The sequence below is a fragment of the Streptomyces sp. NPDC051738 genome (assembly GCF_044453205.1).
Classification (GTDB): Bacteria; Actinomycetota; Actinomycetes; order Streptomycetales; family Streptomycetaceae; genus Streptomyces.
The window spans coordinates 115,344-170,490 of the sequence record NZ_JBITCM010000022.1 but is presented as its reverse complement, the minus strand read 5'-3'; the positions used below and the strand labels follow the sequence as shown (position 1 = coordinate 170,490).

Below are 55,147 nucleotides of genomic sequence, written 5' to 3'. Positions count from 1 at the left end.
AGGGCGCCGTCGCGCACTGCGACATGCCGGTGGGGTCCGGGCCGACGATGTACCTGCCGTACTCGCAGACGTACGAACCCGGCTACCTGGCCTGGCGACTGCCCGAGTTCCAGGCGTACTTCGACGCCCGCCACATCCAGCTCCCCCTCGCCAAGGGCGACGCGGCCTTCTTCAACCCGGCGCTGTTCCACGCGGCCGGCACCAACCGGTCGGCAGACATCCGGCGCATGGCGAACCTGCTCCAGGTGTCCTCCGCGTTCGGGCGGGCGATGGAGACGGTGGACCGCGAGGCGGTGGCCAACGCCGTCTTCCCCGTACTGCTCAAGCGGCGGAGCGAGGGTGTCGACCAGGCACGGCTGGAGCATGTGATCGCCGCGAGCGCCGAGGGGTACCCCTTCCCCACGAACCTCGACAGCGATCCGCCGGTGGACGGGCTGGCCCCGCCCTCACAGGCGGACCTCGTACGGCGCGCGCTGCGCGAGGCATGGACTCCCGAGGCTCTGCGGAACGAGCTGCGGGTCGGCGCCGAGCGGCGCCAGAGCTGAAAGGACCCGGAACACCCATGGGACTTCTCGACGACAAGGTCGTCCTCGTCAACGGCGGCAGCCAGGGCGTGGGCGCCGCCATCGCGCGGGCGGCCGTCCGCGAGGGGGCGGTCGTGGCCGTCACCGGGCGGCGCACCGAACCCGGTGAGGCACTGGTGGCCGAGCTGGCCGCCGCCGGGGGCAAGGCCATGTTCGTACGGGCCGACCTCGCCGACGCCGACCAGGCGAAGGCGTCCGTCGCCGAGGTCGTCGACGCGTACGGGCGGATCGACTGCCTGGTCAACTCGGCGGGGCTGACGTCCCGGGGCACGCTGCTCGACACCACGCCCGAGCTGTTCGACCAGCACATCGCGATCAACCTCAAGGCGCCGTTCTTCGCCATGCAGGCCGCCGTGACGGACATGGTGGCGCGCCAGGCGCCCGGCACGATCGTCAACATCATCACGTCCTCGGCACACGGCGGACAGCCGTTCCTCGCGCCGTACGTCTCCGCCAAGGCCGGCCTCATCGGCCTGACCCGCAACGCGGCGCACGCGCACCGCTGGGACCGGGTCCGGATCAACGGCCTGAACATCGGCTGGACGGCGACCGAGGGCGAGGACGCGACGCAGAAGGCCTTCCACGGTGCCGGGGACGACTGGCGGGAGTCGGCTGCGGCCGGACTGCCGATGGGCAAGCTGGGCCAGCCCGATGAGATCGCCGACTTCGTGGTGTTCCTGCTGTCGGACCGGTCCGGGGTAGTCACTGGCTCGGTGATCGACTGGGACCAGAACGTACTCGGCGGACTCGACTAGATCTTCGTAAGCCCTCGAACCTCTCTTCTCGCAAGCCTCGTACTCAAGAAAGCTGAACCATGCGTATCGGAATCCTCGGCCTCGGCCGCATCGGCGCCTTCCACGCCGAGACCCTCTCCGGACTCGACGCGGTCGACTCCCTCGTCGTCACCGACCCGTTCGCGGACGCCGCCAAGGCCGCCGCGGAGCGGTTCGGCGCCGAGGTCGTGGACTCGCCCGAGGCCCTGCTGGCCGCGGGCGTGGACGGCATCGTCGTCGCCGCCGCGACCGACGCCCACCCGGCGCTGATCCTGGCCGGCGTCGAGGCGGGCATCCCCGTCTTCTGCGAGAAGCCCGTCGCCAAGACCATGAGCGAGGGTGTCCAGGTCCTCAAGGCCGTCCAGGGCACCGACGTACCGATCCAGATCGGCTACAACCGCCGCTTCGACACCGGCTTCGTCAACGCACGCGCCGCCGTGCAGGCCGGTGAGCTCGGCAAGCTGCACACCGTGCGGTCGACCACGCTGGACCCGGCGCCCCCGCCGGCCGCGTACATCGCCGCCTCCGGTGGCATCTTCCGGGACTGTTCGGTGCACGACTTCGACATCATCCGCTGGGTGACCGGCCGCGAGGTCACCGAGGTGTACGCCGTCGGCGGCAACAGGGGCGCCGACTTCATCAAGGCGGCGGGCGACGCCGACACCACCGGCGCGATCCTCACGCTGGACGACGGCACGATCGCCGTGGTCTCCAACTCCCGCCACAACGCCCGGGGTTACGACGTCCGCATGGAGATCCACGGCTTCGAGGACTCCATCGCGGTCGGCCTGGAGGACAAGCTGCCGCTGCGCTCGGTCGAGCCCGGCGTGACCTTCCCCGCCGGCACCCCGCACGACTTCTTCATGGACCGCTTCACCGCGGCCTACCGCGCCGAACTCACCGCGTTCACCGAGGTCGTCGCGGGTACCCGGCCCTCCCCGTGCACGATCGAGGACGCCTTGGAAGCCGGCTGGATCGCCGACGCGTGCACCCTGTCCCTGCACGAGCACCGTCCGGTGACGATCGAGGAGGTTCGGCAGGGATGAACGATTCGGGCCGGGAACCGCTGCGCATAGGAGTACTGGGCGCGGCACGCATCACCGAGCTCTCCCTCGTCGGTCCGGCCCGGACGACCGGCCACCGCCTCGTCGCGGTGGCCGCGCGCGACCGGTCCCGCGCCGAGGCGTTCGCCGACGAGCACGACGTCGAGCGGGTGGTGGACTCGTACGCCGATCTGCTCGCCGACCCCGAGGTGGAGCTCGTCTACAACCCGCTCGCCAACGGCCTGCACGGGCCGTGGAACCTCGCGGCGCTCGCGGCCGGGAAGCATGTGCTGTCGGAGAAGCCGTCGGCGAGCAACGCCGAGGAGGCGGCCGAGGTGCGGGAGGCCGCGGCGAAGGCCGGGACGGTCTTCATGGAGGCCTTCCACTACCTCTTCCACCCGGTCACCCGGCGCCTGCACGAGATCGTTGGGAGCGGTGAACTGGGCGAGCTTCAGCGGGTGGAGACGCTGGTCGCCATTCCGGCGCCCGGCGACTTGGACCCGCGCTGGTCGCTGCCCCTCGCGGGCGGCGCGCTGATGGACCTCGGCTGCTACAGCCTGCACGCGGTGCGGACGCTCGCACCCTGGGCGGGCGGTGCTCCGCGGCTCGTCTCCGCGCGGGGCGGGGAGCGGGCGGGTGCGCCGGGCGTCGACGAGTGGCTGGACGCCGAGCTGGAGTTCCCCGGCGGAGCGACCGCGTCGGCGCGCTGCCACATGGCGTACGACGAGCTGGAGATGAGCTGCCGGATCGTCGGCTCGGCGGGCGAGGTGCTCGCGCCGAACTTCGTGCTGCCGCACCGCGACGACCGGGTGGTAGTGCGCACGGCGGACGGGGAGCGGACGGAGCGGCTGGGCACGCGCTCGTCGTACACCTACCAGTTGGAGGCGCTCGCCGCCCACATACGTCGGGACGCCCCGCTCCCGCTGGACGCGGACGACGCGCTGGCGACGATGCGGCTGATCGACGAGGCCTATCGCGCGGCGGGGTTCGAGCCGCGACCGCGTACGGCGCTCGCGGGCTGAGGGCGGAGCACGAAGAAGGGCCGGGGGAGGCTCCCCCGGCCCTTCAGTTCGCCTCGGTTCGTCGTCAGACGTAGAGCGCCGGCCGGTCCACCAGGTCCACCGCGACCCGGCCGCCGTCCTCCAACGACCGTACGCCCGCCTCGCAGACCGCGGCCACGGCGTACCCGTCCCACGCGCTGGGCCCGGTGACCTCGCCGCGCCGGGTGGCGTCCACCCAGGCCTGGACCTCACGGTCGTAGGCGTCGGCGAACCGCTCGATGTAGTCCTGGGCGATGGTGCCGCCCCAGCGGCCGGCCGCGTTGGTGACCATGGCGTGGCCGTCGCCGACGCGTGCGGTGCCGCGCTCGCAGACGACCTCGGCCTGGACCTGGTAGCCGAAGCCGCAGTTGACGAAGATCTCGACGTCGACGATCGCGCCGCCGTCGGTCTCGAAGAGCACGAGCTGCGGGTCCCGGATGCCGTCCGGCGCGTTCCCGGAGGGCGTCGGCGTCAGCACGGTGACGGCCGTGATCTCGTGGCCGAGCAGCCAGCGGGTCACGTCCATCTCGTGCGTCACGGAGTCGTTGATGAGCATCTCGCTGGTCCAGCCGGGCGGGCTGGCCACGTTGCGGTGCCGGTTGTGCAGCATGAGGGGGCTGCCCAACTGGCCCGTCTCCAGCACGGCCTTGAGCTTCATGTACTCGGCGTCGTAGCGCCGCATGAAGCCGACCTGGACCCTGCGGTGGCCGAGCCGCTGCTCGGCCTCCAGGACGCGCAGCGCGGACGCGGCGTCCGGGGTGAGGGGTTTCTCGCACAGCACCGGCAGATCGTGCTCGAAGGCCGCGAGGAGCGCCGCCTCGTGGGCGGGGCCGGGGGACGCGACGATCACCGCGTCGACGTCGGCCACCGCCATCGCCGCGGCCGGGTCGGTGTGGGCGGTGCAGCCGTCGACGCGGGCGGCGACCGATTTGGCGCGCTCCGCATCGACGTCCACGACTGCGGTCACCCGTGCCCCGCTGGTGACCTCCTGGATGCGGCGCACATGGTCCGCACCCATCTTTCCGGTACCGATGACAGCGACTCCGAGCGTTTCCGGACGCTGGGTCATGACGATCGGCCGTCCTTTCGGGTCGTCAGGCGCCGCAGGACCTCAGGAACTTGCGGGTACGCACCGCGATGGGCAGCGGCTTGTCCGGCTCGCAGGGGTACATGTCCTGCTCGACGATCGCGAACAGATCCACGTTCAGCTTCTGCGCGGCCTCCAGCACCGGCCCCAACTCCGGTACGCCGGACGGGGGTTCGCACATCACGCCGCGCTGGACCGCCGGCCCGAACGGCACCTCGTTCTTGACGACGTCGGCGAGGATCTCCGGGTCGACCTGCTTGAGGTGCAGATAGCCGATGCGCTCGCCGTAGGTCTCGATCAGCTTGACGCTGTCGCCGCCGCAGTAGGCGTAGTGACCCGTGTCGAGGCAGAGGTTGACCAGCTCGGAGTCGGTCGAGTCGAGGAAGCGCTCGACGTGCGCCTCGGTGTCGATGTGGGTGTCGGCGTGCGGGTGCACGACGATGTCGAGGCCGTACGCCTCCTTCACCTCGTGCCCGAGCCGCTCCATGCCCTTGGTCAGGTGGGCCCACTGCTCGCCGGTGAGCTCCGGCGGCTCCAGGATCTCGGCGGTCTTGTCGTCCCGCCAGAAGGAGGGGATCACCACCAGGTGCTTCGCGCCCATCGCCTGGGTGAGCGCGGCGACCTGGCCGACGTGCTCCCAGGTGGACTCCCAGACGGAGGGGCCGCGGTGCAGGCCGGTGAAGACGGTGCCCGCGGAGACCTTCAGGTTCCGCTTGTTCACCTCGTCGGTGAGGCGGGCCGGGTCGGTCGGCAGATAGCCGTACGGGCCCAGCTCGATCCACGGGTATCCGGCCTCGGCGACCTCGTCCAGGAAGCGTTCCCAGGGCACCTGTACGGGGTCGTCGGGGAACCAGACGCCCCAGGAGTCCGGGGCGGAGCCGACCCGGATGCGGTCCAGCACAGGGGGCATGTCAGGACTTCCCTTCGGGTGCGGTCGCCACGGGGGCGGTGAGGTCTTCCTCTTCCGGGAGCTCTTCGACGTCCACGCCCCGCACCTGGCTCAACTCGTGCTTGAGGGCGGCGAGTTCGGTGCCGCCGGCCATGTGGTTGGTGAGCTCTTCGAGGCTGACCTCGTCGCGGGAGGCGTTCAGCTCCATGGTGCCGAGGCGCAGGACGCTGAAGTGGTCGCCGACCATGTAGGCGTGGTGCGGGTTGTGGGTGATGAAGATGACGCCGAGGCCGCGGTCGCGGGCGGCGGCGATGTACTTCAGCACGACACCGGACTGCTTGACGCCCAGCGCGGCGGTCGGCTCGTCCAGGATGAGGACGCGGGCGCCGAAGTAGACGGCGCGGGCGATCGCCACACACTGGCGCTGACCGCCGGAGAGCGTCCCGATGGGCTGCTCCATGTCATCGAGGACGATGCCCATGTTGCGCAGCTCCTGGTCGGCCGTCTTCTTCATCTTCTCGATGTCGAGACGGCGGACCGGCCAGGGGCCCTTGGTCATCTCGGAGCCGAGGAAGAAGTTCCGCCACACCGGCATCAGCGGGACCACGGCGAGGTCCTGGTAGACCGTGGCGATACCGGCGTCGAGGGCCTCACGCGGGGTGGAGAACCGCACGGGGGCGTTGTCGACGAGGAACTCGCCCTCGGTGTGCTGGTGCAGACCCGAGATGATTTTGATGAGCGTCGACTTGCCGGCGCCGTTGTCGCCGAGCACACAGGTGACCTGACTGGGGAACACCTTCAGGTCGACGCCGTGCAGGGCGCGGATGTTGCCGTAGGACTTGCCTGCGCCGCGGAGTTCGACGATCGGGCCGTCCTTCTCCGGAGCCTTGTCGGCGATGACGGCACCATGGGTGCCGGTCTTCTCGGTGGATGTCATGTCGGTCACCTCCTGGTCGCCGTGCGGCTGACCCACAGATTGATCAGGACGGCGCCGAGCAGCATCACGCCGAGGAACGCCTTGAACCAGTCGGGGTTCCAGCCGGCGTAGACGATGCCCTGCTGCACCATGCCGAACATGAACGCGCCGAAGACCGGGCCGATCGCCGAACCGGCACCACCGGTCAGCAGACAGCCGCCGATGACCGCCGCGGCGATGTAGATCAGCTCCTGGCCGACGCCCTCACCGGACTGCACGGTGTTGAACGAGAACAGCTGGTGCATACCGACGAACCAGGCGCCGAAGCCGACCAGCATGAACAGCGAGATCTTCGTGAAGGTCACCGGGACACCGACCGCGCGGGCGGACTGCTGGTTGCCGCCGACCGCGAAGATCCAGTTGCCGTACTTCGTGCGCAGCAGCACCCAGGTGGCGATGGCCGCGAAGACCAGCCACCACACCACCGTGATCTTCACGTTGACCCCGCCGACGTCGAAGGACGAGGCAAAGAGCGCCTTGGCCTGGTCGAAGCCGTCCATGTCGCTGATGTCGTCGGTGGCGACGTTGCTGGTGACCAGCTTGGTCACCGCGAGGTTCACGCCCTGCAGGATCAGGAAGGTGCCCAGGGTGACCAGGAAGCTCGGCAGTCCGGTCTTCACCAGGAGCCAGCCGTTGAACAGGCCGACCGCCAGGGACACGACCAGGGCGGCGATCACACCGACCCACACGTTCATCGTCAGCTGGTAGCTGAGCATGCTCGCCGTCAGCGCCGAGGTGATCACCGCGACACCGGCCGACAGGTCGAACTCGCCGCCGATCATCAGCAGCGCCACCGGCAGCGCCATGATCCCGATCGTCGACGACTGGTAGAGGATGTTGGCCATCGAGCTGCCGTCACGCACCGGCGGCGCCGTGATCAGGAAGAAGATCAGCACCGCCACCGCGCCGAGGAAGACTCCGACCTCGGGCCGGGCCAACAACCTGAGCGCCAGCGGGCGTTCGGCCGTGCGCCCGTCCTTCGCCTTGCCGGGGCCGGGGGCCGGCGGTGTGGTCACCGCCGGCTCAGCCTGTTGGGTCATGCTCATCACCGAGTGCCCTTCGCGGCGTACTTTTCGATCGTCTCGACGTTCGTCTTGTCGACGAAGGCCGGGCCGGTCAGCACCGGCTGCTCGCCGCCGCCCATGTAGTTGCCGTTGTTCTTGTAGAGCCACAGGGAGTCGATCGCCAGGTAGCCCTGCAGGTAGGGCTGCTGGTCGACGGCGAACTCGATGTCGCCCTTGCTGATCGCCCCGGTCAGCTGCTTGTTGAGGTCGAAGGTGGCGACCTTCGCCTTGCTGCCGGCGTCACCGATCGACTGCACCGCCGTCAGCGCGAACGGGGCGCCGAGGGTGACGACGTAGTCGAGGCCACTGTCCTGCTTGAGCTTGGCCGTGATCGTCGACTGCACGGACGGCATGTCGGTGCCGTTGACGTTCAGGTTCTCGACGTCGCCCTCGAAGGTCTTCTTCACACCCGCGCAGCGCTGCTCCAGGCCGATGTTGCCCTGCTCCTGGACGACACAGACGGCCTTCTTGGCGCCCGCCTCGTTCAGCCGCTTGCCGAGCGCCTCGCCCGCCACGTTCTCGTCCTGGCCGAAGAACTCCATCAGGCCGAGCTTCTGCCAGTCGCTGACACCGGAGTTGAGACCGACGACCGGTATGCCGGCGGTCTTCGCCTTCTTCACGACGTCCTTCATGGCGTCCGGCTTGGCGAGGGTGATCGCGATGCCGTCGACCTTCTGGTCGATCGCGTTCTGGACCAGGTTGGCCTGGGTGCCCGCGTTCGGGTCGTTGGAGTAGATCAGCTCGACGTTGTCCTTCGCGGCGGCGGCCTCGGCGCCCTTGCGGACGATGTCCCAGAAGGTGTCACCGGCCGCCTGGTGCGTGACCAGGGCGACCTTCATACGGGGCGTGTCGGCCTTGCCGGCGGAGGCGCCCTCCGCGCTCTCCTCAGACTTCTTGCCGCCGGAGCTGCTGGAGCATCCTGCGAGCGTCAGCGCTGCCGCTGCGGCCACGGCCACTACGGGGGCCAACCTGCGGGAGCGAGAGTAAGAGCGGTCCATCTTTCCAGCACCTCACTGTGCGACGGGGTGTTGCGACGGGGAAAGGGACGATCACTGGGATCGATGGCCCGGACCAGTGGGAGAAGCCCGGGTCGTGTGCCGTGGAGCACGGCGGTTTCGCTTGGACGGGATCCAAGTCCCTGGATGCGCGCGCTGTCAATACTTTGTTAAGACATCATTTCACAAGCAGGTCCGAATGTAAGTACAAACTATTGACAGCGTCGGCCTCCACGTCCTACACCTGGGAGGCGGCAGGCCCCCTGGGGGCCCCACCCCCAGCCCAGCTCTAGGAGCGTTGCGCATGGCCGAGTCAGCCAAGCCCTTCGACTTGATCACGATGGGAAGGATAGGAGTCGATCTCTACCCCCTGCAGTCTGGCCTACCTTTGACGCAGGTGGAGACGTTCGGCAAATTCCTCGGAGGCTCGGCCGCCAACGTCGCCGTAGCCGCCGCCCGGCTCGGCCGGACCACGGCAGTGATCACCCGCACCGGGGACGATCCCTTCGGCGCCTACCTGCACGAAGCCCTCAAGGACTTCGGCGTCGACGACCGCTGGGTGACGCCCGTCGCGGCGTACCCGACGCCGGTGACCTTCTGCGAGATCTTCCCGCCGGACGACTTCCCGCTGTACTTCTACCGGCAGCCTAAGGCGCCTGACCTGGAGATACACTCCGACGAGCTGGACTACTGGGCCATCCGATCGGCCCGCGTCTTCTGGATCACCGGCACCGGCCTGAGCGAGGAGCCGAGCCGGTCCGCCACCCTCGCCGCCCTCAAGGCGCGCGACAAGGCGGGCACCACGGTCTTCGACCTCGACTGGCGCCCGATGTTCTGGCGCGACCCCGAGGAGGCCCGCCCGTACTACGCGGAGGCGCTGCGGCACGCGACCGTCGCGGTCGGCAACCTCGACGAGTGCGAGGTCGCCACCGGGGTCCGCGAGCCGCGTGCCTGCGCCGAGGCGCTGCTCGCGGCCGGTGTGGAGCTCGCGGTCGTCAAGCAGGGTCCCAAGGGCGTGCTGGCGGTCCACCGCGACGGCACGGAGGCCGAGGTGCCGCCGGTGCCGGTCGAGGTGGCCAACGGTCTCGGCGCGGGCGATGCCTTCGGCGGCTCGCTGGTCCACGGACTGCTGGCCGGCTGGAATCTGGCCGAAACCATGCGGTACGCCAACGCCGCCGGGGCCCTCGTCGCCTCCCGCCTGGCCTGCTCCTCCGCGATGCCCACCGAGTCCGAGGTCGAGGAACTCCTCGCGCAGAAGTCGTGACGGCCGGCTGAGCCACCCCTGAAACGGAGTTTCCCTTGAGTATCACCATCCCCGACCTCACCGCGATCAGAGCCCGGCACCCCGAGGCGATCGCCGAGGCCGCGGCCCGCCGGGTGCGCCGCCCGCTGATCGGCGACAGCGGCCGCCTGATGATCGTGGCCGCCGACCATCCGGCCCGCGGCGCGATGGGCGTCGGTGACCGCCGTCTGGCGATGGCCGACCGGGCCGATCTGCTGGAACGTCTCTGCATAGCGCTGTCGCGGCCCGGCGTGGACGGAGTGCTGGCCACCGCCGACATTCTGGAGGACCTGCTGCTCCTCGGCGTCCTCGACGACAAGGTTGTCATGGGCTCCATGAACCGCGGGGGCCTGGCCGGGGCGTCCTTCGAGATGGACGACCGCTTCACCGGCCACCGCGCCGAGGACATCGCCCGGCTGCGCTTCGACGCGGGCAAGCTGCTGGTCCGGATCGACTACGACGACCCGGGCTCGCTGACCACCCTGGAGTCCACGGCCCGCGCCATCGACGCCATGGCCGCGCTCCGGCTCCCGTTGTTCGTCGAGCCGTTCATCTCCCGGCGGATCGACGGCAAGGTGCGCAACGACCTGTCCGCCGAGGCCGTCACCAAGTCGATCGCCATCGCGTCGGGCCTGGGCGGCACCTCGGCGTACACATGGCTGAAACTGCCCGTCACCCATGACCCCGACGACATGGCCGAGGTTCTTCAGACGTCCACGCTGCCCGTCGTCCTGCTGGGCGGCGAGGTCGGGGGGTCCGCTGAAGAACAAGCAGGCGCGTACGAGCGCTGGCGCAAGGCGCTCCAGCTGCCCACCGTCCAGGGCATGGTCGTCGGCCGTTCGCTGCTCTACCCGGCCGAGGGCAGCGTGGAGACGGCGGTGGACACGGCCGTCGGCCTGTTGTGACACGGAGGAACACGATGACGTATCACCTTCCCGCGGGAAAGGCGCTCGGCGGACCGTACGTCGTGGACGTCACGCCCGAGAAGGCCGGCTGGGGCTACTCCAGCCTGAAGGTCCTGGAGCTGCCGCCCGGCGGCTCGCACACCTTCGACACCGGCGACAGCGAGTGGATCGTGCTGTCGCTGAACGGCGGCTGCACGGTCGAGACGACCGACGACTTCGGCCACGACACCTTCCGCCTCACCGGCCGTGACAGCGTGTTCAGCGGGGTGAGCGACTTCGCGTATGTGCCGCGCGACGCCCGTACGACCGTCTCGTCCACCGATGGCGGACGGTTCGCCCTGACCGGCGCGCACTGCGGCAGGCGGCTGCCCGCCCGCTACGGGCCGGCGTCGTCGGTGCCGGTGGAGCTGCGCGGCACGGGCAACAGCAGCCGCCAGGTGAACAACTTCGGCGCGGCCGGGGTCTTCGAGTGCGACAAGCTCATCGCGGTCGAGGTCATCACGCCGGGCGGCAACTGGTCGTCCTTCCCGCCGCACAAGCACGACGAGCACCGCCCCGGTGAGGAGTCGGTGCTGGAGGAGATCTACTACTTCGAGTTCGCCGACCACGAGGGCACCCCCGGCCTCGGCTACCAGCGCGTCTCCCCGTCCGGACACGGCCGGAACACCGACGTCCTGGCGGAGGTCCGCGGCGGTGACGTCGTCCTGATCCCCGACGGCTGGCACGGGCCCTCCATGGCGGTGCCCGGCCACCACATGTACTACCTCAACGTCATGGCGGGTCCCGAGGCCGAGCGCTCCTGGCTGATCTGCGACCACCCCGATCACGCCTGGGTCCGCGGCACCTGGCCGGACCAGCCCGTCGACCCCCGTCTGCCCCTCTACACCGCTCCGTCCCAGTGAGGTCCCCGATGAGCCCATCCACCGTCCGCCTGACCGTCGCCCAGGCGCTGGTGCGGTTCCTGTCCGTCCAGTACACCGAGCGCGACGGCGTACGGCACCGGCTGGTCGCCGGCACCTGGGGCATCTTCGGCCACGGCAACGTGGCGGGCATCGGCCAGGCCCTGCTCCAGGCGGGCGAGGACGTCATGCCGTACCACCAGGGCCGCAACGAGCAGTCCATGGTGCACGCGGCCGTCGGCTACGCCCGCCAGCTCAACCGCCTGTCCGCGCAGGCGGTGACGACGTCGATCGGTCCGGGCGCCACGAACCTGGTGACCGGAGCGGCCCTTGCGACGATCAACCGCCTGCCCGTCCTTCTGCTCCCCGGCGACTACTTCGCCTCGCACGCGCCCGACCCGCTGCTCCAGCAGCTGGAGCACCCGACCGAGGCGGACGTGTCGGTCAACGACACCCTGCGCCCGGTCTCCCGGTACTTCGACCGCATCACCCGCCCCGAGGCCCTGATCCCGTCCGCGCTGAACGCCATGCGCGTGCTGGCCGACCCGGCCGAGACCGGCGCGGTCACGCTGGCCCTCCCCCAGGACGTCCAGGCGGAGGCGTACGACTGGCCCGAGGAGTTCTTCGCCGAGCGCGTCTGGTACGTACGGCGTCCCGCGCCCGACCCGGTCGAGCTGGCGGCGGCCGTCGAGGCGATCCGGGCCGCCGAGCGCCCGTTGATCGTCGCGGGCGGCGGCGTCCACCACAGCGAGGCAGAGGCGGCGCTGAAGGCCTTCGTGGAGGCCACCGGCATCCCGGTCTCCTCCACCCAGGCGGGCAAGGGCTCGCTGCGCTACGACCACCCCGCCGACCTCGGCGGCATCGGCCACACCGGCACGTCGGTCAGCGATGACATCGCCCGCGCCGCCGACCTGGTGATCGGCGTGGGGACGAGATACACCGACTTCACCACCGCCTCCGGCACCCTCTTCCAGAACCCGGACGTGCGCTTCCTGAACCTCAACATCACGGGCTTCGACGCGCACAAGCTGGCGGCGCGGACGCTGGTCTGTGACGCGCGGGCGGGGCTCACGGCCCTGACGGAGGCGCTGTCCGGCCACCGCGTCGATGCCGCGTACGAGACCGAGTACCGGGCCGGCAAGGAGCGCTGGGACGCGGTCGTCGAGGCCGCCTACCGTGCCGACGACGAGAGCGCCGTACCGACGCAGACCCAGGTGCTGGGCGCGCTGGACGCGGTGGTCGGCGACGACGACGTGGTGATCAACGCGGCCGGTTCGCTCCCCGGCGACCTGCACAAGCTGTGGCGCTCCCGCTCCCCGCGCCAGTACCACCTGGAGTACGGCTACTCCTGCATGGGCTACGAGATCCCGGCCGGGATCGGCATCCAGCAGGCCGCCCCGGACACGGCCGTGTGGTCGCTGGTCGGCGACGGCACCTACCTGATGATGCCGACGGAGATCGTCACCGCGGTCCAGGAGGGCCTGCCGGTCAACATCGTCCTGATCCAGAACCACGGCTACGCCTCCATCGGCGGGCTGTCGGCCGAGACCGGCGCCGAGCGCTTCGGCACCGACTACCGCTACCGGGCCGCCGACGGCACCTTCACCGGCGCCCCGCTCCCGGTCGACCTCGCCGCCAACGCGGCCAGCCTCGGCATGGACGTACTGCGCGCCAAGACGGTGGGCGAGCTGCGCGAGGCGCTGGCCACGGCCCGCGCCTCCGACCGGCCGACCTGCGTGTACGTCGAGACGGACATCATGAACCCGAGCTCCCCCGGCCCCGAGGCCTGGTGGGACGTGCCCGTCGCCGAGGTCGCCTCCCGCGAGGCCGCCGTCGAGGCCCGCGAACGCTACGACCGGCACGTCGCCGGACGCCGCCACCACCTCTGATCGCCACCACCTCTGATCGCCGTCACCTCCTCTCAACTCCCCGCATACGAAAGGCTTTTCGCACCATGAAGACCCTCACCCACTGGATCGACGGCAAGCCCGCCGAGAGCACCTCCGGCCGCTTCGGCGCCGTCTACAACCCGGCCACCGGCGCCCAGGAGAAGCAGGTCGCCTTCGCGTCCGTCGACGAGGTGGACGCCGCCGTCGCCTCCGCCAAGGCCGCGTTCGAGAGCTGGGGTCAGTCCTCCCTGGCCAAGCGCACCGCGATCCTCTTCAAGTACCGCGAGCTGCTGGACGCCCACCGCGACGAGATCGCCGAGCTGATCACCGCCGAGCACGGCAAGGTGCACTCCGACGCGCTCGGCGAGGTCGCGCGCGGTCTGGAGATCGTCGAGCTGGCCTGCGGGATCAGCGTGCAGCTGAAGGGCGAGCTGTCGACGCAGGTCTCGACCCGTGTGGACGTGGCCTCGATCCGGCAGCCGCTGGGTGTGGTCGCCGGCATCACACCGTTCAACTTCCCGGCCATGGTGCCGATGTGGATGTTCCCGCTGGCCATCGCGTGCGGCAACACCTTCGTGCTCAAGCCGTCCGAGAAGGACCCGTCGGCCTCCCTGAAGCTCGCCGAGCTGGCCACCGAGGCCGGGCTGCCCGAGGGTGTGCTGAACGTCGTGCAGGGTGACAAGGTGGCCGTGGACCGGCTCCTGGAGCACCCGGACATCGAGGCGGTGTCCTTCGTCGGCTCGACGCCGATCGCGAAGTACATCCAGCTCAAGGCAGTTGAGCACGGCAAGCGTGTGCAGGCCCTCGGCGGCGCCAAGAACCACATGCTGGTCCTGCCCGACGCCGACCTCGACTTCGCCGCCGACCAGGCGATCAACGCCGCGTACGGCTCGGCGGGCGAGCGCTGCATGGCCGTGTCGGTCGTGGTCGCGGTCGGTGACACGGGCGACGCGCTGGTCGGCAAGATCGCCGAGCGGGCGAAGAACCTGCGCATCGGCCCCGGCAACGACCCGGCCTCCGAGATGGGCCCGCTGATCACGCGCGAGCACCGCGACAAGGTGGCCTCGTACGTGGCGAGCGCCGCCGAGCAGGGCGCCGAGGTCGTCGTCGACGGCACCGGCTACTCGGTCGACGGCCACGAGGACGGCTTCTTCATCGGTGTCTCGCTGCTGGACCGGGTGCCGCTGACCGCGGACGCGTACCGGGACGAGATCTTCGGCCCCGTGCTGGCCGTGGTGCGCGCGGAGACGTACGACGAGGCCATCAAGCTGATCAACGACTCCCGTTGGGGCAACGGCACCGCGATCTTCACCCGGGACGGCGGCGCCGCCCGCCGCTTCCAGCTGGAGGTCAAGGCGGGCATGGTCGGCGTGAACGTGCCGATCCCGGTGCCGGTCGGCTACCACTCCTTCGGTGGCTGGAAGGACTCGCTCTTCGGCGACCTGCACATCTACGGCAACGACGGCATCGCCTTCTACACCCAGGGGAAGGTGATCACCACGCGCTGGCCGGACCCGTCCGACGGTGGCATCAACCTCGGGTTCCCCAGCAACTCCTGACACACCATCAGTAGGGACTGACCAGAAGGAGGGACCCATGGCGAAGACCCGCGGCTCCGCACGCGCCGTGTCCGCCTCAGCGCTGGACTCGCTGGACTTCGCCCTGGACCGGGGCAGTCCGGTGCCGCTGTACTACCAGCTCGCTCAGCAGCTGGAGGCGGCGATCGAGCACGGGGTTCTCGCTCCGGGCAACCTCCTGGGCAACGAGGTCGACCTGTCGGTGCGGCTGGGCCTGTCCCGGCCCACCGTCCGGCAGGCGATCCAGTCGCTCGTCGACAAGGGGCTGCTGGTCCGGCGGCGCGGGGTGGGCACCCAGGTGGTGCACAGCCAGGTGAAGCGCGGTCTGGAGCTCAGCAGCCTCTACGACGACCTGGAGTCGGCCGGGCAGGGCCCGACCACGCAGGTCGTCCGCAACGAGCGCGTCCCGGCGACCGCCGATGTCGCCGCCGCGCTCGGCATCGCGGAGGGCGCGGAGGTCACGCTCCTGGAGCGGCTGCGCTGCACGCACGGCCAGCCCGTGGCCATCCTGTGCAACTACCTGCCCGCCAGCCTGCTCGACCTCGGCACTGCGCGGCTGGAGTCGACCGGCCTGTACCGGATGATGCGCGCCGCCGGCATCACCCTGCACAGCGCCCGCCAGACCATCGGCGCCCGCTGCGCCACCGCCGAGGAGGCCGAGCGCCTCGACGAGAAGGAGGGCGCAGCGCTGCTGACCATGCAGCGCACGGCGTACGACGACACCGGCCGGCCGGTCGAGTACGGCACCCACATCTACCGCGCGTCCCGGTACGCGTTCGACTTCCAGCTGCTGGTCAGGACCTGAGCCGCCTGCTCGTGCTCACGGCTTGAGGCTCGCGGTGAACGGCGTGACCGGCCGCGGCAGGCGTTCGCCGTCCAGGGCGATGTCCACGGCCTCGTTGTAGAAGGCCAGGAGCCCTTTGACGGGGGCCACCGCGGGCAGCGGTTCGGCGTAGCTCCAGAGGATGTTGTGCGGGACGTCGCCCTCGCCGCTCCAGTTCCAGTACTGGGCCGTGCCCTTGTACGGGCAGCCGGTGCTGTGGTCGGTGGCCTCGAACAGGTCGAGGCGGACGTCCTCGCGGGGCACGTAGTACCGGGTCGGCAGCCCGGTCTCGAACAGCAGCACCGGGCGGTGGGTGTCCGCGACGAAGGTGCCGCCGATCTCGATCTGGACATGGCGGCTGCTGGGCATGGCGTCCACCCGTTTGTGCGGGTCGCGCGGGTGGATGAAGATCTCTTCCTCCTCCTCGTACCAGTGGTCGAGGCCACTCCCCCAGCGCAGGAACCACGCGAAGGCGATGTGGTCCGCGAGATCCGCGGCGGGGAACGTCCACGCCGCGTTCTCCACCAGCCCTCCGCCGGCTTCGAGGTCGTAGAAGATCTGCGATCCGGTGTGCCTGCCGGTCTGCGGGTTCTCGGCCGGGCGGAGGAGATCCGTGCGGACCTCCTCACGCGGGAACGCGTAGCAGGGCACGGGCAGATCGGGTTCCCAGACCAGGAGAGGGTGCCGGCTGTCGACAACGGTGATGTCGCCCTTGCGGCCACGCACCCAGCGCTCGCTGGGCTCCCAGAGGAGGCCTTCCGGGGTCGTACGGACGTTGCGCTCGTTGGGAAACAGAGGCATGGCCCACTCTCCTTCGGCTCCTCTTCGGAGCGTACTCCCGGAGCGTTCAGTGGGCCGCGTCGAGCCGGGCCCGCTGCTCCGGGGTCAGCTCCAGGTCCACGGCGGCCAGGTTCTCCTCCAGCTGGGCCACGGACGACGCCCCGGCCAGCGGGACGATCGGCAGCTCACCGCCGATCTGCCAGGCCAGGACGACTTGGTTGACCGTCGCCCCGGTCTCCCGGGCGACCTCACGCAGGGCCCTCAGGCGGGCCGGGGTGCCCGGGTGGTCGAAGTCCTGGGGCAGCCGGTCGGGGTACGTGTAGGCACCCTTGAGCAGCGGCGAGTAGGCGACCAGGGTCAGGGCGGGATCGGCGCGCAGATAGCTCAGCAGTTCCGGGCCGGCGTGGCCGAGGCTGCCGTCGGGGAACAGGCCCTCCGGGACGTCGATGCGGGGCCGCAGGTGGGTGTGGGCGTATTGGAGCACCTCGTAGCCGGGGAGGCCCGCCGCAGCGGCGAGGGCGCGCGCCCGCTCGACGCGCCAGATCGCGTGGTTGCTGGCACCGAGGAGGCCGACGGTGCCCTCGGCGACCAGCTCGGCGAACCCCTCGACGGTCTCCTCCAGCGGAACCCTCCGGTCCTCGATGTGGGCGTAGAGCAGGTCCAGCTTCGCCACGCCGAGCCGGTCGCGGCTGCGCTCGGCGGACTCGCGGATCACCTTCGCCGACAGGCCCTCCGCGTTGTCGATGTAGCCGGTGCCGGGGGCCAGCGGCCTGGCCCCGAGCTTGGTCGCGAAGACGATCTCGTTCCCCACGCCACGGCTGCGCCGCCACCGCCCCAGCAGTTCCTCGCTCTGGCCGCCCTGACCGCCGTCGATCCAGAAGGCGTAGTTGTCGGACGTGTCGATGAAGTTCCCGCCGGCCTCGACATAGCGGTCGAGTACGGCGAAGGAGGTCTCTTCGTCGGTCTGCGAGCCGAACAGCATCGCGCCGAGCGCGAGCACGCTGACCTCGCGGCGGTTCTTCGGGTCGGTGCCGATGGTGCGGTACTTCATGGCCGGGTCCCCTCCCGTTCGCGCACCCCGATCTGGGGGCACGAACGGGAGTGTTCATGCTGAAGCGCACTTCAAGTCAAGTCAGTGCGCGGCGGATTCGGGCGTCAGGACGCGAACGGCCCCTCCAGCGCGGCCCATTGCAGCAGCATGATGGTCTTGGCGTCGGCGATCTCCCCGGACCTGATCATCTCCAGGGCCCGCCGGAAGGGCAGTTCGAGGATCTCGATGTCCTCGCCCTCCTCGTCGAGGCCGCCGCCCTCGTGGGTGTGGGTCGAGGGGCCGTAGGCGGCGGCGTAGAAGCTGACGCGTTCGGTGACCGAGCCCGGGCTCATATAGACGTCGAAGACGTGCTGGACCTCGCCGATGGTGTGCCCGGTCTCCTCCACCACCTCGCGCCGCACCGCGATCTCCGGGTGCTCGTCATCGTCGTCGAGCAGTCCGCCCGGCGTCTCGACGAGCATGCCGTCGGGGTGCCCGTTGACGTACACCGGGAAGCGGAACTGGCGGGTGAGCAGGACGGTTTCGCGTTCCGCGTCGTACAGCAGCATGGTCGCGCCGTTGCCCCGGTCGTGGGTCTCGCGCTGCTGGGTGTGCCAGGTGCCGTCGGCGTGCTGAAGGTCGAAGGTGGTCGCGCGCTCGACGTACCAGTGGCTGGAGAGCAGCGTCACGTCCCGCACCTTGACGCGGGGATTGCCGGTCAGGTCCCGGCCGGCCTGGTCGAGCCCGGTGCGGCCACGGCGGTCGGGGGTGTCGAGGCCGGCGGTCATCGGGCACCGGCCCGGTGGATGAGCGAGTTGGTCATGGCCTGCTTCTACCATTTCGGGGCGCGGGGCGTCGCGGAAGAGTGGTCGTAGGGCGACGGTACGGGCCAGGTACGCCGCGGCCCGGCAAGGCCGGTGAACACCCGCATGAAGAAAGGCCTGGCCGCCCGTTAGGCAGATCCACGGCAGCGCCCGACTGGCCCAGTCCCTGCCGGCCGCCGCGCTCATCGACATGCTGCGGCTCGTGATCACCCCGGTCGTGGGGGGGGGCCAGGGCCGACGCCTGTTCCCCGACGGCGGCGCACCGGCCGGCCTGCGGCTCACCGCCTGAGGGTGAGGCACGGGGACCATTCGGACGCCCACCCGCGTGCCAGGGCCCGTGTGGTGGTCCGCTGGGTATGGCCCCGGAGAGCCCGGACGGCCCAGGCGAAGGAGACGGCGGCATGTTCGGACAGTCGAAGGCATTCAGCGGCTTCTCGGTCGACGACCTCGGCAAGGCTCGTGAGTTCTACGGCGAGACCCTCGGCCTCGCGGTGGAGGAGACCGGGCAGGGCGACATGAGGCTGCTCACGATCAAGCTGGGCAGCGGCGCAAGCGTCTTCGTCTACCCCAAGGACAACCACACCCCCGCGAGCTTCACCATCCTGAACTTCCCCGTGGACGACATCGAGGCGGCCGTCGACGGGCTGGCGCAGCGGGGCGTGCGCATGGAGCGCTATCCGGAGTTCGAGGCCGACGCCAAGGGCATCGTCCGGGGCCCCGAGGGACCGGCGGGGATCGCCTGGTTCACGGACCCGGCGGGCAACGTTCTGTCCGTGCTCCAGGAGAACTGAGCCCGATCCCGCTGGGCGGCGAGCGTGGCCCAAGGGGGCGGGACGGTCGCATACTGGCCTCATGGGCGCGCCTACCAGTCGGGAATCCGAGCCGCCCGGGGACGTCCGCGAGTTCGTCAGAGCCGCGCCGCACCTGGACGGCATGGTGGTCTCCGCGGTCGGCTACCGATCCACCGGCATGCGACCCGCCCTCCACCGGGGCCTGCCCTCCCCGTACCTGACGCTCATCTTCTCCTTCGACGGCCCTGTGGTCAGTGGCAGCACCCCCGAGCAGGCACACGGGACGGACGCCGTGCGGACGGACATCGTGGTGGGCGGGCTGCATCAGCGTCCGGCGTATGTGCTGCAGCCCGAGCACGAGGCGGGCATCCAGCTGTCCGTGCATCCCCTGGCGGCCCGGAGGCTGCTCGGCATGCCCGCCGGGGAGCTCACCGAACAGCTCGTCACCTCGGGCACGGACGTCCTGGGACGGGACGCATCCGAGATCCACGAACGGCTGTGCGGACAGGGACGATGGAGCGAGCGCTTCGCTCTCGTGACCGACTACCTCCAGCGACGCGCGGCAACGGCCGGGCGCACCGCCGAGGTACGGCCCGAAGTCGCCGAGGCCTGGGCCTGGCTCGCCCGGCATCGGGGCGCGGGCACCCTCGACGGGCTGGCCGCCCACGTGGCACTGAGCCCGCGCCGCCTGACCACCGTCTTCCGGGCCGAGACCGGCCTCAGCCCGAAACAGGCCGCCCGGCTGATGCGGTTCCAGCACGCACGCGGCGCCGTCGTCCGGGCCGTCACCGCGGGCCACCCGCCGGACCTGGCACGGGTGGCCGCCGAGTGCGGCTACTACGACCACTCACACCTGGTGCGGGACTTCCGGCAGTACACCGATCTGAGCCCCACCGGCTGGCTGACCGAAGAGTGCCGGAATATCCAAGCGGGCGGCCACCGCAACGGCGAAGAGTATGAGCCATGAACCCCACCACGAACACCACGGACGCAACAGACACCAAGAACACAACGGACACCCCACAGACCCGGTGCGCACCCAGGGTCTGGCCCGCCCTCCAGGCCCACGACGCGCCCGCGCTGATCGACTTCCTCGTCGGCACCGTCGGCTTCCTGCGCACCGCCGTCTACCAGGACGGCGACCTTGTCGCGCACGCCCAGCTCGACTGGCCCGAGGGCGGCGGGATCATGCTCGGGTCGCACAAACCGGGCAGCGAGTCGTGGTCTCTCCAACCGGGCACCTTCGGGGCGTACGTCGTCACCGAACACGTCGACGATCTCCACCGGCGCCTGAAGGACGCGGGCGTGAAGATCATCCGCGAGATCGAGGACCAGCCCTACGGCAGCCGGGAGTTCGCCATCGCCGACCCGGAGGGCAACAAGTGGTCCTTCGGCACCTATCCCGGCGAACCCCGCCGGGCCGACTGAGGCCGTTTCACGCGAGGGTCCAGTTCACGCGAGGGTCCAGGACAGGCCGTCCGCGGCGACGGCGAGCCCTTCGGGGGCGGTCGGCGCCGGGTCGTCGAGCGGGCCACCGTAAAGGGCCTGTTCCTGGAGGTCGTTGCCGGTGCGGAAGGTCTCGCCGACGACCCTGGCCGACAGCAGCCAGGTTGACGCGGTCGTCCGCGGTCGCCAACCGGCCCACCGCACCGTCCAGTTCGGCCGCCGCGGCGCGCCAGTGGTCGCCGAGTTGCTCGGGACCCACGACCGCCCGGTCACCGGACGGCGGCCCTGGGCGTCCCGCAGGTGCCGGACGTGTAGAGCAGCCACGCGGGCTCGTCCAGCCCGAGGTCGTCGCGAGGTGCCGACGGGTGCCAGGCGGCGAGATCCTCGAAGCGGCCGACGCCGTCCGGTGTCGTACCCTCGCCGGTCACCACCAGGCGGGACGCCCGCCCGGCGGTCAACCGGGCGATCCGCGGCAGTCGCCGCCGGTCGGTGACGATGACGGACGGATCGCAATCGGCCAGCAGCGCCGCGAGCTCGGCGTCGGTGCCGCGCGGACTCAGCGGCACCCCGACCGCGGCGGCCCGCACCGTGGCCAGCAGGCCTTCGACCAGTTCCACGCAGTTGTCCAGGCAGAACGCCACGCGATCGCCGCGCCCGACACCGAGTCCGACCACCAACCCGGCACTCCGGCGCTCCAGTTCGGCCCAGCTCACACCGCGCCGGTCGTCCTCGACCGCTGCCCGTGCCCCCATGGAGCCTCCCACCCGTCGAGCGCACGGGAACGGCGGACACGGCAACGGCGAACACGGGAGCGGTGGGAAAGGCCCACACACAGAAAGGGCCCTCACAGGCTGCTGCCTGCGAAGACCCTTCGCACCGTCGGGACGACAGGATTTGAACCTGCGACCCCTTGACCCCCAGTCAAGTGCGCTACCAAGCTGCGCCACGTCCCGGTGCGTCTCGCGCGGTGAACCGCGTGATCGCGCAAACAGCACTTTACCCCACGTCGGGGGCCGCTTCGCAGAGGGCCCGGGCAGGGCGGGACAATCGACGTATGGGCAGTACATCCTCAGGCAGGCAGGCCGACGCGCGGGACCGGGACAACGAGGGGCGGGCACGCAACGCCCGACCGCGGGACGGGCTCGGGCGACCCCTGCCCTACGGCGCGGAGGGTGTGGAGCGGCAGCCCGAGGGTGTCGTACGCACCCCCGAGCAGAGCGTCGCGGAGGCACAGGAGCTGCTCGACGCGGGGAAGCCCTTCCACGCACACGAGGTCTTCGAGGACGCCTGGAAGACGGGGCCCGATGAGGAGCGGGCCCTGTGGCGGGGCCTCGCGCAGCTCGCGGTGGGCCTCACCCACGCGGCCCGGGGCAATGTGACGGGCGGGGCGCGGCTGCTGCGGCGCGGGGCCGGGGCGGTCGAGGAGTGGGCGTCGGCGTCGGGGCGCGCGCAGCCGTACGGGATGGACCTGGGCGGGCTCGCCGGGTGGGCTCGGTCGGTCGCGGGGGACGTGGAGCGGGACGCCGAGGCCGTGGACGCGAGGGCACGGGCGCCGCGGCTGCGGGGGTGAGGGCGGACGCGGCCCCGACCTCGGCCTGACCCTGGCCTCGGCCCCGACCCCGACCCCGACCCGGATCCTGGCCCTGGCCTGGCACTGGCCCCGAGGGAGCGGCCTGGCACTCGCAAACGTGCCCCGGCCTCGGACGCGATGCCCGCGTTGTCAGTGGCGTGCGGCAGACTCGGGGTGTGCGAAAGATTCATGTCATCGGTATCGGAGCGGGCGACCCCGAGCAGCTGACGCTGCAGGCGGTCAGGGCGCTGCGGAGTACGGACGTCTTCTTCATCCTCGACAAGGGCGAGGTGAAGGCGGACCTCACGCAGCTGCGCCGGGACATGCTGGACGCGCACATACCGGACGGGACGTATCGGATCGTGGAGGCGCGGGACCCGGAGCGGGACCGGTCCGCGGGCGGTGCCGCCTACTCCCCCGCCGTCGGGGACTGGCGCAGTGCCCGCGCCGTGATCTACGAGCGGATGATCGCCGAGGAACTGGGCGAGGACGAGACGGGCGCGTTCCTGGTGTGGGGTGATCCCGCGCTGTACGACAGCACGCTCGGGATCCTGGAGGAGGTCCTGGACAAGGGCGCGGTCGCCTTCGATTACGACGTCGTGCCCGGCATCAGCAGTGTCTCCGCGCTCGTCGCCCGGCATCGGACGGGGCTCAACCGGATCGCCCGGCCGGTGCAGATCACGACCGGACGGCGACTGGCCGAGGGCTTCCCCGAGGGCGTGGACGACGTGGTCGTGATGCTCGACGCCCATCAGACCTTCCGGCGGTACGCCGACCAGGACATCGACATCTACTGGGGTGCGTACATCGGCACGCCGGACGAGATCCTCGCCTCGGGCCCGATCGCCGAGGCCGCGCCCCGGATCGAGCGGCTGCGTGCCGAGGCGCGTGAGCGCAAGGGCTGGATCATGGACACGTATCTGCTGCGCAGGAACCCCAAGGAGCAGTAAGGAACCCGAGGGAGCCGTAAGGAGCGGTAGGGACGCGTCCCTGGGTGGGCGCAACCGTGCGGCACCCGAGCGAACCGTTCCCGCATGCGTCGCCACCGCACCGCTGTGATCGTGGGGCCGTGACGCTCGCCGAGGAATCCGCCCCGCCCGCCGCCTCCCAGCCACCCGTGCTGGACAAGCGTCGCCGCAATGTCGTCTTCGTGACGATCATGCTGGGGATGCTGCTCGCGGCCCTCGACCAGACGATCGTGGGCACGGCTCTGCCGACGATCGTGTCGGACCTGGGCGGCGCCGAGCACATGTCGTGGGTGGTGACGTCGTACCTGCTCGCGGAGACCGTCGCGACGGTCCTGGTCGGCAAGTTCGGCGACATGTTCGGCCGCAAGGTGGTCTTCCAGGTCTCCGCGATCGTGTTCATCACGGGCTCGTTCCTGTGCGGTCTGGCCTCCAACATGACGCTGCTGATCGTCTGGCGGGCGATGCAGGGGGTCGGGGCCGGCGGTCTGATGGTGACGGCGATGGCGTTGATCGCGGACGTCATCCCGCTCCGGGAGCGCGGCAAGTACCAGGGCGCGATCGGCGCGGTGTCCGGTGTGGCGACGGTGATCGGGCCGCTCCTGGGCGGGCTGTTCACCGACCATCTCACCTGGCGCTGGGCGTTCTACGTCAATGTCCCGATCGCGATCATCGTCGTCATCGCGGCCGCCCGGACCATCCCCGTGGTCAAGTCGGCCGCCCGGCCCATCATCGACTATCTGGGCATCGGGCTGGTCGCGGTCGGCGCCAGCGCGCTGATTCTGGCGACCAGTTGGGGTGGCAACGAGTACGCCTGGGGCTCCGGCGTCATCGTCGGTCTGTTCGTCGGCGGTGCGATCGCGCTCGGCCTGTTCTGCTGGGCGGAGACACGGGCGGCCGAACCGATGCTGCCCATGCGGCTGTTCGCCAACCCGGTCTTCACCGTCTGCTCCGTGCTCAGCTTCATCGTCGGCTTCGCCATGCTCGGGGCGATGACGTATCTGCCGACCTATCTGCAGTACGTCGACGGCGACTCGGCCACGATCTCGGGCGTGCGGACGCTGCCGATGGTGGTGGGGCTGCTCATCGCGTCGGTGTTCAGCGGCAACGTGGTCAGCAAGACCGGCACGTACCGGGTCTTCCCGATCGTCGGCTCTGTGGTGATGGCGGTCGGGCTGTACCTGATGTCCCTCATGGGGCCGCCGTCCAACGCCTGGCTGGAGTCGCTGTACATGTTCGTGTTCGGCACGGGCATCGGCCTGTGCATGCAGGTCCTGACGATCGCCGTGCAGAACACCGTCGTCTACGCCGACCTGGGGACCGCGACCTCCGGGGTCACCTTCTTCCGTACGCTGGGCAGTTCGTTCGGCACGGCCGTCTTCGGCACGATCTACACCAACACGCTCGCCCCCAACCTGACCGCGGCCGTCGCGGAAGCCGCACGCACAGGCACCGGCGTCGATCCGGCTGCCGTCTCCCGGGCCGCGACCAGCCCCGAGGGCCTGCACGCGCTCCCGTCGGACGTCGCCGCCCCGATCGTCGAGGCCTACGCCCACACGCTCCAGACCGTCTTCCTGTGGACGGTGCCGGTCGCGGCGGTCGGCTTCGTGGTCTCCCTGTTCCTCAAACAGGTGCCGCTGCGCGACAGCGCGCGCATGGGGTCCACCGACATGGGCGACGGGTTCGCCTCACCGCACGACGCCCACGCCCAGCGGGTGCTGGAGACGTCCGTCGGGAAGATCATCGGCGGCCTGGGGGCCGACACCGCCCGCCGCATCATCGCCGACTCCGACACCGGCCTCGACGTGGCCGGCGCCTGGGCGGAGTTCCAGGTCGAGCTGCTGACGCGCCTGGTCGGCCACGCGAACCTCGGCATGATCGCGGCGCGCCGCCGCATGCCCCCGGAAGTACTCCTGCCGATCTTCGACCGCATGGTCGACGAGGGCTACCTCACCCGCGACGGCTCCCTCCTCTCCCACACCGCGGCGGGCGCCCAGGAGGCCGAGGTCATCGGCAGGGCGTGGGGCGCCTGGCTCGAACAACGGGTGCACGACGACATCGGCAGCCCTCCCTGCACGGACCTGCGCGCCGCGGTCCACACGATCGCCAAACGCCTGCTGATCGAGGACCTGACCGAGGGGCTGCCCGGCCGGGCGAAGGAGCCGGCGCTGAGCGAGTCGCGCTGAAACCCGGGTGCGCCGCGGGGCGGTCCGCTGTGATACTCGCGGCATGTCTGCCGAGCCGGTGCGATTCCGCGATCCCCTCAGCGAGTTGTACGAGTTCGCCGACTCGATGCTGGTGCGCTGCCCGCGCTGCGATGGCATGGCTCACTACGACATGCGGCCCGCCGACGCTCCGGACGCCCACGGCGCGTCGTACTCGCGACGGCGTCTCGTCTGCGGGTCCTGCGGCCTTGCGCGGGACTCGTCGCGCGGCGAGGGACGGTGTGTCCACCCGGTTCTGTGGCTCCGGACCGAGACCAGGCACGGAGAGGTGTGGGCCTACAACCTCGAACATCTGGACCTGCTCAGGCGGTTCGTGGCCGCATCGCTGCGGGAGCGGCGGCCCTGACGAGCACGGTCGGAAGATGACCTACGTCGCCCGTCTGCCCGCCTGGATCAAGCAGGCGAAGAACCGCGACGAGGTTCTGCGCGCCATCGACCGCATCCGCGCCTCGGTCGTCACACGCTGAGGCCGAGCTGCCCCCGAGAGAGACGTCGTGGCGAGTCCGAACGCCGTCTCCGAACGCCGTCTCCGGCGAACACTATGAACACAACGATCAGATCGTGGTTCCTCCCCCCGTCGCTCCCTAGCATCGCGGCGCACGGCTCGACGACGCGCCGACGAGGACGAGGAGCAGCGTCTTGGACTGGACGAGAACGCACGCAGTGATCCGCAGGTCTGTTTCACCGGCTCCTCAGCGGCGTACGGCGCTGGCAGCCGTGCTGGCCGGGGTCCTCGCCGTCGGCTTCCTCGTCGGTGCCTCGAACGCCCGAGGTGAGTCGAGACCGGCGGGGGGACCGGCGCCTGCCGAATGTCCCGCCGATCTGGTCGGTCAGGCCAGTTGCTACAGCGGCCTCGACGCCAACGGCGCCTACTACGCGATAGCCGTGCCCGACGACTGGAACCGTTCCCTCGTCGTGCACGCCCACGGCGGGCCCGATCTCGGTGCGGGCTCCGATCCCGCCCGCAGCCTCGACGACCTGGGCCGCTGGTCGGTGATGGTGAAGGAGGGCTACGCCTGGGCGGGCTCGTCGTACCGCCGCGGCGGCTACGGGACGCGGATGGCCGCCGCCGACACCGAGAGCGTGCGCCGGCTGTTCGTCGCGGAGTTCGGCGAGCCGCGGCGGACGTATGCGCACGGCCAGTCGTGGGGCGGGAACGTCGCCGCGAAGGTCGTCGAGACCTACGGCGGGCGGCGCGGGGCGTACGACGGGGCGCTGCTCACCAACGGCGTCCTCGCCGGTGGCTCGCGGGGCTACGACTACCGCGTCGACCTGCGCGTCGTCTACCAGTACTACTGCGGCAACCACCCTCGTCCGACCGAGCCGCAGTACCCGCTGTGGCAGGGGCTGCGGGCCGGCTCGACCATGACGGCCGCCGGACTGCGCGCCCGGTTGCAGGAGTGCACCGGTTACGCGTCGGCGCCCGAGGAGCGGACCGCGCCGCAGCAGCGCAACCTCGACGACATCCTGGCGGTCACGAGGATCCCGGAGCGACGCTGGAGTCGCATCTGCGGTTCGCGACCTTCACGTTCCGGGACATCGTGCACGACCGCCTCGGGGGCCGGAACCCGTTCGGCAACCGGGGCGTCCGGTACTCCGGGTCGCACGACGACGAGGCGCTCAACGCCGGTGTCGAGCGGTTCGCCGCGGACCCGACGGCCGTACGGGATCTGTCCTACGACAGCGATCTCACCGGCAAGGTCCCGGTGCTGACGCTGCACGCGATCGACGATCCGACGGCGTTCGTGGAGCACGAGGCGGCGTACCGGGCCACGTTGCGCGGGGCCGGTCGGGCGGGGCACCTGGTGCAGACGTTCACTCGGGAGCGCGAGCACAGTGAGCTGAGCGATGCCGAGTACGCCGCGTCCGTCGCCGCCCTGGACACGTGGGTGCGCAAGGGGAAGAAGCCCACGGCGACGTCGGTGGCCGCGTCGTGCGGCGGATTCGACGAGACGTACGGCACCGGCTGCTTCTACGACGCCGGCTTCCGCCCGGGTCCGTACGCCTCACGCGTCGAGCCGCGGCCGGGCGGGCTGCGATGGCCGGCCATGACGGCAGGTCAGGAGCGGGCATGGAGCGGGATCGAGGGTGTCGGGATCGCTCCCTGAGCGAGGTCGGCCGGACCGGTCTATCGTCCTGGCATGGGATCCGTGCGTGCCCTCCTCATCGACATCGACGGGGTCCTCACCGTCTCGTGGCGGCCGCTGCCCGGGGCGGTCGAGGCGCTGCGGGAGATCCGCGCGGCCGGTCTCGGTGTCGCGCTGGTGACGAACACGACGTCGCGGACGCGGGCGTCGATCGCCCGGGTGCTGGCGGAGGCGGGGTTCCCGGTGTCCGCCGAGGACATCCTGACCGCGCCCGCCGTCACCGCCGCGTATCTCGCCGAGCACTGTCCGGGCGCGCGGTGTGCGCTGCTGAACAGCGGGGACATCGGGGAGGATCTGGGCGGGGTGACCGTGGTCGGTGAGGACGAGGGCGACGACGCCGTCGCGGACGTCGTGGTCGTCGGGGGTGCCGGGCCCGAGTTCGACTACGCGGCGCTCAACCAGGCCTTCGGGCAGGTGCAGCGCGGGGCGCGGCTGGTGGCCATGCACCGGAATCTGTACTGGCGGACGGACGAGGGGTTGCAGCTCGACACCGGCGCGTTCCTGGTCGGTCTGGAGAAGGCCGCGCGGGTAGAGGCGGAGATCACGGGGAAGCCTTCGGCCGCGTTCTTCGAGGCGGCACTGGCTCATGTGGGGGTCGGTGCACGGGAGGCGGTGATGGTCGGTGACGACATCGAGTCGGACGTGCTGGCCGCCCAGCGGGCCGGGGTCACGGGGGTGCTCGTCAGGACCGGGAAGTACCTGCCCGAGACCCATCGGGCGGCGAGCGGCACGCCCGACCATGTGATCGACTCATTCGCCGATCTGCCGACGCTGCTGGGGGACCTGCGGGAATCAGCGCAGCAGTAGCTGCAGGCCGCCCACGACCGTCGCCGCGATGACGAGCTGCTCGAACAGCCGCTGGTTGATCCGGTCCACGGCCCATCTTCCGATCAGCGCACCGGGTACGACGAAGATCACGAGGGCGGCGTCGAGCAGGAGCGAGGGGCCGTCGATGAGGCCAAGACCGGCGCTGAAGGGCACCTTGGAGACGTTGACGATCAGGAAGAAGAAGGCGGAGGTACCCAGGAAGCCGAGCTTGCGGAAGCCGGCCGACAGCAGGTACATCGACATCACGGGGCCGCCCGCGTTGGCGACCATCGTGGTGAAGCCGCCGAGGACGCCGTAGGAGCGGGCCTTGACCCGGCCTGTGCGGGTGCCGACCGCGTCCGGTTCCGCCTCCTTCTCGGCCGTGCGGCGGCGCCACACCGTCACGGCCGCCATCATCAGCAGGATCGCGCCGATCGACGTACGGACGATCCCGTCGTCCGCCCACACCAGGAACAGCGTGCCGAAGACGACGCCGGCCGCGACCGCGGGGAACAGCCGCCACAGCGTGGGCCAGTGGGCGTGCCGTCGGTAGGTGAGGACGGCGAGCACGTCACCGGCGATCAGGATCGGCAGGAGGACGCCGGTGGAGGCGCGGGCGGGCAGTACGGCGGCGAAGATCGCCAGGCTGACCGTGTTGGCCCCGCTCACGGCCGTCTTGGAGAAGCCGACGAGCAGGGCCGCGAAGGCGAGCGCGGCGAATTCCCAGCCTGTTATGTGCCAGAGGTTCATCGTGTCCATGCGGAGACCGATGGTATGTGCAGACAACAGGTACTGGTAAGGACCGTCTCGCCAGTCGGGAGTGCTAGTGCCGCTCCACCAGCACCGCGCTCCCCTGCCCCACCCCCACACACATGGTGGCCAGTCCCCGCTCCGCCCCCGTCCGCCGCATCCGATGCAGCAACGTCGTGAGGATCCGTGCGCCCGAGCAGCCCAGTGGATGCCCCAGTGCGATCGCGCCGCCGCTCGCGTTGACCAGGTCGGGATCGATGCCGAGCTGGTCCACGCACGCGAGTGCCTGTGCGGCGAACGCCTCGTTGAACTCGGCCTCCTGGAGGTCGGCGATCGTCCAGTCGGCGCGGGCGAGGACCTTGCGGGTGGCGGGGACCGGGCCGATGCCCATGACGTCGGGGTGGACACCGGCCGAGGCCCCGGCGACGTAGCGGCCGAGGGACTCCAGGCCCAGTTCGTTCAGGGCCTCCTCGCTGACCAGGAGCAGTCCGGCCGCACCGTCGTTCATCGGTGAGGCGTTGCCCGCGGTGACGGTGCCGCCTGCGCGGAACACCGGTTTCAGCCGGGACAGCTTCTCGTACGACGTGTCCTCGCGGACGCATTCGTCGCTGTCGACCAGCACCCCGTCGGGGCGCCGCACCGGCAGGATCTCGTCGTCGAAGTGGCCGTATTTGCGGGCGTCGGCGGCCCGTTGGTGGCTGCGCAGCGCGAACTCGTCCTGCCGCTCGCGCGGGACGCCGTACCGCTCGGCGACCTCCTCGGCCGTCTCGCCCATGGCCAGCAGCCCGTGCAGTTCCTTCATCGCCGGGTTGACCAGGCGCCAGCCGAGCCGGGTGTCGACGGTCTCGATGCGGTGGGGCAGCGCCTCGTCGGGGCGGGGCAGGACGAAGGGGGCGCGGCTCATCGACTCGGAACCGCCGGCGAGCACGATGTCGGCCTCGCCGGCCGCGATGGTACGGGCCGCGGTCGTCACCGCCTCCAGTCCGGACGCGCACAGGCGGTTCACCGTGGCGCCGGGGACCGACTCGGGCAGTCCGGCCAGCAGCGCGGCCATGCGGGCGACGTTGCGGTTGTCCTCGCCGGCCTGGTTGGCGGCGCCCCAGTACACGTCGTCGATGCGCGCCGGATCCAGCGCGGGCACATCCGCGACGAGGCCCCGGATCACGGTCGCGGCGAGGTCGTCGGGCCGTACCGACGACAGCGCTCCGCGGAGTTTGCCGATGGGGGTGCGGCGGGCGGCCGCGAAGTGGACGGGACGCACGACAGGTCTCCTGACCGGGCAGTTTCGAATCGGCGCCCGTGGATCGGCGCCTCTGAATCAGCACACCACTATCTGAATCAGCACACCATTAATTAGCACCGCTAGTTTTGGACTATAGACCGACCCACAGCACCCTGGGAAGATCCCGGGAACCCCGCCCAAGCAGCCGGAGGAGACGAGGAGCCATGACCGACGCCCGCGAGCACGTCCTCGAAGGAAGCCGGGGTTCGATCGCCGTCCGCGAATGGCCGCATCCCCGGCCCCGGTACCTCGCGCTGGTGATCCATGGCTACGGAGAGCACGCCGGCCGGTACGCCGAGGTCGCGCGTGCCCTGGTCGCGCACGGTGCGGCCGTGTTCGGGCCCGATCACCTGGGGCACGGAAGGTCGGCGGGCGAGCGGGTGGTGATCGAGGACTTCGAGGACGTGGTCGCCGATGTGCACGCCGTCGCCGCACTGGCCCGGGCCGCGCATCCGGGCGTACCGGTCGTCATGATCGGGCACTCCATGGGCGGTCTGATCGCGGCCCGGTATACACAGCTCCACGGCGACACGCTCACCGCCCTGGTGCTGTCCGGGCCCGTGATCGGCGACTGGGAACTGCCCCGGCGGCTGCTCGCCCTCGACGCGATCCCCGACACCCCCATCAGCCCGGCCGCCCTCTCCCGCGACCCCGAGGCGGGCGCGGCGTACGCGGCGGATCCGCTGGTCTGGCACGGCCCGATGAAGCGGCCGACGGTGGAGGCGTTCGCGCGGATGCTGGACACCGTGTCCAAGGACGGCGGCATCGGGCGGGTGCCGCTGCTGTGGCTGCACGGCGACGGTGATCGCCTGGTCCCACTGCTCGGCAGTCGCACCGGCATCGAGGAGTTGCGCGGGGAGGAGCTGACCGAGCGCGTGTATGCGGGTGCCCGGCACGAGGTGTTCCACGAGACGAACAAGGCGGACGTGTTCGCGGACGTCATCCGCTTCCTGGACGGCGTGCTCGCACAGTGAGACGCGTCGCGTTTGCCCCGGTTCGCCCTGGGCACCCGCGCCGGCGTGGAGCAAGCAGCCAGAAGGAGGAGCTCGGTATGACTGTCATCAAGAGCACGCTCCCCGAGTCGGCCCGCCGGGTGGCCGGAGACGCCTTGCAGAGCACTCTCGTCGATCTTCTCGGGCTCTCACTGATCGGGAAGCAGGCGCACTGGAACATCGTGGGCCCGCGCTTCCGCTCGATCCACCTCCAACTCGACGACGTGGTGTCGGTGGCCCGCACGTTCGCAGACACGGTCGCGGAGCGCTCCGCCGCGCTCGGCGTCCCGCCCGACGGCCGGCCGGAGACCATCGCCGCCGCCTACACGCTGCCCGGCCCCAAGGAGGGCTGGGTGCGCGACACCGAGGTCGTCCAGCTGATCGTGGACACGCTGGAGACGGCCATCGGACGGCTGCGCGAACGCATCGAGGCGACCGCCGAGCCCGACCCGGTGACGCAGGACCTGCTGATCGGGATCACCAGCGAGCTGGAGAAGCAGCGCTGGATGTTCGACGCGGAGAACTGGCCGCGCGGCGAGTGAACAGGAGGCGTGTCGGCGCGGGGCTCGCTCGGCGAGGCGGTCGGGGAGAAGATCTCGCCGTACGCGAGGGCAGGGCCTCAAGCGCTGACCCTCGCCTCCCTGCCCACACCCCACTCACACCTGCCTGCCTCGCGCCCCCGCTCACACCTCCCTGACCCACTCCCCCCGCTCAGCCGAGCAACCACCCACCGTCCACGGCGAGTTCGACCGCGTTGACGGACCGGTTGCGCAGCAGGAAGTCCACCGCGTCCACGACGTCCGCCATCGTGGCGAGCCGTCCGATGGGCGTCCTGGCGCGCAATCCCGCCAGCACCTCCTCGGGCCTGCCCGCCCAGTGCGGACTGTCGCCCACGACCCCGGGATGCACGGCGTTGACCCGCACGGGCGCCAACTCGACGGCGAGGGTGTTCACCAGACCGCGCACCCCCGCGTTGACGGTCGCGACTGTCGTCGCCCCGGGGTAGGGGCGCTCCTTGGCCTGACCGCCGAACAGCACGATCGCGCTGTCGTCGTGCAGCCGGGGCCGCAGAGCATGCACGACCTCGGTGTAGCCGACGAGCTTGACGGTGACGAGTCGCAAGGCGGCGTCGATGTCGTACTCGGCGACCCGGTTCTCGTCCCGTGAGATGCCCGCGATCACCAGGTGGTCCACCCGCCCGACCCCGGCCAGCGCGCCGGCGATCTCATGAGGCCGCGAGAGGTCCAGGGCGATGCCCTGCGCGGCGCCGACCTCCTTCGCCACCGTGTCGGCGCGATGCGCGTCCCGGCCCGTGAGCACCACCTCGTCGCCCCGCCCCGCGCGCAGGCGGGCGAACTCGCGGCCGATCCCGGACGTCCCGCCGACGACCACCACACTGCTCATGACTCCAGGGCCTCCCTCAGGTACTCCCAGTCCCTCGTGAACCGGTAGGAGTGGCGCGGCGGCGGCTGCGGTGCCTGGGTCTCCAGCCAACGCACCGGCCCCTGACCCGCGTTGGCGAATCCGTGCACGCATCCCGCCCCCGCCCAGGCGACGTCACCGGGCACAAGCCGATACCGCTCACCGTCGAAGGTGGCGTCCACGACGCCCGCCAGGATCAGGTACGTCTCCTCGAAGGGGTGATCGTGCGTGCCCGCGACGCCGTCGGGGGCGTACTGCACCATGAACATCGTCGAGGCGACCGCGCCGAGGTCGCTGTCGACCATCATCTTCACGGTGATCCCGCTGTACACGAGCAGCGCGGTGCGCATGCTCGCCGACACCGCGAGCAGGTCCTGCGACTGCTTGCCGGGGTCCATCTGTGCCGGTTCGAAGTGGCCGAAGGACCGGGTGCGCGGGTCGCGGACGTCGATGCGGACGGGGTCGCGCTCGGGCAGCGCCGGCACGGCTTGGGTGTCGTGCCCGTAGCGGGCGCGCGGCACCGGCGCGAGCATGTCGGCCCAGCGCCCGCCCGTGTCCCCGGTGCCGCGCCAGGCGTGCGGGACGCCGGTCGGGAGGAGGCCGTAGTCCCCCTCTTCGAGGAGGTACGACCCCTCGGGCACGTCGAGGATCACGGCCCCGTCGAGCACCTGGAGGCTCTCCTCGTACGAGTGCACATGCGCGGCGACCCGGCCGTCGGGCCGGATCTCGCACAGGCCGAAGCCGGTGTGGACGCTGCCGTCGCTTTCGCCCACCAACTCCCGCCGCCGATGGCCCAGTTCGTCGTACGGCGGCTTCGGGACGTCGGCGGCCCGGCGCACCAGGTGTCGGGTCATGCGGCGCTCTTCGCCTCCTTCGCGGCCAGCAGCCGGTCGCGGGACTCCTGGACCAGCCGCAGGGCCCGGTCGACGTCGGCCAGCAGCCTGCCGTCGCGCTTGCGGATCACTCCGTCGACGATGACCGTGTCGACGTTGGAGACGTCCGCGGACAGCGTCACCGCGGCCGCCGCATCGTGTACCGGAGCGACGTTGAGGGCGGTGGCGTCGATGGCGACGACGTCGGCGCGCTTGCCGGGGGTGAGGGAGCCGGTGCGGTCCTCCAGACCCGCGACGTGTGCGCCGTTGCGCGTCGCGATCGCCAGCATCTGACGTGCCGTCAACATGGTGTCGGGAACGGGGAGATTGGCTTTCCAGCAGTCCGCGTTGACCCGGGCCCGCTCGGCGCCGAAGGCCGCGCGGATCTGGGTGAACATGTCGCCGGGTACGGTGGTGACGACGTCGATGCTGAGCGACGGCCGCAGTCCGAACTCGATGGCCTTCATCACGGGTGGCCAGCCGTGCCCCATCTGCGCCTCGACCTGCGGCGCGATCGACACCGTACCGCCGCTGTCGGCGACCATCTGCCACTCCTCCTCGCTCAAGTAGCAGCAGTGGATGTAGGTGGTGTCGGCGCCGAGGAGCCCCAGGTCGTTCAGCTGCTTGACCATGCCGAAGCGGCCCGCCAGCCGGCCCATCGCCACATGCACCGTGATCGGGATGTCCAGCTCACGGGCGAGGGCCCACTCGGCGGTGACGACGTCGCCCAGGCAGAAGCCGGGGCCGCGAGTGGCCAGCGCCATGGTCAGCAGGCCGTCGTCGGAGGAGAAGTGGGTGCCGCGGATCCGTCGTACGTCGTCGCCCGGGATCGCGATCTTGCTCTCGAACCAGTAGTCGGCGAGCGAGGTGTTGGCGCTGCCGTACGCGTACTGGGCGCGGATACCGGCCTCCGTGAGGCCCTGGATCGCGGCGTCCGGATGCGCCGGCGTGTTGTTGATGTGCGACCAGTCGACGAGGGTGGTGATGCCGGCGTTCAGGCACTCCAGCGAGCCCGCGAGGTTGGCCGCGTACACGTCCTCCGGGGTGTACAGCGGTGCAAAGGTGTCGAGGATGTCGACGAAGTAGTCGTCCAGGGTGGCGTCGGGGGCGACGTTCCGGATGGACGCCTCCCAGGTGTGGCGGTGGGTGTCGACGAAGCCGGGGATCACGATCCGGCCGGTCATGTCGAGCACGTCCGCGTCGGCGCTGATCTCGCGCTCCACGGAGGCGATCCTGCCGTCCTCGATGAGGACGTCGCCCTGGGGCAGCTCCCCGATACCGGGGTCCATCGACAGCACATGACCGCCGCGCAGGAGTATCCGATTGCTCATCGCCCTTCCTCCCATGGGGTGTTCAGTAGGCGGCGAGTCCACGTACGGCCGCCACGACCTTGTCGACGGTGGGGATCACGCGCTCCTCCAGTGCGTCGGCGAACGGCAGCGGGACGCACTCCCCCGCCACCCGCCTGAGGGGTGCGTCCAGCAGGCCGAACCCCTCGTCGGCGACGACCGAGACGAGCGTGGCGCCCCAGCCGCCCTGGTACGGGTTCTCCTCGACGGTGACGAGCCGCGAGGTCCGCCCGAGCGAGGCCAGCACGGTGGTGACGTCCAGCGGCACCAGGCAGCGCAGATCGACGACCTCCGCCTCGATGCCCTCACCGGACAGCAGCTCGGCGGCCTTCAGCGCCACCGGCACCATCGAGGCGAGCGCGACGAGGGTGACGTCGGCGCCCTCGCGGACGACGGCGGCACGGCCCAGCTCGACGACGTGGTCCCCGGGCGGAGACGCGCCCTTGGAGGCGAGGAGCCCCTTGTGCTCGAAGAAGACGACCGGGTCGTCGCTGCGAATCGCCGCCGCCATCATGCCGATCACGTCGGCGGGGGTCGCCGGTGCGGCGATCTTCAGCCCGGGGATCGTGAACGCCCAGTTCTCGGTGGCCTGCGAGTGCTGGGCGCCGAAGCCGAGCCCGCCGCCGTTGGCGGTGCGCACCACGAGCGGGACGGTGACCTGACCGCCCGTCATGTACCGCACCTTGGGGATCTCGTTGGCGAGGTAGTCCCAGCAACAGGCCAGGAAGTCGGAGAACATGATCTCGGCGACGGGCCGCATCCCGGTCATCGCCGCGCCCATCGCGGCCCCCACGATGGCCTGTTCGGAGATGGGCGTGTCCCACACCCGCTCGGGCCCGAACTCCTTGAACAGCCCCACGGTCGTCTTGAACACCCCACCGGCCTCGCCGATGTCCTCGCCCAGGCACACCACGGACGGATCGCGCCGCATCTCCCGCGCGATGCCCTCGGCGACCGCGTCCCGGTAGCTGATCACGTCCGCCACGCCGCACCTCCGTCCGCCCATACGTCGGTCATCGCCTCGTCCGGATCGGGCGGCGGCGCGGCCTTCGCGGCCTCAACGGCTTTCAGTACGACGGTCGTCGCGCGCTCGTCCGCCTCCCTGACGACGGCCTCGGGCACCCCCGACTCGATCAGCCGCCCGCGTGCCAGGTCCAACGGGTCGTGCTTCAGCCAGCGTTCGACCTCCTCGGCCGGACGGTAGGTCGCCGGATCGGCGCGGCTGTGTCCGAAGTGGCGGTAGGTCCGCGCCTCCAGCAGTGCGGGCCCGTCTCCTGCCCGGGCCCGCGCCGCGAGGCGGGCCACCGCCTCCTCGACGACGACCACGTCGTTGCCGTCCACGACCTCGCCCGGGATGCCGTACGACGGCGCCCGGTCGGCCGCGGGCCGGGCCACCGCCGTGACGTCGGCGATCGGCGTGTACTCCATGTACAGGTTGTTCTCGCAGACGAACAGCACCGGCAGCTTCCATACGGCGGCCAGGTTGAGCGCCTCGTGGAAGGCGCCGATGTTGGTGGCGCCGTCGCCGAAGAAGGCGACCGCGATCTGGTCGGTGCCGCGCAGCCTGGCCGACCAGGCGGCCCCCGCCGCCATGGGGAGGTGTGCGCCGACGATGGCGTAGGAGCCGAGCATGCCGGTGGACGCCTTGGTCAGGTGCATGGAGCCGCCCTTGGCCTTGCACAACCCCGTTGCCCGGCTCATGAGTTCGGCCAGGCACTCCTCGGGGGACGCGCCCCGCGCCATGGCGTGGTGGTGGCCGCGGTAGGTGGCGAAGACGTAGTCGTCGGGGCGCAGGGCGGCGCTCGCGCCGACGGCGATGGCCTCGTGTCCGGCGGCGAGATGCGTCGTGCCCTTGACCAGGCCCTGGAGGAACAGGTCGTGGGCGGCCTTCTCCGTACGGCGGATGACGGTCATCTGCTCGTAGGCGGCGAGGAGTTCGGCCGGTTCCATCAGCGTGCCCCGTTGTCGCGGGGGGTGTTGCGGGATGTGTTGAGGTGGGACTGCGCTTCGCGCCGGGTGTTGAGTTCGCCGCCGACCGTCCAGTACTTGCGGCCCGCCACCAGCAGTTCCTCCGCCGGGAACTTGGTGATGACCTCGCAGCCGTCGGCGGTGACGACCAGTTCCTCCTCGATCCGGGCGGCGGACCAGCCGTCGGCGGCGGGCCAGTAGGTCTCCAGGGCGAACACCATGCCCTCTTCGAGGACTTCGGGGTGGTCGAGGGAGACCAGTCGGCTGAAGATCGGCTTCTCCCAGATCGACAGGCCGACTCCATGGCCGTACTGCAACGCGAAGGCGGCCGTCTCGTCGGCGAAGCCGAACTCCTCGGCGCGCGGCCAGACCTGGACGATGTCGGCGGTGGTGGCACCGGGACGGACGAGGTCGATGGCCTGGTCCATGTACTCGCGGCAGCGGACATACGCGTCGCGCTGGGCGCCGGAGGCGCTGCCGACCGCGAAGGTGCGGTAGTAGCAGGTGCGGTAGCCGAGGTGGCTGTGCAGGATGTCGAAGAAGGCGGGGTCGCCGGGGCGGATCAGGCGGTCGCTGTAGACATGCGGGTGCGGTGAACAGCGTTCGCCGGAGATCGCGTTGACGCCCTCGACGTACTCGCTGCCGAGGTCGTACAGCACCTTGCTGACCACCCCGACGCACTCGTTCTCGCGCACGCCGGGGCGCAGATAGCCGTACAGCTCCTCGTACGCGGCGTCGACCATCGCGCAGGCCTGGGTGAGCAGGGAGATCTCGTCCGGGGTCTTGATGCGGCGGGCCTCCAGGAAGACCTGCTGGCCGTCGACGACGTCGATGCCCTCGGCGCGCAGGGCGGTGAGGATCGGCATCTCGGCCACGTCGATGCCGAGCGGCTCGCCGGCCAGGCCGTGGGCGCCCAGTTCGGTGACGATCTTCGCGGCGACGTCCTCGGCTATACCTGCGTCGGGGTGGAAGGCGCCGCGGAGTGTGGAGATGCCGGCGCGGGCTCCGGTGGGCGGGCCCTCCTTGCCGTCGCTGTAGTCGAGCCACGGGTTGTAGAGCTGGTGGTGGCGGGCGGCGGAGCCGAAGTCCCAGACGATCGGTTCGGCGCCGCGCACCAGCAGGGCGAAGCGGATCAGCTTGTCCATCGCCCAGGTGCCGATGTGCGTGGCGGTCATGTAGCGGATGTTGGCGAAGTCGAAGCTGAGCACCGCGCCCAGCTCGGAGCGGTTCAGGGTCTCGTTGAGGCGGGCCAGCCGCTGTCTGCGCAGCCGGTCCAGGTCGACGCGCTCTTCCCAGTCGACGGCATTGGGTCCGAATGTGCGGATCGCCATGGCGACCACCCCCACCTCGGAGTGAACGTCCGCGCGCCGCGAGTGTCAAGTGCCACTGAACACGCACCAGACACCGACGGCCGGTACAGCACCATCATTGCGGTAGCGGTGCGGGGTCGTCGACTCGAAGCAGACCGCGTCGCCGGGGCGCAGTGTGTGCTCGTCGAAACCCAGGGTGAGGATCAGTTCGCCCGAGGTCAGATAGCCGTACTCGGTGCCCGTGTGGCGCATGAGGCCGCCGGAGCTGGAAGAGGCACCGCCGGGTCGGTACGTCACCAGCAGGAAGTCCACGTCGGTGCCGGGGACATGGCCGAGACGCTCCCATACGACACCCGAGTCCAGCTCCAGCACCTCCCGCTCGCCCGGCGTCACCAGCGGGCCGATGCGGCGGCCGGGGTCGGCGGCGAAGGCGGCCAGGGCGTGCATGACGGTGCCGGGGAGTGTGCCGGGCGGCGTGCCGGATGCCGTAGTCGCCGGGGACACGGCAGCGGACTCGCCCGCGTCGAAGAGGGACTCGACGGAGATGCCGAGGGCCGTCGTGATGGCGTACAGGGTGCTGACCGAGGGCTGGCTCTTGCCGTTCTCGATCTGCGAGACGAGGCTCGCCGACATGCCGATCTCACGGGCGAGCGCCCGCAGGCTCGTCCCACGTTCCAGGCGCGCCTGCCGGATGCGCGCACCGACGGGCGGAACGGCGGCGGGTGGCATGGGCGGCTCCTTTCGGCAGGCCGGGCAGGGAACGGGCAGGTATCAGGGTGCGTTCGCTCTCGTTCGCTCTCATTGAACAGTAGGTGAGGCTGCGCAGTATCACGGCCCTCAAGGCTTCCCCACGGGAAACACCGCCCGCACCTCCCACCCCACCGCGCCCCGCGGCCCGGCGTGCAGTTCGCCGCCCAGTGCGGTCACCCGCTCCTTCAGGCCCACGAGGCCGAAGCCGCCGCCGTGCGCGGCCACAGGGAGCTGAGTGCCGCCCCGGCCGTCGTCGGCCACCGACACGTCCAGACGACCGGCATCGTCCCGCAGGCGGACCTCGATGTGGGAGGCGTCGGCCGCGTGGCGGCGGATGTTGGTCAGCGCCTCCTGGACGACGCGGAAGGCCGCGGCCTGCACCTCGTGGGGCAGATCGTCGGAGACGGCGGCGTCACGGCGCAGGGTGACCCGCTGGACCGGGCTCGCGAAGCCGTCCGCCAGTTCTGCGATGCCCGCCAGGTCGCCGACCGGGCGGCGGTCGGCCGCCTCGTCCCCGGTGTCCCGCAGCACACCGACGGTGCGGCGCATCGAGGCGAGGGCCTCGGTGGCGGCGCGCTCTATGCCGGCCAGGACCGGGTCGAGCTCCTGCGGCTGGGTCTGCGCCATCATGCGGGCCATCTGTGTCTGCACGAGGATCCCGGTGACATGGTGGGCGACGAAGTCGTGCAGGTCGGCTGCGATGGCGACGCGTTCGGCGCGCCGGGTCTCGCTGACGGCGAGCGTCCGCCGGTAGTCCATGGTGCGCAGGTACACGGCGAGCCCGACGAAGATGCCCATCAGCACCAGGCCGACCAGCATGAAGGCCTGCGCGTCCCCGGCCACCGACCGGGCGTACCGCACCGGCAGCAGGAGCAGGGCGACCGCGTCTAGGACGCCGCAGATCACGGCCCAGCGCGGCGGGCAGTGCCGTACCGCGATGAACAGCAGGCACAGCAGGATCACGACCTCGCCGGGACCGAACAGGTTCTTCGCCCCGGCCAGCAGGGAGCCCGCCGTGTACAGGATCGAGGCGAGGGCGGGCACGGCGGTGCGCACCTGCGGTGTGAGCCACTCGGGCCGTCGCTCGTCCGGCCACAGCACGGCGGCGAGGCCCACCAGCAGGACGGCCAGGGTCGGCCAGACGGGGCTCGCCGTCGGCGGGACGCTCGTCCCGTCGGACCCCGCGTACAGGACGTCGACGACACAGGCGGCGAGCAGGAGCCCGACGGCGAAGCCACGGGCGCAGCCCCGGGGAGAAGCAGACTTCATGCCGATCACGGTAGGCGAGGCCGCGCGGGGCGGTATCGGCCGTTCGGCCGAGGGGAGCGTCACCGGCTCCGGCCTTATGGCCGAGGCGAGCGCCCGGTCTCGCGGGCGAGGGTGGTGACGCATCCTCACCACGGACATCTGGAGCATCCGATGCAGCGCAACAAGTTCCTCGTCGGCGGCGTCGGCGGCGTGACCGCCGTGGTCGCGCTGGGCGGCCTCGGCACGTATCTGTTCGCCGGTACCGAGTCGACGACCGGCCTGGACGGGCACAGCACGGCATCGGTGGACGGCCACCGGGCACTCGCGGCGAACATCGTCGCGGCCCGCACGCAGAGCAAGTATCACCCGCTGCCCTGGGTCGGCGCGCAGGTCTCCGGCGTCACCTGCCCGACCGGCCTCAAGGCCGTGGCCGGCGCGTCCATCACCTGCACCGGCAGGAAGAACGACAGCGAGGTCGTCCGCATACCCGTCCGTGTGACCAAGGCCGACGCCAGAAGCGTCACCTGGAAGTTCGAGCGCTGAGAAGGGGCGACGACAAGACCATGAGCACCGTCCTGGCCGGACACGGCCTCGTCAAGAAGTACGGCTCCACCACGGCCCTGGCCGGGGTGGACGTGGAGGTCCGCGAGCGCGACTCGCTGGCGATCATGGGCCCGTCGGGGTCCGGCAAGTCGACCCTGCTGCACACCCTCGCCGGGATCATCCGGCCCGACGGCGGCCAGGTGCTGCTGCGGGGCGAGCGAATCGACAGGCTCGGCGAGAACAAGCTGAGCGACCTGCGCCGTAAGCGATTCGGGTTCGTGTTCCAGTTCGGCCAGTTGCTGCCGGAGCTGCCCGCCGAGGAGAACGTCGCCCTGCCTCTGATGCTGGAGGGCATACCCCGCAGGCAGGCCGTCGCCCGCGCCCGCCGCTGGTTCGCGCCGCTGGGCCTGGAGAGCCTGGAGCAGCGCCGCCCCGGACAGCTCTCCGGAGGCCAGGCCCAGCGCGTCGCCATCGCCCGCGCGCTGGTCGCCGAACCGGACGTGGTCTTCGCCGACGAGCCCACCGGCGCCCTTGACCAGCGCACCAGCGAGGAGGTGGTCCGGCTGCTGACCTCGGTCACCCGTGCCTCCGGCGCCGCACTGGTGATGGTCACCCACGACGCCGACGTCGCCGCCCACTGCGACCGAGTCCTCCAGGTCCGCGACGGCCGGATCAACAACTACAGCCAGTACACGGTCGCCTGACCACGCGATCGACAGCCAGTTCACGGTCGCCTGACCGCGCAACCGACAGCCACTAAACGGTCGCCCGACCGCGCAACCGACAGCCAGTCCACGGTCGCCCGACCGCGCAACCACCCCCGGAGACCTGCCCATGCGTTCCCCCGTCCTGCCCCTGACCTGGCATCTCGCCAGGTCCGCCGGCCGCCGCGGCCTGCAGAGCCAGCTGCTCGCGGCCGGTGCCGCCGCTGTCGGCGCGTTCGTGATGCTGGTGATGATCGCCGCCACCGTCGGCTCGGACGTCCGCGCCGACCGCACGGCCTGGCGCACGCCCGACGCCGTCTCGGCCCAGCAGGCCACCGCCGTCCAGGCGCTCGCCACGACGTACGTCCGCCATGAGCCCGTCACCGTCGTGTCGCTGGCCCAGCTGCCCGGCCGCAGGGCGACCCCGGCCCCGCCCGGGATGAGCGCGTTCCCGAAGAAGGGAGAGGTGTACGTCTCCCCCGCACTCGCCGAGCTGATGCGGAAGCTGCCGCCGGGTCAACTGGCCGACCGCTTCCCGAAGGTGACGTCGTACGGCACGCTCGGCGCCGCCGGGCTCGCCTCCCCCGACGAACTCGTCGCCGTGATCGGGCGGGCTCCTGGTGACCCGGCTGTCTCGAAGGCGGCGGAGGGCGGTGCCACCTGGTTCGACCTGGGGCAGGCGGCGCGCGCCGACATCTCCGGGTTCTCCGGAGGCAAGGCGAGCCTGTTCACCGCCATGGACCAGGGTGGTGCCCTGCTGGGCGTGGTGCTGCTGGCGATGCCCGTCGTCGTGCTCTCCTCCGCCGCCGGACGGCTCGGCGCGGCCCGGCGCGAACAGCGGCTCGCCGCACTGCGGTTGGCGGGAGCGACCCCACGCCAGATCCTCGCCATGACCGGCGTCGAGGCCGCGGTGGTCGGCGCGGCCGGGGCACTGACGGGGGCGCTCGCCTACGTGGCGTCGCTGCCCGCCCTGGCGGAGGTGCCGTACGGCCTCGGGGCCTGGTACCCGAGCCAGCTGTGGGTGGGTCTGCCCTGGCTCGCGGCCGTGGTGGCGGGGGTCACCGCGCTCCTCACGGTCAGCGCGGTGACGATGCTGCGCCAGGTGGCGACCTCGCCGCTGGGGGTCGCCCAGCAGGCGAACCCGCGCCGCACCCGCTGGATCCGGCTCGCGCTGTTCGCGGCGGCGCTGCTCGTCATCATGCAGTTCTCCGGGGGCGGCATGTCGAACCGCACGGCGCTCGCTCTGCTCCTGCTCTTCTACGGCGCGTTCTGGCTGTTCGGGCCGTGGGCCGTCGACCGGCTGGGCAGGCTGGCGGGCCACTTCGCGCGCCGCCCCGCGACCCTGCTGGCCGCTCGTCGGCTCAGCGACGACCCTCGCGGTGCCTGGCGCACCGTCAGCGGTCTGGTGCTCGCCGGGTTCGCGGCCGGGTTCTTCACGGTCAGCCAACTGGGCGCCGAGACCTCGCAGTACCGCGACCAGGTCGCGATCGCCACCACGACCGCGGCCCACGCCCGGCAGACCGCCACCGAGGCCCGTACGCTGCTCGACCGCGGTGGCGTCGACGCCACCGTCACTGTCGGGAAGAAGGACGACTACGACAATCTGCTGGGCGGCGAGCCGGGCGTGATCGTCCGGGTCACCGAAGGATCTTCGGAAGGGGCCGGGGCTTCCGCCGGATCCGGGACATCCGGTGGATCCGCGGCGTCCGGTGGATCCGCGGCGCCCGGCGACTCCGCGCGAATCGACTCCGCCGTCACCGCCGTCACACCCGCCGCGTCGGGAACGCCGCTGTACTCCCAGGACTACGCGCAGGCCAACGACCGCACGGCCATCGCCCGCTTCTCCGACGTCAGTACCGCCACCCTGGCGTTGAGCTTCGTGGTCGCGACCGCCTCGGCCGGCCTGACCGCCGCCGCGAACGTCCTGGACCGGCGCCGGGTGTACGGGCTGCTGCGGCTGGCCGGAACTCCGCTGAAGGTGCTGGACCGGGCCCGGATCCGCGAGACGGTCCTCCCGCTGGTCGTGCTTGCCGGCGGCACCACCGCGATGGGCGTCTACGGCTCCTACCGCCTCAACCAGGCCTTCGACACCACCATCAACACCGCCGGCGCCCTGCAACTGGCCGCCTGCGTGGTCATCGGCGCGCTGGCCATGTTCGCGGCGATCAGCGGCAGCAGACCGCTGCTGCGCAAGGTCACGGCCGATCCCGCACAGACGGCGGACTGACCGTGGACCGCAGTCACCCGGGGGCCGCGTCCCTGGGGCATGATCGAGCCATGACCACCCCACCCCCGTCCGGGGCGCCCATCCGCGTCCTCATCGCCGACGACCAGGAGATGGTCCGCACCGGCTTCCGTTTCTTCCTCGACGCCCAGCCCGACATCACCGTCGTCGCCGAGGCCGCCGACGGCGAGGAGGCGGTGGCACTGGCCCGGCGGGAGCGGCCGGACGTCTGTCTGCTGGACATCCGGATGCCGAAGCTGGACGGGCTGGAGGCGACCCGGCTGCTGGCGGGGCCCGAGGTGGCCGACCCGATGCGGGTGGTCGTGGTGACCACGTTCGACCTCGACGAGTACGTGTACGGGGCGCTGCGCGGCGGCGCGTGCGGGTTCCTGCTGAAGGACTCGGGGCCCGCCCTTCTCGCGGAGGCGGTCCGCGCCGCCGCGGCCGGCGACTCGCTGGTCTCGCCGTCGGTCACGGTCCGGCTGCTCAAGCACGTCACCGCTCCGCAGTCCGAGCAGGCCCCCGCCGCCCCGGCGAGGCCCGCGCAGCTCACCGAACCGCTGACCGACCGCGAACTCGACGTCGTCCGCCTGGTCGCCCTCGGCCGCACGAATGCCGAGATCGCCGCCGAGCTGTATGTCTCCCTGTCCACGGTCAAGACACACCTGTCCAGCGTCCAGCTCAAACTGGCGGCCCGCAACCGCGTCGAGATCGCGGCCTGGGCCTGGCAGAACGGGCACGCGCGGCCCGGCGCGTGACAGTGGCTCCGAGGCGACGGCACTGCGGGCGGCGCTGCGGGCGGCGCTCACTCGAACGGTCCGCCGCCGCTGGTGGGCCGTCGGCCGCGGTGGTGCGCTGAGGGCACGCGTCACGTTCTCAGGAGGCACTCCCGATGATCCGTCGTACGTCCCGGCTCGCCCGTGTTCTCTCCTCGGCCCTGGCGGCGGGCGCTCTGCTGACCACCGCCGCCTGCTCGGACGACGGCGACAAGGACGGGGCACGGGACTCGGGCGTCACCGCGTCGCCCGCCGCCAGGAAGCAGCCGACCCCCTCGCCCACGGCCACCCTCACCGAGTCCGGCGCGCAGACCGCGCTGATCACCGCGGCGGACATCGAGGACGACTGGACGCAGGTCAAGGACACCGAGGCCGAGAACTGGCACGACTCCCTGCTCATCGGCACGGTCGACGTCTCCGACTTCCTCACCGCCAAGGCCGACGCCGCCGACTGCCAGCGGCTCATGGACTCGCTCTACGACGACGACCTGCTGGGCAAGCCGTCGGGGGCCAACGCGCTGCGCGGTTTCACACAGGACGACTCGCGTCTGCTGTACCAGGTCGCCTCCTACGACCGGAGCGACCCGCAGGACTCCTTGAACTGGATGGCGAAGCTGCCGGACGAGTGCGACCAGTTCACGATGACCGAGAACGGCGAGGAGCGCACCGTCCAGGTGATCGAGACCTCGCTGCCGAAGGTGGGCGACGCCCGGCAGGGCCTGCGGGTGACGGTGCAGGGCACGACCGACGGCGAGGGGGCCACGCTCACCCTGGACGTCGCCGCCGTACGCGTCGGCAACGACGCGATCACCGTCACGGCGGGCGGCCTCGACGGGGACGAGCACGACTCCGTCGAGCAGGCGGTGAAGCTGGGCACCCAGCGCCTCCAGGACGTCCTGGCCGGGAAGTCGCCGGCCGCGTCCCCCAGCGAGATCGAGTGACGGATCCGCGGCAGCTCTCCCGCCGCACGCCAACGGCCGTACCGGCTCTGCCGAATCCCGGGACAACGTGATCAACGGAGCGGCACAATGGCGGCGATGGCCGGTTTCGGTCGTGCGTGCGTGCGAGGAGAGGAACGAGTCGTGAGCGATGGCCACACCCCGGCGGGCGGGTCGGCGAAGCTGAACACCGGTGTGGCGCACAACGCGCGCGTGTGGAACTACTGGATCGGTGGCAAGGACAACTACGAGGTCGACCAGCAGGTCGGCGAGCAGGTCGCCGGGATGTTCCCGATCATCCGGGACATCGCCCGCGCGGACCGTGAGTTCCTCGGCCGGGCGGTGCGGTTCGTGGCCGAGGAGCGCGGCATACGGCAGTTCCTGGACATCGGAACCGGGCTGCCCACGGCGGAGAACACCCATGAGATCGCCCAGCTCGTCGCGCCCGACTCACGCATCGTGTACGTCGACAACGACCCGATCGTGCTCGTGCACGCCCGCACCCTGCTGACCGGCACCCACGAGGGCGTCACCGCCTACATCGACGCCGATGTGCACGACCCGGACGCCATCGTCGAGCGCGCCGGGCAGACCCTGGACTTCACCGAGCCGGTCGCGGTGATGATGCTGGGCATCCTCAACTTCGTGCTGGACTACGACAAGGCCCGCGACATCGTGCGGCGCGTCCTGGCCGCGGTCCCCTCCGGCAGCCTCCTGGTGCTGACCCACCCGACCTTCGACTCCGAGCTCGGCGGCGAGGGCCAGATCCCGGCGATGAAGTTCTGGAACGAGAACGCCACGCCGCCGATCACGGCCCGCAGCGGCGCCGACATCGCCGCGTTCTTCGAGGGTCTTGAGCTGCTGGAGCCGGGGATGGTGTCCTGCTCGCAGTGGCGCGCCGCCGACTCTCCCGCTGCGGTGCCGCAGTACGGCGCGGTGGCCGTGAAACCCTGACGCCCAGCAGGGACCGCACGACCCGAACCGGACCGGACCGAACCGGAGCGAACCGGCGCGGACAGACCGGCGCGGACCGGCCGAGCTCGTCGAGGAGACCGTATGACCACCCTTGCCGACCCCGTCCCGGGCGGGCGTCCCGGTGATGTCGAGCGGGCCGGCGCGCTGAGCGGCGAACTGTCCGGGCGGGGTGTGCACGGGATCGTGCTGGCCTACGTCGACACGGCGGGCGTGGGCCGGGTGAAGACGATCCCGACGGCGAAGCTCGCGTCGGCGGCGGCCTGGGGCGTCGGGATGTCGCCGGTGTTCGACACCTTCCTGGCGGGCGACTCCATCGTCACGACCGACGTCCTCGGCTCCCCCGACGGCGATCTGCGTCTCTACCCCCACCTGGACCACCTGGTGGAGCTGGCCGGGCAGCCCGGCTGGGCGTGGGTGCCGGTCGACCGGATCACCCAGGAGGGCGAGCGGCATCCCGGGTGCAGCCGTACCTTCCTGCGGCGGACGGTCCGGGAGGCCGCCGAGCGCCACGGCATCACCTTCAGGGCGAGCATCGAGATCGAGTGGGCCGTCGCCCAACCGCCGGGCGCCGACGGCGCGTTCGTGCCGGCGGTCACGGGTCCGGCGTACGGCGCCACCCGCCAGGTCGAGTTGAGCGACTGCACGGCCGAGCTGCTCGCGGCGCTCGCGCGGCAGGGCGTGGAGGTCGACCAGCTCCATCCCGAGTACGCGGCCGGGCAGTTCGAGCTGTCGGTGGCCGCGCTGGACCCGGTGGCGGCGGCCGACCGCAGCGTGCTGGTCCGACAGACGATCCGCGCGGTGGCGCAACGCCACGGGCTCGCGGTGTCCTTCGCACCGGCGGTCTTCGGCCAGGGCGTCGGCAACGGCGGCCATGTCCACCTCTCCGCCTGGCGCGACGGCGTCAACCTGCACGCGGGCGGTGACCGCCGCCACGGCATGTGGCCCGACGCCGAGTCCTTCGCGGCCGGCGTCCTCACCCATCTCCCCGCCCTCACGGCGGTCACGGCACCGAGCCCGGCGAGCTACCTGCGGCTCAGACCCTCGCAGTGGGCCGGGGTGTTCACCGCGTGGGGCCGGGAGACACGGGAGGCGGGACTGCGCGTCGTCACCGGCACGGCGGGCCACCGCGACCAGGCCGCCAACCTGGAGGTCAAACCGGTGGACCTGGCCGCCAACCCGTATCTCGCGCTCGGCTGTCTGATCGCCGCCGGGCTGGACGGAGTGACGTCGGGCGCGCGGTTGCCCGAGGAGATCACCGGTGATCCGGCGCAGCTCGCTGCGCAGGTCGCGGCAGCCAGGGGCGTCCGCCGCCTACCGGTCTCGCTGCGTGAGGCCGTCAGACACTTCCGTGCGGACGAGCCGTTGCGGGCCGCGCTGGGCCCGGTCCTCACCGACGCCGTGATCGCCGTACGAGAAGGCGAGCTCGATGCCGTCGCCGGACTGAACGACGATCAAGTGGCCGCGGCCTACCGCTGGAAGTACTGAGATGAGCGCCACCGGCCCGGTCCACGAGGCGCTCGCGGCGCTGCCGCTGGTGGACCATCACTGCCACGGGCTGGTCACCGCCGACCTGGACCGCGAGGGCTTCGAGTCGCTGCTCACCGAGGGCGAGCCCTGGCCCGGCTTCTCGCCCTTCGACACCCCGGCGGGCGTGGCCGTACGCCGCCACTGCGCGCCGCTGCTCGATCTGCCGCGCCATGCCTCCGCCGACGCCTACCTGTCCCGGCGCGCGGAACTGGGCCGGCGCGAGGTGAACCGCCGGTTCCTGACCGCCGCCGGAACCGAGGTGTTCTGCGTCGACACCGGGTACACCCCGCACCGCCTCACCACACCCGGCGAACTGGCGGAGACCGCCGGCGGGGCCGCGTACGAAGTCGTACGGCTGGAAGCGGTCGCCGAAGCGGTGGCGGCGCAGGGGGTCGAGCCGGAGGCGTATGCCACCGCCTTCCGCACGGCCGTCGAGGAGGCCGTACGGCGTCCGGGCGTGGTGGCCGTGAAGTCGGTCGCCGCGTATCGCACGGGCTTCGACCTGGACCCGGCGCGCCCGGCGGACATCCTCGTCACCGCGGCGGCCCGGGCCTGGCTGGCGGAGGGCGGCCGACTGGCCGATCCGGTCCTGGTACGGCACCTGCTGTGGACGGCGGTGGACCTCGGACTCCCCCTCCAGCTCCACACCGGATTCGGCGACAACGACATCCGGCTGCACCGGGTGGACCCGACCCATCTGACGGACTGGCTGCACCTCACCAAGGGCACCATCCCCGTCCTGCTGCTGCACTGCTGGCCGTACCAGCGCCAGGCCTCCTATCTGGCGGCGGTGTTCGAGCAGGTGTACCTGGACGTGGGCCTCACCCTGCACCACGTCGGCCCGGCCCGGTCCCGGGCGATCCTGGCCGAGGCCCTGGAGATCACCCCGTTCCGCAAGCTGCTGTACAGCTCGGACGCGTATGGTCTGGCCGAGTTCTACCGGCTCGGCGCCCTGGCGTTCCGCCGCGGCCTGGGCGACCTGCTCCAGGACCGGGTGGACGCCGACGAACTGAGCCTGCCGGACGCGCTGCGGATCGCGGCGTGGACGGCTGGCGACAACGCCCGCCGCCTCTATGGACTGCCCGCCCCCGACCCCGCCCCCTCCTCCACCGCTCCCGAATCCCGTCAGCCCCGCGACTGAGCGTTCGCAATTCCCGGAAAGTATGATCAAGCAATGTCTGACATGACCGAAACCACGCCCGGCTGGCTGTCCCCCGACGAGCTGGAGATGGCACGCGCCCGCATGCCGATCCTCTACGTCGAGGCCGTGCCCGTGCGCATCGACGACAGCGGAGAGGTCACCAGCATCGGCCTCCTGCTGCGCATCGGACCGGACGGTACGGTCAGCCGGACCCTGGTCTCCGGCCGCGTGCTGCACCACGAGCGTGTCCGCGACGCCCTGCTGCGCCACCTGGAGAAGGACCTCGGCCCGGTGGCGCTCCCCCGCGTCCCGACCTCCCTGCAGCCGTTCACCGTCGCGGAGTACTTCCCGACGCAGGGTGTCACGGCGTACCACGACCCGCGCCAGCACGCGGTCTCCCTCGCCTATGTCGTCCCGGTCAGCGGCGACTGCCGCCCCCGCCAGGACGCCCTCGACCTGGTGTGGTTCAGCCCGCAGGAGGCGCTGTCCCCGGCGGTGCAGAGCGAGATGCCGGGCGGGCACGGGGTGCTGCTGAAGCAGGCGCTGGCGCATGTGGGCTGCGTGATCTGACTTCGCATGGGCCTCAGGCGCGCACCCGACGCGGGTCGAAGAGGGCGATGGGATGGTCGGTCGTTCCTTCGATGGCCAGGTCGGCGAGAATCTCGCCGACCACCGGCACGAACTTGAAGCCGTGCCCGGAGAAGCCGCAGGCGACCGTGACGTTCGAGTGCTCGGGATGCCGGGCCAGGACGAAGTTCTCCCACGAAGTCACACGGGAGTGCTAACCCATTTCCGGCTCCATGCCCGGCCGTAGCGGCTCGTCGGTCTGCCGCACCGGCTCATGGACCGTCAGCCTGCCGTCGTCGATGCGCCAGAGCACATCCGCGCGCGCGGCGAGCTTGGGCTCGTCGGTGACGTAGATGACCGTGCCCGGATACTGCTCGAACAGGCGCTCCACCAGGCCGGAGGTGAGCGCCTCCTCCGGTGGGGCGTCGTCCAGCAACAGAACCCGGGGACCGCTGCGCAGCGCCCGGACCATCGCGACCTGGTAGCGCACGGCCATGGAGAGGCCGTGTCCGTTTTCGCCCACCCGGGTGCGCAGACCGTCGGGCAGCAGCTCGGCCAGGGCCTCGATGTGGTCCTCGTCCGCCCCGTCGGCCGCGTCCGGTGGTTCACCGTGCCGCAGGTTCTTGCCCACGCTGCCGCGGAGCAACGGCAGTTCGGGGCTGGTCAGCCTGATCACCCGCCATACCGATTCGGGGTCGTGCCGGGCCAGGTCCTGGCCGTCGAGCAGGATGGCGCCTGCGTCCGGTTTCTGCAGCCGCGCGATCAGGCGGAGGAGCAGTGACTTTCCCGCGCCCGGAGGTCCCTGCAGCACGATCCGCTGCCCGGGCAGGGCGACGGCCGATGCCTCCAGGACGCCGTCCACGCGCAGCTCCGCGAGTTCCAGGTGCCCGGGCCCTTTCGCGAGTGGCTCGGCTCCGCGTGGTCCGGCCAGCGGCGCCGGTGCCGCGAGGACCTCGGCGATGCGCCGCCGTGCGACGCGCGACCGCTGCCAGTGCTCCTGCACCCGGACCAGCGATATCAGGGGCGCGCCGAGGAAGTTCGCCACCGTCAGCAGCGAAGCGAGGGTCTCCCAGGTGGTGCCCGCCATCAGGCCCACGGTGACCACGATCAGCAGGATCCCGATGCCGCACGCCTCGGCCGTCGCCGACATCGCCCCGGTGAGCCGGGCTTGGCGCACCATGGCGCGACCGTACTCACGGCTGTGCCGCCGCATGACCCGGCGCTCCTGCGCGACCCGTCCGAGGGACTGTATGACGGCGGTGTGGGTGACCCGTTCGTTGACGAAGGCGGCGAGCCTGCCGTTGTGCCGTCTGGTGTCGCGCACGCGGTCGCCCAGCCGCTGTCCCAACAGGGCGACGGCCACGGCGGCGAGGAGGACCAGCGCCGCCGAAAGCGCTCCGATGCCCGGCGCGGTGACGGCCAGTACGACCAGCGCGCACGTCACGAACACCCCGTCCACCAGGATCGGTGCCACCCCTTTGCTCATCCACAGCCGCAGGGCGGAAGCGTCACCGGTGAAGCGGAGCACGGTCACGCCGACCGTGCGCCGGAACGGTCCCCCCGCCTCGCTTCGGGCGACGTGGTCGAAGAGACGCATTCTGACGCTGTGTACGTAGCTCTGGGCCAGCCGTTCCGCCAGCGGTTCGCCTGCCGCCTTGAGCAGCACGGTCGCGCAGGCCGACGTGACGAGTCCGACGGCCAGCGTGGTAGGCGCGTAACCGGCGACGTGCGTGTAGATGGCGCTGCGGTCCTTTCCGGACGCGATGCCCCCGTCGTGCGTGACGCGGTAGGCCGCGCCATGCACCAGGAGGGCGAAGGCGATCACACAGACCGCCTGCCCGAAACCCGCGAGCACCAACAGCAGCATCAGCCGGCGCCGCACACCGCCGAGTGTGTGCGGCATCCGGACGCGCTGCCGTCGGGTCGTGGTCACGCCACTGTTTCGGCCGTCAGGGGACCGCTGTAGTCCGCCAGTCGGCTGCGTTCCTGCGGTAGCCCGCTGTGGTCCGTCAGCCGGCCGGCGTCCTCCAGCCTCGGGGTGCCGTCTGCTGCGACGCGCCGTCCTGTGACGGCGCCCGCGAGCAGTTGCTCGGCGACGGACGGGTCGGACAGGGCGGCCGCCTTGTGCACCGGAACGTCCACGGCGGTCAGCGCTTCGGCCATGGCCAGCGGAGAGGACGTCAGCACCCCGCTCAGGGCCACGACGGGAAGTCCCTCCTCACGCAACTGCCGTACCCCTGCCACCGCGCTGATCGAGTCAGAGGCCGCGAACACGATGCTGTCCACGCCGGTGCGGAACTCCGGTGTCCGCATCAGTGCCGCCGTCTCCCGTTGCAGGAGCCCGTCCGCGACCTCCAGCACGATGGCGTCTGCCTGGTGACTCGTCAGATCCGTGATCGCGCTGCGCAGAATGCGGATCACCTGCGGCATCGGCTGCTGGTAGGTGGTGGGGAAACCCAGGTCGGTGAAGTCGATGACCCGCGCAGCGCCCGCGTCGGCCATCAGCGTCGGATCCCCGGGCGCGCCGGTGCCGGTCACCTTTGCCGCGCCGACCCGGCGGCCGGCCAGGCTGAGGCCACGGATGAGGGCGGCGGCCACGGTCGTCTTGCCCGCGTTCATCGAGGTGCCGAGGACGGCGATGGTACGCGGGCGCGGAGCGAGGACCGGCACCACGGGCCGGGCCAGGCGGGCGAGGTTGATGACGTCGCCGTGCTCGTCGGTCACCAGGCCCAAGGGCTCCAACTGGGTGGGGGATTTCATTCTGGAGTGGGAGGACACGACCCGTCCCGCTATGCCGCCTCCGGCGACCAGATCACAAGGTCCGAAGTCGTCGGGCACCTCTGCCTCGAATTGGTCGGGGGCGTAGCGGGCGCCATAGGCGACCACGATCGTGTCGCCGACGAACAGCCGATTCCTCTTTCCGTGTACCTGTCCGAGGAATCTGTGCTGGCCGACTTCCGTCACCCGGCACAACACCAGGTCACCCGCCCGTGGAGGCTCATCCGGCACGCTCAGGCCGAGTGTTCCTATATCTCCGTAGCCCAGCTCGACAAGACGGCGAGCGGTGTAGGAAACCTTCGCCACCTCAGTACCGCAAGAATTGAACCGCACGCTCTGCATGGATTTCTCCTTAGCCCGACGTCCCGCGGAGCACCAGCATCCGACGCGCTCGCAGAGTGCGCATTCCGATGCGTCATCAGGAGCAATCCAGAACTCCGAATGGACGACAGCCCTCTTGATTCGGCCCGCTGCCGGCCGAGGGGACAGTCCCACTCCTCCGGCAGCCCGGCCGCCGGTTCCGGCCGGACCACGGACGCACAAGAGACGCTTTCAGGTGGTCGAGATCGTCACGCGGTTGAGCCGGACAGCCGTCGGCGACAAGGCGATGGCGCCGACCGCGTCCTTCGACCGGTCGTCCGCCACCTCTCCGAAGATGGTGTACTGCCCGTTCAGATGGGGCGCCGGAGCAAGGGTGATGAAGAACTGGGAGCCGGTGCTGTCCCGGCCCAGATTCGCCATGGCCAGTTGGAACGGCCGCTCAAAGGAACGGTCCGGATGGATTTCGTCGGGTATCCGGTATCCGGCGCTGCCTTGCCCATTGCCCAGTCGATCGCCGCCCTGGACGACAAAGCCCGGCACACGGCGGTGGAAGACCGTGCCGTCGTAGAAACCGCCCTCTCCGGTGGCTCCGGTCAGGGGGTCGGTCCAGGTGCGGCTTCCGGTGGCCAGGCCCACGAAGTTGTCCGCGGTGTAGGGGGCTTCGTCGGGGCGCAGTTCGAGGTGGATGTCGCCGAGCTCGGTGTGCAGGACCGCGGCGAGGGATCGGTAGGTCCTCAAGGAGGAGGAGAAGGGACGGCGGGCAGGCGTCTGGCGAATCCGTATGGGGGAGTCGCGCAGCGGGTCGCTCAGGGGGGCGAACGCGCCCCGGTCGCCGCGATCGCCGCATCCGACCGTGCCCGGTGCGTTTGCGTGCAGGCCGGTTGCGCTCCATCCCGATGGGTCAGTACGGACCTCGGCCGGCGCGGCCGGGCGCGACCCGAGCCACATCGGATGGCCCTCCGCCGAGTCGAGGCGCTGTGCCTGCCACAGTTCCCGTACTTCGGCCGATGCGTGGGTCAGCAGGGTGTCGAGATCGGTCGCCGCTTGGGCGTCCAGCACCTCACGCATGGTCGTTGTGTCGTGGTACTTGTCGAAGAGCGAGCCGTTGTTGTGCTCCAGGGTGAAGCACTGGTCGACGAAGACCCGGTCGGGCAGCTCGTGCCGGACGTAGCGCCGCACCATGGCGGCCACCGGTGCCCACGCTTCTCCGCCGAACTCGACGCCCGGACCGGCGAATGCCTCCGTGGCGAGCTGCAGCGCCCGACCGTGGCCCATCTCGCGGCGCAGCCGTTGCCATGTGACACGGCTGTCGCCCTGGTTGATCTCCGTGATGAAGTCCGCCAGTTCCTGCGGATGGTGGTGCGTTCTGGCTCGTTCGTAGTGTCCGAGCTCGTTGCCGATCACGTTGTCCAGATGCCCCGCCAGCTCAGCGCACAGATGGGGCAGCCAGCGGAACAGCCGTGCTCTGGCCGTGCGGTCGCCCGCCGCGGTCAGCCATTCCAGCAGGTAGAAGTCGGCGGCGAGCGAGGAGGGGTCGACGGAGTCGACGAACCAGCGCGGGCTGTGTGCGGCGAGGTCCGCGGCCATCAGGGTCAGGGCCTCGGCGCGGTCGACGTCGCCGTCGAGGTATCGGGGCCAGTGCCGTTCGGCCACGGAATACAGGCGCGCGTAGCGCCACTTGGTGCCGAGTACGTCGGCACAGGGACGGTGGGCAGAGTCCACCGCGCGTACCAGATGGCCGGCGGTCATCTCCACGAGGATCTTGGTGAGGAGAACCCGCAGCCGGCGCTGGTACGGAGAGCTACCGGGCAGGCGGCGGACCAGCTCGGTGGACAGGTGGAAGTCGGGGACGGCCCCGGATTTCAGCTGCGCCCAGCCCAGCATGGTCAGGGCGGCGTCCGCGAGCGTCGATCCACGGAAGCGGCGGCAGTCGACGTAGACGCCCGTGGCCTTGCCCGCGTCGATCAGGAAGCCCGTGGCCGGCGGGGCGGGCGCGAGCGGCACGAGGTGGAGGTCCAGCGTCCGCTCGGTCTCGTTGGTGCCCAGAGCCGCGCAGAGCGGAGCCAGGTAACGCGGCGGGAGGAAGTCGTTGATCTCCGCAGTCGCCTGCTTGCGCAACTCCTCGAACTGGGGGAGTGCCTCGGCGAGGGTCGGCGCCGCGGCGGTCAGCGCGGTGGTGACGAGTTCCGTTCCGGGACGGAGGCGGTCGTCGTCGACGAGGGCGATGAGGTCCTCCGGTCGGCGGGCGGCGGCCAGGAACGCGGGCAGGCCGGAGCCGACGGTCCGCGCCCATGACCGC

Annotated in this window: 52 protein-coding genes, 1 tRNA gene and 3 pseudogenes (1 of these 56 running past the window's edge); 31 read left to right on the top strand and 25 right to left on the bottom strand. The window is 71.0% G+C overall.

What is annotated here, in order from left to right; all coding sequences use genetic code 11:
- The 4 genes in view from ACIA8X_RS38330 to ACIA8X_RS38315 are tightly spaced (at most 59 nt apart) and all read left to right on the top strand, a layout consistent with a single transcriptional unit that may run on beyond the window.
- Positions 1–545 carry the 3' portion of a phytanoyl-CoA dioxygenase family protein gene (locus ACIA8X_RS38330; protein ID WP_399460244.1) on the top strand. The gene continues 625 nt to the left of window position 1, outside the view, so only the last 545 of its 1,170 coding nucleotides appear in the window; its start codon lies off the left edge, out of view; the stop codon is at positions 543–545.
- A gap of 17 nt (positions 546–562) precedes the next feature.
- A complete protein-coding gene (locus tag ACIA8X_RS38325; protein WP_393458852.1) occupies positions 563–1,339 on the top strand; it encodes an SDR family oxidoreductase in 777 nt (258 codons plus the stop codon).
- Positions 1,340–1,398: 59 nt separating this feature from the next.
- A complete protein-coding gene (locus ACIA8X_RS38320) occupies positions 1,399–2,403 on the top strand; it encodes a Gfo/Idh/MocA family oxidoreductase (protein ID WP_393458855.1) in 1,005 nt (334 codons plus the stop codon).
- Complete coding sequence (locus ACIA8X_RS38315) at positions 2,400–3,422, top strand: Gfo/Idh/MocA family protein (protein WP_393458858.1); 1,023 nt, start codon at positions 2,400–2,402, stop codon at positions 3,420–3,422. Before ACIA8X_RS38320 ends, ACIA8X_RS38315 begins: the two co-directional genes overlap by 4 nt.
- A gap of 64 nt (positions 3,423–3,486) precedes the next feature.
- Here ACIA8X_RS38315 and ACIA8X_RS38310 read toward each other — a convergent pair whose 3' ends face one another.
- From ACIA8X_RS38310 to ACIA8X_RS38290, 5 genes are read right to left on the bottom strand one after another with little or no spacing between them, the layout of a single operon-like run.
- On the bottom strand, positions 3,487–4,509 hold the full coding sequence (locus ACIA8X_RS38310; RefSeq protein WP_399460243.1) for a Gfo/Idh/MocA family protein: 1,023 nt from the start codon (positions 4,507–4,509) through the stop codon (positions 3,487–3,489).
- A gap of 25 nt (positions 4,510–4,534) precedes the next feature.
- Positions 4,535–5,437 (bottom strand): sugar phosphate isomerase/epimerase family protein, encoded by a 903-nt coding sequence (locus ACIA8X_RS38305; protein ID WP_399460241.1) that lies wholly within the window; start codon positions 5,435–5,437, stop codon positions 4,535–4,537.
- A 1-nt stretch (position 5,438) separates the two neighbouring features.
- Positions 5,439–6,353, bottom strand: coding sequence for an ATP-binding cassette domain-containing protein (locus ACIA8X_RS38300; RefSeq protein ID WP_393458867.1), 915 nt, complete (start codon positions 6,351–6,353; stop codon positions 5,439–5,441).
- A gap of 5 nt (positions 6,354–6,358) precedes the next feature.
- Positions 6,359–7,438 carry an ABC transporter permease gene (locus tag ACIA8X_RS38295; RefSeq protein ID WP_393458870.1) on the bottom strand — a complete coding sequence of 360 codons (1,080 nt, stop codon included), beginning with the start codon at positions 7,436–7,438 and terminating at the stop codon, positions 6,359–6,361.
- The gene (locus ACIA8X_RS38290) at positions 7,438–8,454 is read right to left on the bottom strand and encodes a sugar ABC transporter substrate-binding protein (protein WP_399460240.1); all 1,017 of its coding nucleotides are present in this window, start codon (positions 8,452–8,454) and stop codon (positions 7,438–7,440) included. The genes ACIA8X_RS38295 and ACIA8X_RS38290 overlap by 1 nt, the downstream gene beginning before the upstream one ends.
- 301 nt (positions 8,455–8,755) lie before the next feature.
- Here ACIA8X_RS38290 and iolC point away from each other — a divergent pair, with 301 nt between their 5' ends.
- From iolC to ACIA8X_RS38260, 6 genes are all read left to right on the top strand, one after another.
- Entirely contained in the window at positions 8,756–9,715 is a 960-nt protein-coding gene (gene iolC / locus ACIA8X_RS38285; RefSeq protein WP_393458875.1) for a 5-dehydro-2-deoxygluconokinase, read from the top strand.
- A gap of 35 nt (positions 9,716–9,750) precedes the next feature.
- Positions 9,751–10,638 carry a deoxyribose-phosphate aldolase gene (locus ACIA8X_RS38280; protein ID WP_399460239.1) on the top strand — a complete coding sequence of 296 codons (888 nt, stop codon included), beginning with the start codon at positions 9,751–9,753 and terminating at the stop codon, positions 10,636–10,638.
- Between the two features lie 14 nt (positions 10,639–10,652).
- Positions 10,653–11,540 carry a 5-deoxy-glucuronate isomerase gene (gene iolB, locus ACIA8X_RS38275; RefSeq protein WP_399460238.1) on the top strand — a complete coding sequence of 296 codons (888 nt, stop codon included), beginning with the start codon at positions 10,653–10,655 and terminating at the stop codon, positions 11,538–11,540.
- 8 nt (positions 11,541–11,548) lie between these two features.
- Positions 11,549–13,426, top strand: coding sequence for a 3D-(3,5/4)-trihydroxycyclohexane-1,2-dione acylhydrolase (decyclizing) (gene iolD, locus ACIA8X_RS38270; protein ID WP_399460237.1), 1,878 nt, complete (start codon positions 11,549–11,551; stop codon positions 13,424–13,426).
- Positions 13,427–13,491: 65 nt separating this feature from the next.
- On the top strand, positions 13,492–14,985 hold the full coding sequence (locus ACIA8X_RS38265) for a CoA-acylating methylmalonate-semialdehyde dehydrogenase (RefSeq protein ID WP_399460236.1): 1,494 nt from the start codon (positions 13,492–13,494) through the stop codon (positions 14,983–14,985).
- A gap of 37 nt (positions 14,986–15,022) precedes the next feature.
- The gene (locus ACIA8X_RS38260; RefSeq protein ID WP_393458889.1) at positions 15,023–15,808 is read left to right on the top strand and encodes a GntR family transcriptional regulator; all 786 of its coding nucleotides are present in this window, start codon (positions 15,023–15,025) and stop codon (positions 15,806–15,808) included.
- Between the two features lie 15 nt (positions 15,809–15,823).
- Here the strand turns inward: ACIA8X_RS38260 and ACIA8X_RS38255 are convergent, their stop codons facing one another.
- The 3 genes from ACIA8X_RS38255 to ACIA8X_RS38245 all read right to left on the bottom strand — a co-directional run bounded on the left by ACIA8X_RS38255 (position 15,824) and on the right by ACIA8X_RS38245 (position 18,424).
- The gene (locus tag ACIA8X_RS38255; protein WP_399460235.1) at positions 15,824–16,627 is read right to left on the bottom strand and encodes a DUF427 domain-containing protein; all 804 of its coding nucleotides are present in this window, start codon (positions 16,625–16,627) and stop codon (positions 15,824–15,826) included.
- A 46-nt stretch (positions 16,628–16,673) separates the two neighbouring features.
- Positions 16,674–17,657, bottom strand: a complete 984-nt coding sequence (locus tag ACIA8X_RS38250) for an aldo/keto reductase (RefSeq protein WP_393458895.1) — start codon at positions 17,655–17,657, stop codon at positions 16,674–16,676.
- A gap of 104 nt (positions 17,658–17,761) precedes the next feature.
- A complete protein-coding gene (locus tag ACIA8X_RS38245; protein WP_393458898.1) occupies positions 17,762–18,424 on the bottom strand; it encodes an NUDIX domain-containing protein in 663 nt (220 codons plus the stop codon).
- A 226-nt stretch (positions 18,425–18,650) separates the two neighbouring features.
- On the opposite strand from ACIA8X_RS38245, the gene ACIA8X_RS38240 reads away from it, so the two are divergent.
- The 4 genes from ACIA8X_RS38240 to ACIA8X_RS38225 all read left to right on the top strand — a co-directional run bounded on the left by ACIA8X_RS38240 (position 18,651) and on the right by ACIA8X_RS38225 (position 20,679).
- Positions 18,651–18,749: a hypothetical protein gene (locus ACIA8X_RS38240; protein ID WP_399460234.1), complete on the top strand. Its 99-nt coding sequence runs from the start codon at positions 18,651–18,653 to the stop codon at positions 18,747–18,749.
- Positions 18,750–18,861: 112 nt separating this feature from the next.
- Complete coding sequence (locus tag ACIA8X_RS38235; protein WP_393458901.1) at positions 18,862–19,251, top strand: VOC family protein; 390 nt, start codon at positions 18,862–18,864, stop codon at positions 19,249–19,251.
- A 61-nt stretch (positions 19,252–19,312) separates the two neighbouring features.
- On the top strand, positions 19,313–20,218 hold the full coding sequence (locus ACIA8X_RS38230; RefSeq protein ID WP_399460233.1) for a helix-turn-helix domain-containing protein: 906 nt from the start codon (positions 19,313–19,315) through the stop codon (positions 20,216–20,218).
- Positions 20,215–20,679: a VOC family protein gene (locus ACIA8X_RS38225; RefSeq protein WP_399460232.1), complete on the top strand. Its 465-nt coding sequence runs from the start codon at positions 20,215–20,217 to the stop codon at positions 20,677–20,679. Before ACIA8X_RS38230 ends, ACIA8X_RS38225 begins: the two co-directional genes overlap by 4 nt.
- A gap of 24 nt (positions 20,680–20,703) precedes the next feature.
- On the opposite strand, the gene ACIA8X_RS38220 is transcribed toward ACIA8X_RS38225, so the two are convergent.
- From ACIA8X_RS38220 to ACIA8X_RS38210, 3 genes are all read right to left on the bottom strand, one after another.
- Positions 20,704–20,970 carry a hypothetical protein gene (locus tag ACIA8X_RS38220; RefSeq protein WP_393458910.1) on the bottom strand — a complete coding sequence of 89 codons (267 nt, stop codon included), beginning with the start codon at positions 20,968–20,970 and terminating at the stop codon, positions 20,704–20,706.
- Positions 20,967–21,449: an AMP-binding protein gene (locus tag ACIA8X_RS38215; RefSeq protein WP_393458913.1), complete on the bottom strand. Its 483-nt coding sequence runs from the start codon at positions 21,447–21,449 to the stop codon at positions 20,967–20,969. The genes ACIA8X_RS38220 and ACIA8X_RS38215 overlap by 4 nt, the downstream gene beginning before the upstream one ends.
- A gap of 127 nt (positions 21,450–21,576) precedes the next feature.
- Positions 21,577–21,650 (bottom strand) — tRNA-Pro (locus ACIA8X_RS38210).
- 101 nt (positions 21,651–21,751) lie between these two features.
- Between ACIA8X_RS38210 and ACIA8X_RS38205 the strand changes: the two genes are divergently transcribed.
- The 6 genes and pseudogenes from ACIA8X_RS38205 to ACIA8X_RS38180 all read left to right on the top strand — a co-directional run bounded on the left by ACIA8X_RS38205 (position 21,752) and on the right by ACIA8X_RS38180 (position 28,411).
- Positions 21,752–22,267 (top strand): DUF309 domain-containing protein, encoded by a 516-nt coding sequence (locus ACIA8X_RS38205; protein WP_393458916.1) that lies wholly within the window; start codon positions 21,752–21,754, stop codon positions 22,265–22,267.
- Positions 22,268–22,443: 176 nt separating this feature from the next.
- Positions 22,444–23,217: a precorrin-6A synthase (deacetylating) gene (gene cobF, locus ACIA8X_RS38200; RefSeq protein WP_393458919.1), complete on the top strand. Its 774-nt coding sequence runs from the start codon at positions 22,444–22,446 to the stop codon at positions 23,215–23,217.
- Positions 23,218–23,336: 119 nt separating this feature from the next.
- On the top strand, positions 23,337–25,418 hold the full coding sequence (locus tag ACIA8X_RS38195) for an MDR family MFS transporter (protein ID WP_393458922.1): 2,082 nt from the start codon (positions 23,337–23,339) through the stop codon (positions 25,416–25,418).
- Between the two features lie 43 nt (positions 25,419–25,461).
- Positions 25,462–25,924, top strand: a pseudogene (locus ACIA8X_RS38190) (hypothetical protein).
- 196 nt (positions 25,925–26,120) lie between these two features.
- Positions 26,121–27,565 (top strand): annotated as a pseudogene (locus tag ACIA8X_RS38185) (hypothetical protein).
- Positions 27,566–27,598: 33 nt separating this feature from the next.
- A complete protein-coding gene (locus tag ACIA8X_RS38180) occupies positions 27,599–28,411 on the top strand; it encodes an HAD-IIA family hydrolase (protein ID WP_399460231.1) in 813 nt (270 codons plus the stop codon).
- Here ACIA8X_RS38180 and ACIA8X_RS38175 read toward each other — a convergent pair.
- On the bottom strand, positions 28,397–29,170 hold the full coding sequence (locus ACIA8X_RS38175) for a sulfite exporter TauE/SafE family protein (protein ID WP_393458934.1): 774 nt from the start codon (positions 29,168–29,170) through the stop codon (positions 28,397–28,399). The genes ACIA8X_RS38180 and ACIA8X_RS38175 overlap by 15 nt on opposite strands.
- Before the next feature lie 64 nt (positions 29,171–29,234).
- Complete coding sequence (locus ACIA8X_RS38170; protein WP_393458937.1) at positions 29,235–30,422, bottom strand: thiolase family protein; 1,188 nt, start codon at positions 30,420–30,422, stop codon at positions 29,235–29,237.
- Positions 30,423–30,607: 185 nt separating this feature from the next.
- Here ACIA8X_RS38170 and ACIA8X_RS38165 point away from each other — a divergent pair, with 185 nt between their 5' ends.
- Positions 30,608–31,417, top strand: a complete 810-nt coding sequence (locus ACIA8X_RS38165; RefSeq protein WP_399460230.1) for an alpha/beta fold hydrolase — start codon at positions 30,608–30,610, stop codon at positions 31,415–31,417.
- Between the two features lie 77 nt (positions 31,418–31,494).
- The gene (locus tag ACIA8X_RS38160; protein WP_399460229.1) at positions 31,495–31,977 is read left to right on the top strand and encodes a Dps family protein; all 483 of its coding nucleotides are present in this window, start codon (positions 31,495–31,497) and stop codon (positions 31,975–31,977) included.
- 169 nt (positions 31,978–32,146) lie between these two features.
- On the opposite strand, the gene ACIA8X_RS38155 is transcribed toward ACIA8X_RS38160, so the two are convergent.
- The 8 genes from ACIA8X_RS38155 to ACIA8X_RS38120 all read right to left on the bottom strand — a co-directional run bounded on the left by ACIA8X_RS38155 (position 32,147) and on the right by ACIA8X_RS38120 (position 40,375).
- The gene (locus ACIA8X_RS38155; protein ID WP_393458946.1) at positions 32,147–32,839 is read right to left on the bottom strand and encodes an SDR family NAD(P)-dependent oxidoreductase; all 693 of its coding nucleotides are present in this window, start codon (positions 32,837–32,839) and stop codon (positions 32,147–32,149) included.
- Complete coding sequence (locus ACIA8X_RS38150) at positions 32,836–33,711, bottom strand: cupin domain-containing protein (RefSeq protein WP_399460228.1); 876 nt, start codon at positions 33,709–33,711, stop codon at positions 32,836–32,838. Before ACIA8X_RS38150 ends, ACIA8X_RS38155 begins: the two co-directional genes overlap by 4 nt.
- Positions 33,708–35,060 carry an amidohydrolase family protein gene (locus ACIA8X_RS38145; protein ID WP_393458952.1) on the bottom strand — a complete coding sequence of 451 codons (1,353 nt, stop codon included), beginning with the start codon at positions 35,058–35,060 and terminating at the stop codon, positions 33,708–33,710. The genes ACIA8X_RS38150 and ACIA8X_RS38145 overlap by 4 nt, the downstream gene beginning before the upstream one ends.
- Positions 35,061–35,082: 22 nt before the next feature.
- Positions 35,083–36,063, bottom strand: coding sequence for an alpha-ketoacid dehydrogenase subunit beta (locus ACIA8X_RS38140; RefSeq protein WP_399460227.1), 981 nt, complete (start codon positions 36,061–36,063; stop codon positions 35,083–35,085).
- Positions 36,051–37,028: a thiamine pyrophosphate-dependent dehydrogenase E1 component subunit alpha gene (locus ACIA8X_RS38135; RefSeq protein ID WP_399460226.1), complete on the bottom strand. Its 978-nt coding sequence runs from the start codon at positions 37,026–37,028 to the stop codon at positions 36,051–36,053. The genes ACIA8X_RS38140 and ACIA8X_RS38135 overlap by 13 nt, the downstream gene beginning before the upstream one ends.
- On the bottom strand, positions 37,028–38,377 hold the full coding sequence (locus ACIA8X_RS38130) for a M24 family metallopeptidase (protein WP_399460225.1): 1,350 nt from the start codon (positions 38,375–38,377) through the stop codon (positions 37,028–37,030). Before ACIA8X_RS38130 ends, ACIA8X_RS38135 begins: the two co-directional genes overlap by 1 nt.
- A gap of 45 nt (positions 38,378–38,422) precedes the next feature.
- Complete coding sequence (locus ACIA8X_RS38125) at positions 38,423–39,085, bottom strand: helix-turn-helix domain-containing protein (protein WP_393458964.1); 663 nt, start codon at positions 39,083–39,085, stop codon at positions 38,423–38,425.
- Between the two features lie 108 nt (positions 39,086–39,193).
- Positions 39,194–40,375 (bottom strand): sensor histidine kinase, encoded by a 1,182-nt coding sequence (locus tag ACIA8X_RS38120; protein WP_393458967.1) that lies wholly within the window; start codon positions 40,373–40,375, stop codon positions 39,194–39,196.
- Positions 40,376–40,525: 150 nt separating this feature from the next.
- On the opposite strand from ACIA8X_RS38120, the gene ACIA8X_RS38115 reads away from it, so the two are divergent.
- The 9 genes from ACIA8X_RS38115 to ACIA8X_RS38075 all read left to right on the top strand — a co-directional run bounded on the left by ACIA8X_RS38115 (position 40,526) and on the right by ACIA8X_RS38075 (position 49,752).
- Positions 40,526–40,897: a DUF4333 domain-containing protein gene (locus ACIA8X_RS38115; protein ID WP_393458970.1), complete on the top strand. Its 372-nt coding sequence runs from the start codon at positions 40,526–40,528 to the stop codon at positions 40,895–40,897.
- A 20-nt stretch (positions 40,898–40,917) separates the two neighbouring features.
- A complete protein-coding gene (locus ACIA8X_RS38110; protein ID WP_393458973.1) occupies positions 40,918–41,601 on the top strand; it encodes an ABC transporter ATP-binding protein in 684 nt (227 codons plus the stop codon).
- A 130-nt stretch (positions 41,602–41,731) separates the two neighbouring features.
- Positions 41,732–43,828, top strand: a complete 2,097-nt coding sequence (locus ACIA8X_RS38105; protein ID WP_393458976.1) for an FtsX-like permease family protein — start codon at positions 41,732–41,734, stop codon at positions 43,826–43,828.
- Between the two features lie 50 nt (positions 43,829–43,878).
- The gene (locus ACIA8X_RS38100) at positions 43,879–44,583 is read left to right on the top strand and encodes a response regulator (protein ID WP_393458979.1); all 705 of its coding nucleotides are present in this window, start codon (positions 43,879–43,881) and stop codon (positions 44,581–44,583) included.
- Positions 44,584–44,717: 134 nt separating this feature from the next.
- Positions 44,718–45,542: a hypothetical protein gene (locus ACIA8X_RS38095; protein WP_399460224.1), complete on the top strand. Its 825-nt coding sequence runs from the start codon at positions 44,718–44,720 to the stop codon at positions 45,540–45,542.
- 141 nt (positions 45,543–45,683) lie between these two features.
- The gene (locus ACIA8X_RS38090; protein ID WP_393458985.1) at positions 45,684–46,493 is read left to right on the top strand and encodes an SAM-dependent methyltransferase; all 810 of its coding nucleotides are present in this window, start codon (positions 45,684–45,686) and stop codon (positions 46,491–46,493) included.
- A 102-nt stretch (positions 46,494–46,595) separates the two neighbouring features.
- Positions 46,596–47,999 carry a glutamine synthetase family protein gene (locus ACIA8X_RS38085; protein ID WP_393458988.1) on the top strand — a complete coding sequence of 468 codons (1,404 nt, stop codon included), beginning with the start codon at positions 46,596–46,598 and terminating at the stop codon, positions 47,997–47,999.
- 1 nt (position 48,000) lies between these two features.
- Positions 48,001–49,182 carry an amidohydrolase family protein gene (locus ACIA8X_RS38080; RefSeq protein ID WP_393458991.1) on the top strand — a complete coding sequence of 394 codons (1,182 nt, stop codon included), beginning with the start codon at positions 48,001–48,003 and terminating at the stop codon, positions 49,180–49,182.
- 42 nt (positions 49,183–49,224) lie between these two features.
- Positions 49,225–49,752 (top strand): NUDIX hydrolase family protein, encoded by a 528-nt coding sequence (locus ACIA8X_RS38075; protein ID WP_177001334.1) that lies wholly within the window; start codon positions 49,225–49,227, stop codon positions 49,750–49,752.
- A gap of 13 nt (positions 49,753–49,765) precedes the next feature.
- Here the strand turns inward: ACIA8X_RS38075 and ACIA8X_RS38070 are convergent.
- The 4 genes and pseudogenes from ACIA8X_RS38070 to ACIA8X_RS38055 form a co-directional block, all read right to left on the bottom strand.
- Positions 49,766–49,942, bottom strand: a pseudogene (locus tag ACIA8X_RS38070) (FAD-dependent oxidoreductase); the annotation flags it as partial.
- A gap of 21 nt (positions 49,943–49,963) precedes the next feature.
- Positions 49,964–51,682 carry an ATP-binding cassette domain-containing protein gene (locus tag ACIA8X_RS38065; RefSeq protein ID WP_393458994.1) on the bottom strand — a complete coding sequence of 573 codons (1,719 nt, stop codon included), beginning with the start codon at positions 51,680–51,682 and terminating at the stop codon, positions 49,964–49,966.
- The gene (locus ACIA8X_RS38060; protein ID WP_393458997.1) at positions 51,679–52,833 is read right to left on the bottom strand and encodes a DUF1611 domain-containing protein; all 1,155 of its coding nucleotides are present in this window, start codon (positions 52,831–52,833) and stop codon (positions 51,679–51,681) included. Before ACIA8X_RS38060 ends, ACIA8X_RS38065 begins: the two co-directional genes overlap by 4 nt.
- 246 nt (positions 52,834–53,079) lie before the next feature.
- Positions 53,080–53,586 carry a peptidylprolyl isomerase gene (locus ACIA8X_RS38055; RefSeq protein ID WP_393459280.1) on the bottom strand — a complete coding sequence of 169 codons (507 nt, stop codon included), beginning with the start codon at positions 53,584–53,586 and terminating at the stop codon, positions 53,080–53,082.
- Positions 53,587–55,147: the final 1,561 nt, after the last annotated feature.

Excerpts from the sequence above, each read along its gene's own strand:
- ACIA8X_RS38300 (WP_393458867.1), bottom strand. The coding sequence starts at position 6,353 with ATGACATCCACCGAGAAGACCGGCACCCATGGTGCCGTCATCGCCGAC.
- ACIA8X_RS38085 (WP_393458988.1), top strand. The coding sequence starts at position 46,596 with ATGACCACCCTTGCCGACCCCGTCCCGGGCGGGCGTCCCGGTGATGTC.
- ACIA8X_RS38180 (WP_399460231.1), top strand. The coding sequence starts at position 27,599 with ATGGGATCCGTGCGTGCCCTCCTCATCGACATCGACGGGGTCCTCACC.
- ACIA8X_RS38095 (WP_399460224.1), top strand. The coding sequence starts at position 44,718 with ATGATCCGTCGTACGTCCCGGCTCGCCCGTGTTCTCTCCTCGGCCCTG.
- ACIA8X_RS38125 (WP_393458964.1), bottom strand. The coding sequence starts at position 39,085 with ATGCCACCCGCCGCCGTTCCGCCCGTCGGTGCGCGCATCCGGCAGGCG.
- iolC (WP_393458875.1), top strand. The coding sequence starts at position 8,756 with ATGGCCGAGTCAGCCAAGCCCTTCGACTTGATCACGATGGGAAGGATA.
- ACIA8X_RS38145 (WP_393458952.1), bottom strand. The coding sequence starts at position 35,060 with ATGAGCAATCGGATACTCCTGCGCGGCGGTCATGTGCTGTCGATGGAC.
- ACIA8X_RS38205 (WP_393458916.1), top strand. The coding sequence starts at position 21,752 with ATGGGCAGTACATCCTCAGGCAGGCAGGCCGACGCGCGGGACCGGGAC.
- ACIA8X_RS38175 (WP_393458934.1), bottom strand. The coding sequence starts at position 29,170 with ATGGACACGATGAACCTCTGGCACATAACAGGCTGGGAATTCGCCGCG.
- ACIA8X_RS38080 (WP_393458991.1), top strand. The coding sequence starts at position 48,001 with ATGAGCGCCACCGGCCCGGTCCACGAGGCGCTCGCGGCGCTGCCGCTG.
- ACIA8X_RS38110 (WP_393458973.1), top strand. The coding sequence starts at position 40,918 with ATGAGCACCGTCCTGGCCGGACACGGCCTCGTCAAGAAGTACGGCTCC.
- ACIA8X_RS38100 (WP_393458979.1), top strand. The coding sequence starts at position 43,879 with ATGACCACCCCACCCCCGTCCGGGGCGCCCATCCGCGTCCTCATCGCC.
- ACIA8X_RS38230 (WP_399460233.1), top strand. The coding sequence starts at position 19,313 with ATGGGCGCGCCTACCAGTCGGGAATCCGAGCCGCCCGGGGACGTCCGC.
- iolD (WP_399460237.1), top strand. The coding sequence starts at position 11,549 with ATGAGCCCATCCACCGTCCGCCTGACCGTCGCCCAGGCGCTGGTGCGG.
- ACIA8X_RS38150 (WP_399460228.1), bottom strand. The coding sequence starts at position 33,711 with ATGACCCGACACCTGGTGCGCCGGGCCGCCGACGTCCCGAAGCCGCCG.
- ACIA8X_RS38235 (WP_393458901.1), top strand. The coding sequence starts at position 18,862 with ATGTTCGGACAGTCGAAGGCATTCAGCGGCTTCTCGGTCGACGACCTC.
- ACIA8X_RS38165 (WP_399460230.1), top strand. The coding sequence starts at position 30,608 with ATGACCGACGCCCGCGAGCACGTCCTCGAAGGAAGCCGGGGTTCGATC.
- ACIA8X_RS38310 (WP_399460243.1), bottom strand. The coding sequence starts at position 4,509 with ATGACCCAGCGTCCGGAAACGCTCGGAGTCGCTGTCATCGGTACCGGA.
- ACIA8X_RS38160 (WP_399460229.1), top strand. The coding sequence starts at position 31,495 with ATGACTGTCATCAAGAGCACGCTCCCCGAGTCGGCCCGCCGGGTGGCC.
- ACIA8X_RS38225 (WP_399460232.1), top strand. The coding sequence starts at position 20,215 with ATGAACCCCACCACGAACACCACGGACGCAACAGACACCAAGAACACA.
- ACIA8X_RS38290 (WP_399460240.1), bottom strand. The coding sequence starts at position 8,454 with ATGGACCGCTCTTACTCTCGCTCCCGCAGGTTGGCCCCCGTAGTGGCC.
- ACIA8X_RS38120 (WP_393458967.1), bottom strand. The coding sequence starts at position 40,375 with ATGAAGTCTGCTTCTCCCCGGGGCTGCGCCCGTGGCTTCGCCGTCGGG.
- ACIA8X_RS38075 (WP_177001334.1), top strand. The coding sequence starts at position 49,225 with ATGACCGAAACCACGCCCGGCTGGCTGTCCCCCGACGAGCTGGAGATG.
- ACIA8X_RS38265 (WP_399460236.1), top strand. The coding sequence starts at position 13,492 with ATGAAGACCCTCACCCACTGGATCGACGGCAAGCCCGCCGAGAGCACC.
- ACIA8X_RS38305 (WP_399460241.1), bottom strand. The coding sequence starts at position 5,437 with ATGCCCCCTGTGCTGGACCGCATCCGGGTCGGCTCCGCCCCGGACTCC.
- ACIA8X_RS38315 (WP_393458858.1), top strand. The coding sequence starts at position 2,400 with ATGAACGATTCGGGCCGGGAACCGCTGCGCATAGGAGTACTGGGCGCG.
- ACIA8X_RS38215 (WP_393458913.1), bottom strand. The coding sequence starts at position 21,449 with ATGGGGGCACGGGCAGCGGTCGAGGACGACCGGCGCGGTGTGAGCTGG.
- ACIA8X_RS38135 (WP_399460226.1), bottom strand. The coding sequence starts at position 37,028 with ATGGAACCGGCCGAACTCCTCGCCGCCTACGAGCAGATGACCGTCATC.
- ACIA8X_RS38105 (WP_393458976.1), top strand. The coding sequence starts at position 41,732 with ATGCGTTCCCCCGTCCTGCCCCTGACCTGGCATCTCGCCAGGTCCGCC.
- ACIA8X_RS38320 (WP_393458855.1), top strand. The coding sequence starts at position 1,399 with ATGCGTATCGGAATCCTCGGCCTCGGCCGCATCGGCGCCTTCCACGCC.
- ACIA8X_RS38255 (WP_399460235.1), bottom strand. The coding sequence starts at position 16,627 with ATGCCTCTGTTTCCCAACGAGCGCAACGTCCGTACGACCCCGGAAGGC.
- ACIA8X_RS38245 (WP_393458898.1), bottom strand. The coding sequence starts at position 18,424 with ATGACCGCCGGCCTCGACACCCCCGACCGCCGTGGCCGCACCGGGCTC.
- ACIA8X_RS38295 (WP_393458870.1), bottom strand. The coding sequence starts at position 7,438 with ATGAGCATGACCCAACAGGCTGAGCCGGCGGTGACCACACCGCCGGCC.
- ACIA8X_RS38155 (WP_393458946.1), bottom strand. The coding sequence starts at position 32,839 with ATGAGCAGTGTGGTGGTCGTCGGCGGGACGTCCGGGATCGGCCGCGAG.
- ACIA8X_RS38260 (WP_393458889.1), top strand. The coding sequence starts at position 15,023 with ATGGCGAAGACCCGCGGCTCCGCACGCGCCGTGTCCGCCTCAGCGCTG.
- ACIA8X_RS38325 (WP_393458852.1), top strand. The coding sequence starts at position 563 with ATGGGACTTCTCGACGACAAGGTCGTCCTCGTCAACGGCGGCAGCCAG.
- ACIA8X_RS38130 (WP_399460225.1), bottom strand. The coding sequence starts at position 38,377 with ATGGCGATCCGCACATTCGGACCCAATGCCGTCGACTGGGAAGAGCGC.
- ACIA8X_RS38115 (WP_393458970.1), top strand. The coding sequence starts at position 40,526 with ATGCAGCGCAACAAGTTCCTCGTCGGCGGCGTCGGCGGCGTGACCGCC.
- iolB (WP_399460238.1), top strand. The coding sequence starts at position 10,653 with ATGACGTATCACCTTCCCGCGGGAAAGGCGCTCGGCGGACCGTACGTC.
- ACIA8X_RS38250 (WP_393458895.1), bottom strand. The coding sequence starts at position 17,657 with ATGAAGTACCGCACCATCGGCACCGACCCGAAGAACCGCCGCGAGGTC.
- ACIA8X_RS38240 (WP_399460234.1), top strand. The coding sequence starts at position 18,651 with ATGCTGCGGCTCGTGATCACCCCGGTCGTGGGGGGGGGCCAGGGCCGA.